Here is a 57,671-nt window from a genome sequence, read left to right on the forward strand (position 1 = left end):
AAGCGTGTGTAGCGCTCCTAGGCGTGTCTGAATACCCTGTTGAAATTGAAACAAGAATGGTGCTTGAAAAAGGGATTACGCTGATCGGCAGCAGCCGCAGCGGACGCGAGGATTTTGCCCGTACTGTAGACTTTTTAGCTCAATACCCTGAAGTCGTTGATTATTTAGAAACATTAGTTGGCGGACGCTTCCCGGTACGCAGTATTGAGGAAATTACAAACGCGTTTGAAGCAGATTTGACTTCATCTTGGGGAAAAACTGTTATTGAATGGGAAATTTAAACAGTGAAAACATTCCTTACACGAATTGTAAAAGGAGTATTCGGCACTGCTTATAAACTATTGAGCGCTTTATTACCAGTACAGCACAACAAAATTGTCATAGCTTCCTATCGTGAGGATCATTTAAGTGATAATTTTAAAGGTGTCTATGAAAAGCTGAAGCAAGATCCGTCTCTTCGCATCACCCTGCTGTTCCGCAAGATGGATAAGGGGCTGATTGGACGAGCTGCATATTTGCTTCACCTTTTCAGCTCGTTATATCACCTTGCAACATGCCGCGTGCTTTTGTTGGATGATTATTATTTTCCTTTGTATGTTGTGCCAAAACGAAAGGAAACTGTTGCCATCCAGCTTTGGCATGCTTGCGGCGCGTTTAAAAAATTTGGCTACAGCATTGTGAACAAGCCGTTCGGCCCTTCTTCTGATTATTTGAAGATTGTTCCCGTGCATTCAAACTATGATTATGCCATTGTCAGTGCACCCGCTGCCGTTCCGCATTTCGCCGAAGCCTTTCAAATGGAGCAAAAGCAGATTTTGCCGCTCGGCATTCCAAGAACGGATTATTTTTATCATAAGGAACATATTCGCACTGTACTGGATGAGTTTCATCGGGTTTATCCTGAACTGAAGCATAAAAAAAAGCTTTTGTATGCTCCTACTTTTCGAGGCAGCGGACATCATCAAGAGGGTGACGCTATACCGCTTGATCTGCTACAATTAAAATCGGCGCTAAACCATAAAGATTATGTCGTGATCCTCCATCTTCATCCGTATATGCGCAAACATGCGCACACGGAAGAGGATGATTTTGTGCTGGATTTAACTGATTCGTACTCTTTGTACGATTTGATGGCAATCTCTGATGGGCTGATAACCGATTATTCTTCAGTTATTTTCGAGTACAGCCTGCTGAAACGTCCGATGTATTTTTACTGTCCGGATTTAGAAGACTACTTGGAAGAACGTGATTTCTACTACCCGTTTGAATCGTTTGTACCCGGGCCGATTTCGAAAGACGTTCCATCGCTTGTACACGATATCGAGAGTGATCACGAGGCTGATACGAAACGTATTGAAGATTTTTCACAGGCATTTATCACCCATCAGGACGGCAAATCTTCAGAGCGGGTGGCCGATTTTATTTCATCATTTTTAACATCTGGTGCCGATTAGGAGAAAGTGAGGTACAAAGTGAAGCTGGCAAGAAAGATTAAGAACAGACTTTTCAGATCAAAAAAGAAAACCCAAAAAGAAAATGCAGCTGTCATTGTCCATCCAGCTGATAACAGGGTTTTTTCTCTATTTGATAAAACGAAGCGAATTGAAGAAAACCAGCAAGTCCCTGTCAGAAAGATTTCTGAGTTTTCTTGGAATGGGTCAATCCTAAAAATTGCGGGTTATATGTATATCAAGGGCCTGCCGCTTCAAAAAGAGGATCAGGTTCGAAAACGTTTATTATTGGTGAACAACGGTGTTTTATTTACAGCTGTTTCACTGCGGGATGTTCCGGTAGATAAGCTGTCAATTGATACTTCAAATGTGCCTGGAGCCTATAAGTGGGCAGGGTTTTCACAGCAGATTAACTTTTCTAAGCTGATGAATGACAAGCCTCTTCCGCAGGGCGAGTATAAACTGTTTCTCGAGATTGAAGCTGTAGATGACCAAAATGTAAAACATCAGGAAGTGCATACAGTCGGAAATGTCAGTAATTTCCTATCTAATGATGTGTATGCCACAAAAATGGAATTTCATTCTGCTAAAAAGCTGATGAAGTTCAATTTGATTGTTAATTATGATGAGGGCGAAAAAACGATTAATTTGTCTTGCAACAAACTGCAGGAAATTGATCCGAGCCTTTTGGAGCTGGATACTGGAAAAGAGGCAAACCGCTTTTTGCGCAAGCTGAATACAAGCTTATTCCATTTTGCTTATGATGTATTCCGCCTGCTTCCAATTAAGTCTAATAAAATTGTCTTTGCTTCTGACAGCCGGCTTGATATGACAGGAAACTTCGAATTTGTTTATGAAGAGCTGCTGAAACGTGAAGAAAATTTTGATTTCAAATTTTTCTTAAAGAGCAGCATTCGAGATAGAAAAAGCCTGTCTGAACTGATGTCGATGGCTTATCATTTTGCGACAAGCAAAATCATTTTTATAGATGATTTTTATCCGATTATTTATCCGTTAAAAATCCGTAAAAATGCGGACCTTGTCCAGCTGTGGCATGCTGTCGGCGCCTTTAAGACATTCGGCTACAGCCGAATCGGTCTGCCAGGAGGACCGTCACCGCATTCGAAAAACCATAGAAACTACACGAAGGTTATTGTCAGCTCTGAAAATATACGGAAGCACTACGCAGAGGGCTTTGGGGTAGACATTGAGAACGTCATTGCTACGGGCGTACCGCGAACAGACTTTTTCTTTGATGAAGCGAAGAAGGCATTTGTAAAAGAACGCCTTTACACGGAATATCCGTTTCTAAAGGACAAAAAGGTCATTCTTTTTGCTCCAACCTTCCGCGGAAACGGTCAGCAATCAGCTCATTATCCTTTTGAAGTGCTTGATTTTGACCGTCTGTATCGAGAGTTAAAGGATGAATATATCTTCTTATTCAAAATTCATCCATTCGTACGAAACGATGCCAATATACCTTATCAGTACAGCGATTTCTTTTATGATTTCTCTTCGTTCAGGGAAATTAACGAGCTATTGCTCGTAACAGATATTCTGATAACGGATTACTCTTCTGTTTGCTTTGAGTATGCTTTATTAAATAAACCAATGATCTTCTTCAGCTATGATGTAGATGATTATATTCGCAAACGTGATTTCTATTACGATTACTTTGACTTTATTCCTGGCCCTCTTGCGAAAACGTCTGAGCAAATGATTTCGATCATTAAAGAAGAGAAGTATAACTTTGAGCAAATTGATTCATTTGTTCATTATTTCTTCGATGATCTTGATGGAAAAGCAAGTGAGCGAGTCGTCGATCAAATTGTTTTCCCTCAGGAAGAAGAGCCATCAGAGGATAAAGTTCTTAAAAGATAAATCAAAAACACCTTTTGCAGCCGCAAAAGGTGTTTTTTTTATTGATATTCCGGAACATCAAAGTAAAGTGTATAGCCGTCCAGCAATGAATACAGGCTGTACATGCGGTTTACTTGTTTGTACGCCCAGCCGATGTCAGTTGCGTATTGATGTGTCGCTGTAGCTGACCATCTCATTTTGTACAGTGTGTCCTGATTGTAAGCTGTGTTGTGGATATACGATGAGCCTATGAATTTAGCTCCGCCGATAATGGCCGCTTCTGGTGTGAACCAGCCCTGTTCGTACGCATATTTGGCTCCGTAGTAATTCGGATTGCTGTCGTATGCTCCAATTCCATACATGTTGTATACGGTTTTTCCGTTATAGGTTAATCCATTGGCTAAGGCGGATGTCCCGTTTCCTGTTTCCAGAAGAGCGTGTGAGATTAAATACAGTTCGTTGATGCTATATTGATTGGCGGCATCGATAAATGCCTTTGCTCTCCCTGTCAGGATGCCTTTACCCGCAAGCACTTTCTGATTGACCTCAGTAACGCTGAGGCCCGCTGTCTGTGACAGCTTGAGAAATTGGAAGTAGTATTTGCTGTCTCTGGAAAAGTTATTCGGATCCACGTATTGAACTACTTCATCACTGCTTGCGTTTCGCCAGCCCAAATTGATCTTAGCCCAGCCGTTTATCTGTCCGATGATTTTCACTTTATCGCCTTTTTTAAATTGGCCGATCACGTTTGTCGGGCTGACTTCCGGCGTTGACCGGATATTTAGTACATCAGCCGTAACGGTTGATGTTGCTGTATTAATGTACGTGAGCGATACGTAAGCCGCTCCGTCTGTTTGCGGACTTACTGTCATTTGTTTTTGGACCATATCACGAAGCGAGAGATTGTAATTTGTTTTCATGATTTGCGGGCCGTTTTTGATCTTCACGATAGATGATGTCCATCCGTATAATTGTTTTAGCTTCGTTGATGCCGCAGCAGCTGTATCATTGCCTGTGAACTGCTCATTTACGCTGATTTTATAAAGCGTATTGCTTTTCGTTGTATAGCTCGGGGTTACACTTTTCGATTTAAGATAGGTTAACCCATTGTTCAATGCTGTTTTGCTGCTGAGCTGTGTTGTCACGATTTTGTATTGTGTATATGCAGTCTGGCCTGTTTTTGATGTTGTGACTGCGATTTTATTTTGTTTGAAAAATGTTAAAACGCGGTCAATCTCTTCTTGGCTGATGATAGCTTCAGTTGTGATTTGGTAGCTGCTCGCAGCTGTCTGACCGGTTTTCTGGCTTGCTGCTGATATATGATTCGATTTGAAAAACGTGAGTGCCTGATTGACTTTCGTTTGATCAAGCAGAGATTCGGTTGTGATTTTAAACGTGTCAGCTATTTGTTTTTTGACGGATTTCGCAGAAGCACTCAGCTGATTTTTCTTTAATATGTTCAAACCCTTTGTGACCTTTGCTTGATCTGATGTTTCTTCTGAGATGAGCTGATATTGATTTTCTGCTGTTGATCCAGCTGCTGTTTTTGCAGCTTTTACTTTTTTCTGAGCAAAGAAGGCTGCTGCTTTGTTTGCTTGCTGCTCGCCTAAAATCTTTGCCGTCGTGATTTGATAAGCTGCAGACGTTGTCGTTTTTTTGACGCTGGATGACGTGTAATGCCATTTTTTCTTTTTAAAGAAAGTGTCTATTTTTTGGAGCTGCTGTTTTGTTATACCCTTCATATTCACGGTATATGATGTGTCTTTTCCAACCTGTTGATAACTGCCGGATACGCCGGTGTTTTTCTTGATTTGGCTGATGGCATCCTTTACTGTATTCAGTCCTTTGAAATAAGCTGATTGGACATTGTATGACTCAACGGTTGTTTTTTGATTGATGGACTTGTAGCTGCCTGTGATGCCAGTGCTCTGTTTCAGCTGCTGCAATAGAGTCTTGGCATTCGCTTCATCTGAAATGGCAGCAGTTGTGAACGTATAATAGGCTTGCCCTTTCACTGTTTCCTTTAATGATGCCTGCAGCCCAGATTCCTTTTGGAAGGCGTTTTTGATCTGCGCTGCTCTGCTGTCTCCCACGATTGTGCCAGACTGAATGGTTGTGACAGACACCGTGTGTGTGATGGGCTGATACGAGCTTTTAATCCCCGTTTGCTTGGCCAGGCTCTGGATAAGCGCCTTGACTTTTGTCTCATCAGCAATGTCTGATGTCATGACGTTCATATAGGGCTGAGCTGCTCCGTAAGCTTTTACAGCGCCAGCCACTCCCGTCTCCTGTTTCAGCTTTGCTAGGATAGTGTTGGCCTGTTTTTCTCCGGAGATGGCACCTGAAGAGATGGTGACATATGGCTGTTTGCTTCCAACAGGACTTGACGTTCCTGTAATCGATGTCTGTTTGGCGAGTCCGCTCAGTATTGCTTTCGCTTCTGATTCGCTATGAATGCCTGAGGCGGAAATTTGGTAGGTCGTTGTTGTGCCTGAAGCCTGATAGGATGCATCCCAGCCAGTATCTTTTTCCAGTTTGGCGACAGCTTGTGAGGCTTGGCTTTCTGTACTGAACGTATTCGACGGCTCTACTTTATATAGTGAGTAGTCGGTATACGCGGCTGCCTGGGCAGAACCAGATATGGCAAAAAAGGCAAGGGACGCGGCGGATAGAAGCATAGGTGCGATTAGTCTCTTTTTCATTCCTTCTCCTCTTTCTTATTCTATGAGTATATAAAACTAGTTTATTTATCGGCACGCGCATGCTTCATTTATAGGTGAATCACTTCCATTTTCTAATAAAAAAAACTTAATCTCGAAGTGAGATTAAGTTTAAATATGAGACACGATAAGGGTACAAGTTCCTTTTATCGTAAAATCGGGCATTTGAGCCGGCAAAATAAAGTGATCGCCTTTTTTGAGCGGACATGTTTTGTCCTCATCCATGAGCAAACCGCTTCCTTCTATCACGCTGCAAATCAGAAAGGATTCATCCTGAGCCATTTCAGCTTCGCCATTGATGTCCCATTTATACACCGAAAAATATTCCCCTTGGACAAATGTTTTAATGGTTATTCCTTTTCTTGATTCTGTCGATTCATCTATATACCCGTCCACATGGGGAACCGTGGCGGCATTGACCGCTTTGGCAAAATGAAGCTCTCTCGGACTTCCGTTGCTATCAACCCGGTCATAATCGTAAACCCGGTATGTGGCATCTGAATTTTGCTGAGTCTCTAAAACAAGGGCCCCCTTGCACAATGCATGCAGCGTTCCGCTCGGCACATAATAAAAATCACCCGGTTTAATTTTGATTCTTCGCAGCAGGCCCTCCCAGTCACCGCTGTTGATCATTGTGACAAGTTCGGTTTTTGAGCGGGCCGTATGCCCGTAAATGATTTCTGCGTTTTCCTTACAGTCGATAATGTACCAGCATTCCGTCTTGCCGAGTTCTCCCTCTTCGTTTTCTCCGGCATAGTAATCATCAGGGTGAACTTTAATTGACGTATCTTCCCTCACATCCAGCAGCTTTGTCAGAAGCGGAAACCGATCCCCCTCTACGCCGCCGAATACTTCACGGTGCTCTTCCCAAAGCTCGATTAATGTCTTTCCTTTATACGGGCCATTTGCAACAGTGCTCGGTCCTTTTGGATGAGCGGAAATGGCCCAGCATTCCCCCGTTGATTCTGAAGGAATACTGTATCCAAATCTATCTCGTAAAGCGGTTCCGCCCCAGATTTTTTCTTTAAACACAGGCGTTAGAAAAATCGGTGATTGCGTCATGATCCGTACCCCTCCCCTGTAAATAACTGATCATCATTTTCCCGGTGCGCCCCTCTTACAAACGCCCGTATAAGCTGTCTTTTTTCCGATGACAACATATGTACAAAGCATCATCTTTTCACTACCCCTTCAAAGAAAACGCTTCCTATCTATTATATCACGTCGAAAAGAAGCTTTGTTTCAGCCTTTTCCTCGATAAGAATAATTCTCCTTTTTTGATACAAATTAATAAAAACCGTCAATCTGTTTACGAAGGAGAGAAACTATGCAAATCGACTCTGATCTCCAGAACAATTTAAACACACTGAAAAAAACATTGGGACAAAACGACGATATGATGTTTTATACATTTGCTTTCGGAGATAGCAGACAAAAGGCGTGTTTACTGTATATTGACGGTCTGACAGAGAATAAAATGCTGGCGCAATACGTCATTTCTCCTTTACAAAAAGAGGCGTTAGCCCATAAGGAAAGCTCGATTGAAGACTTATCCGCCTTTTTTTTCGGCTTTCACCACAGCGTTGTTTCTACAATGAAAGAAATAGAGCAACTCGTTTTTTCAGGTCAAGCCATTTTGCTCGCTGATGGCTATCGCGGAGGATTAGCTTTCGACACAAAGTCAGTCGCAACACGCAGTCTTGATGAACCCTCCTCCGAAGTCGTGGAACGCGGCCCTAAAATAGGATTTATTGAAAAACTGCGGACAAACACGGCGCTTATACGTGAACGGACGAGTGACCCTAATCTTGTCATCAAAGAAATGACACTCGGAAAAAGGACGAAAAAGAAAATCGCTGTCGCTTATATTCAGGATATCGCCCCCGATTATGTCGTCAAAGAAGTGTTTAAAAGGCTGAAATCAGTCAATATAGATAATTTGCCGGAATCGGGGACGCTTGAACAGCTGATTGAAGACGAACCATTTTCAATTTTCCCCACGATTTTAAGTACAGAACGGCCAGATCGTGTAGAGGCTGCTCTATTAGAAGGACGAGTATCCATATTAGTGGATGGTACGCCGTTTGCTTTGATTGTACCGGCTACGGTTGACGAATTTATTCATTCGCCCGATGATTACAGCCAGCGCTGGATCCCAATGTCACTTGTACGCCTTCTTCGTTATTCCAGCATCCTGATCACCATTTATTTGCCCGGTCTGTATATTTCTCTCGTTTCTTTTCACACCGGGCTGTTGCCGACTAGAATGGCCATTTCCATTGCAGGCAGCAGGCTTAACGTACCGTTCCCGCCTTTTATAGAGGCCTTTATCATGATCTTTACGATCGAATTGATTCGAGAAGCCGGATTAAGGCTGCCTAAGCCGATTGGACAGACAATTGGCCTTATCGGCGGGGTCGTCATCGGACAGGCAGCTGTTCAGGCACAAATTGTCAGTGCGCTTATGGTCATTGTCGTTTCTGTCACAGCACTGGCATCCTTTACCGTTCCTTCATACGCCTATAACTTTCCGCTGCGGATCATTCGGATCGGGGTTATGATAAGTGCAACAGCGCTTGGCATGTATGGCGTTATAATGGTTTATCTGTTTGTGATCGGCCATCTCATGCGCCTGAAAAGCTTTGGACAGGATTACATTATCCCGATCATGGCGCAGCCTGGACAGGATTTGAAAGACACAGTCATCCGTATTCCCACGATGTTTTTAAAAAGAAGACCGACACGAAACGATCCCGAAGATAACATCAGACAAAGGTGATGGCTATGAGGAAATCAGAGCATAAACTGACATTTATGCAGACGCTCATTATGATCAGCAGCACACTGATCGGTGCCGGGGTGCTGACCCTTCCCCGCTCAGCTGCCGAAACCGGCAGTCCGAGCGGATGGCTTATGATACTGCTGCAGGGCGTTATTTTTATTATCATTGTTCTGCTTTTTTTGCCTTTCCTTCAAAAAAACAGCGAAAAAACCCTTTTTAAGCTCAACAGCATTGTAGCTGGAACATTCATCGGCTTTCTATTGAATTTATATATCTGTCTATATTTCATTGGGATTGTTTGCTTTCAAGCTCGGATTTTGGGAGAGGTTGTCGGATTCTTTTTGTTGAAAAACACGCCAATGGCAGTTGTTGTGTTTATATTTCTTGCAGTTGCCATCTATCATGTGGGCGGAGGCGTTTATTCAATTGCAAAAGTATACGCATATATTTTTCCTATAACCCTTATTATTTTTATGATGCTTTTGATGTTCAGCTTTCGCTTGTTCCAGTTCGATTTTATCCGGCCTGTTTTTGAAGGAGGCTATCAAAGTTTTTTCTCTTTATTCCCAAAAACACTTTTATATTTCTCAGGATTTGAAATCATCTTTTATCTCGTCCCATTTATGAGAGATCCGAAGCAAGCGAAAAAGGCTGTTGCTTTTGGGATCGGGACTTCTACAGTGTTCTACAGCATTACTTTGTTCATTGTGATTGGCTGTATGACTGTGGCTGAGGCAAAAACGGTGACATGGCCGACCATTTCCCTCATCCACGCATTAGAGGTTCCGGGTATTTTTATTGAACGATTTGATTTGTTCTTACAGCTGACCTGGACAGCTCAGCAATTTACCTGTATGCTCGGATCCTTCAAAGGCGCCCATATCGGGTTAACGGAAATCTTTCATCTAAAAAATAAAAACAATGCTTGGCTGCTGACTGCAATGCTGGTTGCGACGTTTTTCATAACGATGTATCCCAAGGACTTGAATGACGTGTTTTATTACGGGACGCTTCTTGGATATGCTTTCTTAATTGTGATTGCAATTCCATTCTTCGTCTGGCTTTTAAGCTGGGTACAGAAAAAACTTGGGAGGAGTCAGCTGCAATGAAAACAGCAACAAAACTCGCAGTCATGTTTCTAATGCTGCAGGTTCTCTGCGGGTGCTGGGATGTTAAAAATATTGAGAAACTATCCTTTGCCAGAGGGCTGGCGATTGATGAGACAGATGATCACCAGTACAAACTGACGTATCAAAACCTTCTTCCCCAAAGCGAAGACAGCCAATCATCCGGAAAACCCGAATTTGTTAATGTGACGTCCTACGGGAAAACGATCCTGGAAGCAGTCAGTGACGTATCCATCAAGGACCCTCCTGTTTATAGCGATCATTTAAAAGTGATTCTTTTGGGAGAAAAACTGATGAGGAATCAAAATGTAGACCAAGTCTTCAACCACTTTATCCGGGATGATGAGCTGCGGCGAAGCAGCTATTTGATGGCAGCCCGAGGGAATGCAGCTGATGTTTTCACAAAAGGAAACCCCAATCAGCAGCAGCCGATGCCCTCAGAAAAACTGATTGATTTGACAACTCACAGCGGATATAACGGTAAGATTATCATACCGCTGCGCATCGGCAGAGCATCTATATACTCTCAGAACGGGTACAGTTATCTTATTCAAGCCGTGAAAAACCAAAAGGGAAAAGCCAAGTATGACGGTTCAGGCGTTATCAAAAGAGGCAGCAATAAACTCGTTGGGTTTCTTTCAGCTGATGAAACCCAAACACTGACATGGGTCATGGGGACGATCCAAGGCGGTGTCATGCCAACGACAGATAAAGGACATCCGATTACGTTTGAAATTAAAAAGTCGAAAACGAAAATTAAGCCCGTCATTGAAAACGGAAAGCCTGTCTTTCAGATTTCTGTTAAAACAAAGGGCATCCTGACAGAAGACCAAAACCCGAATGAAAACTCCTTTAGCAAAAGATATTTGCACAGGCTGGAGAACATTTTTGAGAAAAAGCTTGAACGAGACGTAAAGCAGGTAATGGATAAACTGCAGCACGAGTATAAAACCGATCCGGTCTTTTTATCAGACCACATAAGGATTCAACACCCTGACTACTGGAATAAAGTAAAAGGGCATTGGGATGAAATATTTTCTGAGGCTGATTTTAAGTACGATATTTCTTTTAAAATCATTAACTTTGGCACGGTGGGAAAGTAAGCAATCAAAAGGGTGCGCATGATCGCGCACCCTTTTTTATGTTCCGACAGTCTGCTGTTTTCCAGCTGATCCTCCCTGCCCGTTTTTGTTTCTTAAGTCCTGCTCAATTTCTTCAAGGCTTTTTCCCTTTGTCTCTGTCACTTTAAAACGGACAAATAAGAACGCCATGATACCGATCGCCGCATAAATCAGGAATAAATAACTGATGCCGATCGCTTCCATTAATATTGGATAGGTTAATGAAACAATCAATGTCCCAACGTGCAGCATCAAGGTAGATACCCCGGTTCCGATCCCTCTGACGTGAAGGGGGAACAATTCAGGAAGCATCACCCACACAACCGGTCCCCAGCTGACTGCAAAGACAACAATAAAGACACCTAAACAAATGACGGTCGTCCATGAGGCAGCAGGAGTGTTATCGAAAAAGAGATTTACTAAAGCGAGAACGATCAAGCTGATCACCATTCCCGCATTCCCGAATAGCAGTAACGGCTTTCTTCCAATCTTGTCGATGATTTTAATCGCTACTAATGTCATGAGAACATTGACTGTGCCGATTCCGACTGTGCCTAAAATCGAAGCGGAATTTCCGAATCCGACGTTTGTAAAGGTCTTTGGCGCATAGTAGATGATCGTATTCGTTCCGATAAATTGCTGCAAAAAAGCGAGTCCCAAACCTGCAATAAGCGCTGGGCGCACCCATGGATCGAACAGCTCCTTCAGGCCGCCTTCATCCTGCTTTTCCGCTTCTTTTATATCATGTATTTCCTGATCAATATCTTTTGTGCCACGCAATTTTTCAAGAATTTTCTTCGCTTTGCTTTCTTCGCCATTCGTGAACAGCCAGCGCGGGCTCTCCGGCATAAACAAAATGCCAATGAGCAAGAGCAATGACGGCACAGCAGCCAATCCAAGCATCCAGCGCCACGCTTCGGCATCGGCAAATATGTAATTGACAATGTAAGAAAGAAGGATGCCGACCGTGATCATCAGCTGATTCAGCGATGACAGCGCCCCGCGTTTATGTTTTGGCGCCAGTTCAGATAAATAAAGGGGCACGATTGTCGTCGATGTTCCGACTGCAAGTCCCAAAATGATGCGAAACAGCACCATGACTCCCTTATTTGGGGCCAGTGCCACACCAAGACCGCCTATACAAAACAGCAGCGCGGCTGCCATAATTGCTTTTTTTCTTCCGAAACGGTCAGTCAGCTTGCCGGCCGCTCCTGAGCCTAATATCGCCCCAACCAGCAAGGAGCTGACAACAAGACCTTCTGTAAACGCGTTTAAGCCTAACTCCTTTTTCATAAATAAAATAGCTCCGGAAATCACTCCGGTATCATAGCCATATAACGCGCCTCCAAGAGCTCCGAAAAAATAAAGCCATATATTTGACTGCTTTTTCATAATAATGACTCCCTTTCTCCATCAGCTGCAATGACATTGTCTGTGGGATTTTTTTAGAAATCTTTTAGCCTCTTTTTCCGGCTATTAAACCTTTTTATTTTGCTGATCATAGGTTTTCCAATCATTTACTTGTATTTTTTTCAATGTCACTGAAACATTTTACCTGCTGCGGCGTCCAATATAAGGTGATTCAGCACATCATCATTATCAATTTTCAAAAACAAGAACTTATAAATATAGGAATATTTATCGAAAAATGTCTTTCGAGGAGTTGCCCCATGGCAAATAGAATGGTACGCTTCAAATATTAAAGAAACGTGAGGTATTGATATATGGAAGAACGATCACAGCGCAGAAAGAAAAAAAGAAAACTAAAAAAATGGGTGAAAGTTGTTGCCGGTTTAATGGCTTTTCTAGTCATTGCGGCAGGCTCTGTCGGCGCCTACGCTTTTGTAAAGCTGAACAATGCTTCTAAGGAAGCTCACGTCAGCCTTGCACGCGGAGAACAATCCGTAAAACGGATCAAAGAATTTGATCCTGGAAAAGATTCATTTTCTGTATTGCTCTTAGGAATTGATGCCAGGGAGAAAAACGGCGAGACCGTCGATCAGGCAAGAAGTGACGCGAATGTGCTGGTTACATTTAATCGGAAAGAAAAAACAGCTAAAATGCTGAGCATTCCGCGTGATGCCTATGTAAATATCCCAGGCCACGGGTATGATAAATTCACACATGCTCACGCCTACGGCGGAGTTGACCTGACTGTGAAAACAGTTGAACAAATGCTGGATATTCCCGTCGATTATGTCGTAGAAAGCAATTTCACGGCTTTTGAAGACGTCGTAAACGAGTTAAATGGCGTCAAAGTAACGGTAAAAAGCGATAAAGTCATTCAGCAAATCAAAAAAGATACAAAAGGTAAAGTCGTTCTTCAAAAAGGAACACATACGCTTGATGGTGAAGAAGCGCTCGCTTACGTAAGAACACGTAAAGCGGACAGTGACCTTTTACGCGGGCAAAGACAAATGGAAGTGCTGAGCGCCATTATAGATAAATCAAAATCATTGAGCTCAATTCCGGCTTATGATGATATTGTGGATACGATGGGGCAAAATTTAAAAATGAACTTATCTCTTAAAGATGCCATCGGCCTGTTCCCGTTCATCACTTCATTGAAATCAGTTGAGTCTATTCAGCTGACGGGTTATGATTATGAACCTGCCGGAGTCTATTATTTCAAATTGAATCAGCAAAAGCTGCAGGAAGTTAAAGAAGAGCTGCAAAACGATTTAGATGTATAATGAACGGGATGGCGATTACGCCATCCCGTTTTACATATTTCCTTATTGAAAATTATCAAAGTAACGATTAGCCTTAATTTATATGGATTATGTTTCACAGGCAAGCTGAACATACTACACGAAGCAGCTTCATTTTTAAGGAGGTTCCCCTACATATGAAATGTATTGCGATTGATCTAGACGGAACATTACTGAATAAAGAAAGCGTCATTTCTGCGGAAAACAGAGAGGCGATCAAGCGGGCCGTTGATGCCGGCATCCTCGTCACCATTTGCACGGGAAGAGCGACATTTGATGTAAAAGCGCTGCTGAATGACTTGGACATCCCTATCATTGCAGCTAATGGCGGTACGATCCATGACACGGGTTACCGTTTGATCAGCCGGACATTAATGGATCAGGAAGCCGGTAAAGCGATTGCTGATTACTTACTTTCAAAAAACATTTATTTTGAGGTATATACAGATGACCATCTGCTTTCTCCTTTTGACGGCGAAGCTAAGCTGCACGCGGAGCTTGACATTCTAAAGAGCGCAAATCCAAACGAGCAGACGGATGAATTGTGGCAAGGAGCCATGACTCAATTCAAACAGTTTGGCATTAAACCAATCCCTCATATCGAATCGGTTTTTGACGGCGGTGAAAACATTTATAAGCTTCTTTGCTTCTCCTTTGATATGGACAAGCTGAAACAAGCGAAGGAAGAACTGAAGCATCATAAAAAACTGGCGCAAACTTCTTCAGGAAAACATATTATCGAAATCCTGCCGGCCTCATCAGGAAAAGGACGCGCGTTAACAAAGCTGGCTGACATATACGGAATTGAAACACAGGATATCTATGCGATCGGCGATAGTCCAAACGATTTGTCCATGTTTGAAGTCGCCGGACACCGAATCGCCATGGAAAATGCGATTGATGAATTAAAAGAAAAAAGCACCTTTGTCACAAAAAGCAATGACGAAAATGGTGTGGCCTACTTTATAGACCAGCTTCTTTCAGGCCAATATGCATAAAGAAAAGACTCCAGAGATTGGAGTCTTTTTCTTTTATTGCACCCGTATACTTCCTGCGTATTTATCCTTCCAATATGTGCTCGTGTTCATATTGGTGATGGTCACGCCGTTTGATAATGTGACATGAACAACTTGTCCGTTTCCGATATAGATGGAGGGATTTAAGCTTGTTGATTGAAAGAACACAATGTCTCCCGGCATCAGGTCCGCCTTCTCAATCTTAGTTCCGGCATTGTACTGGCTTGTTGCGTATCGAGGCAGGGAAATGCCAGCTGCTTTCTGGTAGACATATTGGACAAATCCAGCTGTATCAAATCCTGTCTCAGGTGTTACTCCGCCCTGTTTGTAAGGTACTTCTCCGACATAAAGCGTCGCTTCGGAAACAATCGGATTTTCTTTCGGGATTGTCAGGTTGTCAAATCGGCGAATACCCGTCATCTTCGATTTCCAGTAATCCTCTGACAAATAGGAAATGGTTACTTTTTCTGACCGGCTTGCCTGAATGAACCTGCCTGCGCCCGCATAAATGCCTGCATGTGAAATTCCCGTTTTATACGTATTGCTGAAATAGACGACATCACCAGGCTTTATGTTCTGAGGGGCTACCTTCTCGCCCACTGCCCACTGCTGTTCGGCTGATCGCGGCAGATAAATGCCGAGTGCCTGTTGAAACACATATTGCACAAGCCCCGAGCAATCAAAGCCCTCTGACGGCGTGCTTCCGCCAAACACATATGGGACACCGATATATTTTTCGGCCTCCTGAACGACAGGAACATCAGCCGTTGCCGGATCGGCAGCGATTCGTCTCGCTCCGATATAAGTTCCGCTCCAATAGCTGCTTTTTTTGTAATTGGTGATGATAACCCCTTTTGACTGTGTACTGTGAACCATTTGGCCGTCTCCGATATAAAGGGCGTCATGTGTCGGAACAGTGCCGGTGCTTCCCTCTTTCTTGAAAAACAAAATATCACCCGGCTTCAGGTTTTCCGGCTTTACAGCTGTTCCGATTTTATACTGGTCGTTTACAGATCTCGGCAGATGAATATCAGCCTTACTGAACACATATTGTATCAATCCTGATGGATCGAAACCCTCTTTCGGCGTTTCCCCGCCATATTTATACTGATATCCAAGCAGTTTTTTTGCTTCGCTGACAATCAATTCTGATGATGTATCAGCTTCCGCAATCTCCGCTTTTGTCATAATTGGAACCAAAAAACAAATGATAACCGCCACAAGCAAAAACTTCTTCCAGTTTGCCAGTGTGTTCACTTTTATTATCTCCTCCTCTTTTTGCAGTTTTAACATCGGTATTTTTTTGAATATGTTAAGAGACTTTTTGATATTTTTACAGAATGAATATGCTGGGCAAATAAAAAGAGAGTGTCTCATCAGACACTCTCTTTTTTGAATTATTTATTGGCGTTTACCGGTTCTTCCTGCTGTTGGATTTTATTCATTTCCATATCAATCTTCTGTTTTTCCTGATCTGTCAGCTGATCATTGAATTTAAAAGCTGACATAAACATGAACACGATGGCTACGGCAACAAATGGCCAGATGGCTTTGACAAATTTCATCTTTATCACTCCGTTTATTTAGATTTTAGTTTGTCACTATGATCAATATCAAACGTCAGTTTTCCGTCTTCTACTTTCCAAGCGAAATTAGAGTCTTTCGTCAGTTCGCGAATAATGGTTTTCTGTTTAAGGCTGTCTTTTTTCACAGGTGCAGGTGTCGCTTCATGGATATCGATCGGTGTCACTTCAAAGCGGCCTGTTCCATTTTTCTTCAGGTGATACTGAACCAGTGCACTGTCTCTTGTTCTCGTCCAGCCTTGATCAAAGACAAAGTTGCCGAGGCTGTAGAAAATGACGGTTCCGTTATATACTTCAATCGGTTCTAAAACGTGCGGGTGATGGCCGACGATGATGTCAGCTCCCGCATCAGACATGGCTCTTGCAAGCTGGCGCTGGCGGTCATTTGGATCATTGTCATACTCTTGTCCCCAGTGTGACTGCACAACAACAATGTCCGCATGTTTTTTCGCTTCTGAAATCATAGGGATGAAGATTTCAGGATCTGCGGGCAGCACGCCCGGCGTATTCTTTTTAGCCGCAAAACCTTTCCCGGACACATCGGTAAAGCCAAGCGTCGCAATCGTTACCCCGTTGACTTTCTGGTACGAAATTTTCTTTTTCGCATCACTTAAGCTGTATCCCGCTCCAACGATATCAAGGTTTTGCTTCGCAAATTCTCCAAGTGTATCTTTCATGCCCTGAACGCCGTAATCCATTGCGTGGTTGTTGGCGCTGTTGAGAACTGTGAAATTCATGTCCTTCAAGACTTTTACTGATTCCTTATTCGTCTGCAGATGAATCTTTTTATCTGCTTGTTTATAATTCTTTTGATAGGTTACCGGGTTTTCAAAGTTTCCTGCTACATAATCCGAAGCTCTAAAGATCGGTTCAACATATTGAAAAATACTGTCTGCCCCTTTTTGCTCCGTTACTTTTTCAACATAGCGTCCCATCATAATATCGCCTACAAATGAGGCTGAGAGTACGTCGTCAGAATACGTTTTGACCTTCGGCGTTTCCGCTTTTCCCGCCCACATGAAAGCGAACATAAGGACAAAAACGATCGGAATGGCAATAAATACGTGCTTATTGGTTTTCTTTTTTTGCTGTTTTGTCAGCTTTAGCAGCTTTTCATGAAAGCTCAGTTCTTTTTTCATCGTTTGACACACCTTACATTAAATTAAGTAGTAAACAAACATGATTGCAAAGGTCGCTCCGCTCAATAGCAGCGTGCTTCCGAACGTAATGGTTAAACCTTGTTTCTGAATGGTATTGGCAATTAAACCTGGCACGATGATGCCGATTCCTCTAAATTCTGCGATTTCAAATGGTACAATCGGGTATAGAAAATCAAACGCGATTTTCAGAACGATCCCTGTTATCAGCATGGCAGCGAATTTTCGGCGTCCGTACAAAATCATAAATTTGGATAAACCGTATTTCACAATGACATAAGTGAGCAAGCTCACTAGCAAAACAAGTAAAATAAAGACCGGCTGATTAAACACAAGTCCTAAATATCCCGGTACAACCAGTCCTGCCGGCACGATCCCTGTTTTTTCCGCAAAAATTAAACTGAGTAGTACACCTAAAATTAGTGCGATGTATAAATCTGATCCGAACATGTCTGCATTTCCCCCTAGCTTACGAGCTGCTTTACCTTGTATTCGTGGATTTTTTCAATTAAAGGCTCTGCGGCACCATGAATATTGCCGACGCCATATATGACACGGTTGTGCATTCTTTTCTTTAACAATTCCATAATTTCATCTGTTGACTTATACTCTAGATCATGCAGTTTGTCTGCAGGAATTTTGCCTTCTTCGTAGGCTTTTACGATCGGTTCTGTTGTTTCACCGATTAAGATCAGTTCACTTGCTTCAATATAAGGCAATACGTCATTTGCGAATTGCTGTGTCCGATCGACACGGTCTGCGCGGCAGTTCATGATGATGATCGGATCATCGGTCGGGTAACCGATTTCTTTTACACGTTTCCATATATTCAAAGTAGAAGAAGCGTCGTTTGCGGCAAACCCATTAACAAAGTGCCCAGGCTCGCTCGGACTGATCAGCGGAAGAATTCTCATTGCTCCCGGATCTGGCGGCGCATTCAGCATTCCCTTAAATGCTGTTTCTTCGTCAATGCCGAGTGCTTGAGCCACACCCAGCGCCAGAGAAGCGTTATCAGGGAATACCATGTATTCAAATTTACGTAAATATTCATCTGTAATTTTTGAGTTATCAGCAATGATGACTTTTGTGTTTCGTTCTTTTGCTTTTTGTTTAAAGAACTCGGTATATTCACTATCTGTAATGACAAGATGGCCATTATAAGGAATTGTAGCGGTAAACGCTTCTGCAATTTCATCAAGCGTCGGCCCCATGACATCCATATGGTCTTCTAAAACATTCACAATGACGCCGATATTGGCCTGCAGAAGTTCTTCCTGAAAGATGATTTGATAATCTGGGTTAACAGCCATGCATTCACTGACAATCGCGTTAGCCCCTCTTTCTACTGTTTCTCTCATGACTTCTTTTTGCTCTCCGATATTCGGCCCCTGAGGTTTCCGTTTAATCGGCTTTTCCTCCGGTGTGTCCCAGTAAATCATTCTTGCATCTGTTCCTGTTGTTTTTCCAACAGTCTTGTAACCGGCTTCTATTAATATTCCGGTTGTCAGCCTTGTCACAGTCGATTTTCCGCGGATGCCGTTAATATTCACCCGAACAGGGAGGGCATCAATGTTTTTCTGATGTCGTCGTTTTTCTAATATTCCGATGACCAGTATGACAGCACAGGCTATAATGAGTAACCACATTGCTTTTCGACATCTCCTTCTATATTGTTGTAAATTCATTCATCAGTATATAGAATCACTATGAATTCTCAATCGGCATTATGTAACATAATCTTCCCTAATCGACTAAGCCAAACTTCTCTTTTGAAAGAGATTTTATACCTACAAACTGTTTTCTATTTTTGGAAAACAGCAGGACTTACACCTTATCACTTTTTTTAAAAATCGAAGAGAATGCGCTTTCATTTTTCTCCTGATATCCTTCTGGACGTATAGTCACACCCCGCTGTTTGTATTTAATATGCATTTCAAATCAATCTTTTTTTCAGCCTGTGTTATCAAGCATCTCCTGCTATCATGCGTGTTTCCGGTTCTTATGAACACAAAATAGTTTTATCCTGTTTCTTAAGGACAAGGTCATAATGTCATCCTTTCTGCATGGAAGCGGCAATATTAGGCCCATTCCAAAATGACTAATGGGACCAGCCATGAAAACGCTAAACATACGAGTCCGAATTCTCTAACATAATTAAACATTTTCTGGGATGATAGTCTTTTCTGTTTCTCACCATTTACAGGTCTAAACGCATGACTTTGAAACAATTTTAATAAAACTTAATATTTGTTCAAGAAATCTTCATCCATATTTGTGAAGACTTTGTCAAAAAAAGAGTGAAAACCTTAAATTTTTCAATTATATATACAATTTACAAGTAGATTTCTTTTGATATTTTTATTGCTAACTTCGGATTGTTCATGATAATCTATCTATGTAAACGGTTACATAAACAAGGAGGAGCTGTTTTGGCTACAATTAAAGATGTCGCCGGAGCGGCGGGCGTTTCAGTTGCGACGGTTTCCCGCGTCCTGAATGATAACGGCTATGTACACGAAGAAACGCGAACGCGTGTCATAGCGGCGATGGCGAAGCTGAACTATTACCCGAACGAAGTCGCCAGATCTCTATATAAAAGAGAATCCCGACTGATCGGACTTTTGCTCCCGGATATCACAAACCCTTTCTTCCCCCAGCTTGCCCGCGGTGCGGAGGATGAATTGAACCGGGAAGGCTATCGCCTTATTTTCGGCAACAGTGACGAGGAATTGAAAAAAGAACTTGAATACCTTCAAACCTTTAAGCAAAATCATGTCGCAGGCATTATTGCCGCAACAAATTACCCGGATCTCGAGGAATACAGCGGCATGAATTATCCAGTTGTTTTTCTGGACAGAACACTTGAAGGGGCTCCTTCTGTGTCCAGTGACGGCTATACAGGAGGAAAGTTAGCCGCTCAGGCTATCATTCACGGGAAAAGCCAGCGCATTACGCTCTTGAGAGGACCCGCTCACCTGCCGACCGCTCAAGATCGCTTTAACGGTGCTTTGGAAATCTTAAAGCAGGCTGAAGTTGATTTTCAGGTCATTGAGACGGCTTCATTTTCAATTAAAGATGCACAATCGATGGCGAAGGAGCTGTTTGCCGCTTATCCAGCGACAGATGGTGTGATCGCGAGTAATGATATTCAAGCCGCTGCCGTTTTACATGAAGCATTGCGGCGCGGAAAAAACGTGCCGGAGGACATTCAAATTATCGGCTATGATGACATTCCGCAAAGCGGACTTCTGTTCCCGCCACTTTCTACAATTAAACAGCCCGCATATGATATGGGGAGAGAAGCTGCCAAACTGCTTTTGGGTATCATCAAAAAACAGCCGCTGGCAGAAACGGCAATTCAAATGCCTGTCACCTATATAGGAAGAAAGACGACAAGAAAGGAAGATTAAGATGCGTAATATTTGTGTGATTGGTAGCTGTTCTATGGATTTAGTGGTCACCTCGGACAGACGCCCAAAAGCCGGTGAAACGGTTCTTGGCACGTCATTTCAGACTGTGCCGGGCGGCAAAGGAGCAAATCAGGCCGTTGCCGCAGCTAGACTTGGGGCGCAAGTGTTTATGGTCGGCAAGGTCGGAGACGATCATTATGGAACAGCTATTTTGAATAATCTCAAAGCTAACGGCGTTTGCACTGACTATATGGAACCGGTTACACATACAGAAAGCGGAACCGCTCATATTGTGCTTGCTGAAGGCGACAACAGCATTGTCGTTGTCAAAGGCGCGAACGATGACATCACCCCAGCGTATGCGTTAAACGCGCTCGAACAGATTGAAAAGGTCGATATGGTGCTGATTCAGCAGGAAATCCCAGAAGAAACGGTTGATGAGGTGTGCAAATACTGCCATTCTCACGATATCCCGATCATGCTAAACCCAGCACCGGCCCGCCCGATCAAGCAGGAAACAATTGATCACGCCACCTATCTGACGCCGAATGAACACGAGGCTTCGATTTTATTCCCTGAGCTTACCATTTCTGAAGCTCTGGCGCTTTATCCGGCAAAGCTCTTTATTACAGAAGGAAAACAAGGCGTCCGCTATTCGGCTGGCAGCAAAGAGGTGCTCATCCCGTCCTTCCCTGTTGAGCCCGTTGATACAACCGGAGCCGGTGATACGTTTAACGCAGCCTTTGCCGTGGCCCTGGCTGAGGGAAAAGATATTGAAGCCGCATTGCGGTTTGCCAATCGTGCCGCTTCCCTTTCTGTCTGTTCCTTCGGTGCCCAAGGCGGAATGCCGACAAGAAATGAAGTAGAGGAGCTGCTTTCATGAAAAAACACGGTATACTGAACAGCCATCTTGCCAAGATTTTAGCAGACCTTGGCCACACTGATAAAATTGTCATCGCGGATGCCGGACTGCCGGTTCCTGACGGCGTTTTGAAAATTGATCTTTCACTGAAGCCGGGCCTTCCGGCTTTCCAAGATACAGCGGCAGTGCTCGCTGACGAGATGGTCATCGAAAAAGTCATTGCTGCATCTGACATAAAAGCATCCAATCAGGAGAATGCGAAATTTCTAGAAAATCTTTTCTCTGAACAAGAGATTGAATACCTTTCTCACGAGGAGTTTAAGCTGCTGACAAAAGAAGCAAAGGCAGTCATAAGAACAGGAGAATTCACACCATATGCCAACTGCATCCTGCAGGCGGGTGTGCTTTTCTAGAAAGGAGGATGAAACATGCAGATTGAAATGAAAGACATTCATAAAGCATTCGGAAAAAACCAGGTGCTGTCAGGTGTTTCCTTTCAGCTCATGCCTGGCGAGGTTCACGCATTAATGGGAGAAAACGGCGCCGGCAAGTCCACGCTTATGAACATTTTGACAGGCCTGCACAAATCGGATCATGGTCAAATCAGCATAAACGGAAACGAAACGTATTTTTCCAATCCAAAAGAAGCGGAACAGCATGGAATAGCCTTTATCCATCAGGAATTGAATATCTGGCCGGAAATGACCGTTCTTGAGAATCTATTTATCGGTAAAGAGATATCCTCCAAGCTGGGCGTCTTACAAACAAGAAAAATGAAAGCGCTAGCAAAGGAGCAGTTTGACAAACTCTCCGTCTCTCTTTCTCTTGATCAAGAAGCCGGCGAATGTTCCGTCGGACAGCAGCAAATGATCGAAATCGCAAAAGCGCTTATGACAAATGCCGAGGTCATCATTATGGATGAACCGACCGCAGCGTTGACTGAACGTGAAATCAGCAAGCTCTTTGAGGTCATTACAGCGTTAAAAAAGAACGGCGTCTCCATTGTCTATATTTCGCATCGCATGGAAGAAATTTTTGCGATTTGCGACAGAATTACCATCATGCGTGACGGAAAAACGGTAGATACAACAAACATCTCAGAAACTGATTTTGATGAAGTCGTCAAAAAAATGGTCGGACGGGAGCTGACTGAACGATATCCAAAACGCACTCCTTCTCTCGGTGACAAAGTATTCGAGGTGAAAAATGCTTCCGTAAAAGGGAGTTTTGAGGACGTCAGCTTTTATGTTCGTTCCGGTGAAATCGTCGGTGTTTCGGGATTGATGGGAGCCGGCCGGACAGAAATGATGAGAGCGCTGTTCGGCGTTGACAGGCTGGACACGGGTGAGATATGGATCGCTGGGAAAAAAACGGCTATTAAGAACCCGCAGGAAGCCGTGAAAAAAGGTCTCGGCTTTATTACAGAGAATCGCAAGGATGAAGGGCTCCTGCTCGACACCTCGATCCGCGAAAATATTGCCCTGCCCAATCTGTCCAGCTTCTCACCAAAGGGTCTCATTGATCATAAGCGGGAGGCTGAATTTGTCGATCTGTTAATCAAACGCCTCACTATCAAAACAGCATCACCGGAAACGCACGCACGCCATTTATCAGGAGGAAACCAGCAAAAAGTGGTGATAGCCAAGTGGATCGGCATCGGACCGAAAGTGCTTATCTTGGATGAGCCAACCAGAGGTGTGGATGTTGGCGCCAAACGAGAGATTTATACGCTGATGAATGAGCTGACCGAACGCGGCGTCGCTATCATCATGGTGTCATCAGAGCTGCCTGAAATTCTGGGAATGAGCGATCGGATTATCGTTGTCCATGAAGGCAGAATAAGCGGAGAAATCCATGCGCGAGAAGCAACACAAGAACGAATTATGACACTTGCCACGGGAGGGCGGTAATATGAAAACGGAACAACTGCAAACAGAACAAAAACGGATTCACTTCGACGGAGTCATGCAAAAACTCGGCCCGTTTCTTGGTTTATTTATTCTCGTTATCATTGTATCTATTTTAAATCCCAGCTTTCTTGAACCGCTGAATATTTTAAACCTGCTTCGCCAGGTCGCCATTAACGGATTAATCGCGTTCGGGATGACCTTTGTCATTTTGACAGGCGGCATTGATCTTTCTGTCGGCGCTATTCTTGCCCTGTCCAGTGCTTTAGTTGCGGGGATGATTGTGTCCGGTGTCGATCCGGTTCTCGCGATCATCCTTGGCTGTATCATTGGTGCCGTACTAGGCATGATCAACGGATTATTGATTACTAAAGGAAAAATGGCGCCCTTTATCGCCACGCTTGCGACCATGACTGTGTTTCGCGGACTGACGCTAGTGTATACAGATGGAAATCCGATTACCGGACTTGGCACAAACTACGCTTTTCAGATGTTCGGACGCGGTTACTTTTTAGGCATTCCTGTACCGGCAATTACGATGGTTCTTGCCTTTGTCATCCTTTGGGTGCTTCTTCATAAAACACCATTCGGACGCCGAACGTACGCTATCGGCGGCAACGAAAAAGCCGCGCTCATTTCAGGCATCAAAGTGACGCGCGTGAAAGTGATGATCTATTCTTTAGCCGGGCTTTTATCCGCTCTTGCAGGTGCCATATTGACTTCCCGCCTGCATTCGGCCCAGCCGACTGCGGGAGAATCGTACGAACTTGATGCTATCGCGGCAGTCGTCTTAGGAGGGACAAGTCTTTCCGGCGGCCGCGGACGCATTGTCGGCACTTTGATCGGGGTCCTGATCATCGGCACACTTAATAACGGGCTTAATCTGCTTGGCGTTTCATCATTTTATCAGCTGGTTGTCAAAGGGATTGTTATCTTGATTGCGGTATTATTAGACCGCAAGAAGTCAGCTTAGGAGGGTTTTCACATGAAAAAGGCTGTATCCGTCATTTTAACGTTATCATTATTTTTGTTAACCGCCTGTTCGCTTGAGCCTCCCCAATGGGCAAAGCCGTCAAACTCGGGGAACAAAAAGGAATTCACCATTGGCTTGTCCGTATCAACACTTAATAATCCTTTTTTTGTCTCATTAAAAAAGGGTATCGAAAAAGAAGCTAAAAAACGGGGAATGAAAGTCATCATTGTTGATGCACAAAATGATTCATCGAAACAGACGAGTGACGTGGAAGATTTAATTCAGCAAGGTGTTGATGCATTATTAATCAACCCGACTGATTCTTCGGCGATCTCAACAGCAGTAGAATCTGCAAACGCAGTCGGTGTGCCCGTCGTAACAATCGATCGATCTGCCGAACAAGGAAAAGTTGAAACCCTCGTTGCTTCCGATAATGTAAAAGGCGGTGAAATGGCCGCGGTGTTTATTGCCGACAAACTTGGAAAAGGAGCAAAGGTGGCAGAGCTTGAAGGCGTCCCCGGCGCATCTGCCACACGGGAACGCGGCTCAGGATTCCATAACATCGCAGACCAAAAACTCCAAGTTGTCACAAAACAATCAGCTGACTTTGACCGCACGAAAGGCCTGACTGTCATGGAAAACCTGCTGCAGGGACATCCTGATATCCAAGCTGTTTTTGCTCACAACGATGAAATGGCGCTCGGTGCTCTCGAGGCAATTAACAGCTCGGGGAAAGACATATTGGTGATCGGTTTTGACGGCAATAAAGATGCGCTCGCTTCCATTAAAAACGGAAAGCTGTCAGCCACCGTCGCTCAGCAGCCTGAATTAATCGGTAAATTGGCTACAGAAGCAGCAGATGATATTTTGCACGGGAAAAAAGTGCAAAAAACAATATCCGCGCCTCTCAAACTAGAAACACAAAAATAATTGTCTGATGTTTAGGAACCTGCGATAACGTGAATAGAGATATAGAATGAATTATTTCTCTTACGTGAGGAGAGGAACGGCATGAACAAACCAACAAAACTATTTTCAACATTAGCACTTGCGGCTGGAATGACTGCGGCGGCTGCTGGCGGCGCTGGAACGATCCATGCTCAACAGCCAGAAACAACGGTAAGCATTGATGATTTATACAGTTATCCGATTGATTCTTATTTGGTATCAGCAGAGGCTCTAAATGTCAGAACGAAGCCTTCCGCATCAAGCCAGAAAGCCGATACGCTGCACCTAGGAGATAGCTTAAAGCTGATTTCCTTCTCAAATGCTGACTGGGCAAAGGTTCAGTATAAAAACGGAAAAATAGGATTTGTCTCCACTCATTACATTGTAAAAGCAGCGACAACGGTAAAAACCAAAACAAAAACAAAAGTATATACTTCCGCTGACGGAAAGAGCATTAAGACTCTTCCAGCAGACACAAGCGTTTCTTTTTTAGGCTGGAGTAAAACGAATAAAGGCGGTTTTGATTTTGATTGGGTATTCGTTGATTACGGCGGTGCGACAGGTTATATGAGAACAAAGGATTTACACATGACAAAATAACTGAGAGGGATTCCGCATTTATGCGGAATCCCTTTTATTATGAATTGATTTGTCACATTCCCAAGATATTTCTCAGGAAATATTGTCGTATGCTGTGTCGAAACCTTACATGATCATCGACATTTTTGTTCACGCTAAAAAGCGGAGGTGTAAATATGGATCAATTTGAAGCAGCATATGAATCGTATAAAGCCCGGCAAACAACTGTCGATCAAGAAAATGTTCCATCTGGAAAAGAAGAAATTATTGCGGTTAGAAGAAATGAGGAAGACAATATTATCGCAGTGAAAACCAATACAGGAAGAGAGCTCGACTACCCTACTGCGCTGTCAGAAGCAAAATCAGGAAAACTCGCTCATGTTGATGTCTTCCATAAATACGGGCGTGACATTTTGCGAAGTGAACCGGACGGCATCAAGGAAAATAACCTGTCTGAGCTGCCGGATTTTTAAACAAATACAGCCCTGCCGTATGTTGGACAGGGCTGTATTTTAAACAAAAGGCTGCTGGATGTATTCGGCTAACCGTTTTGCACTGTGAGAAATATCCTCTGCAGCTGCATAATTCACGCCATAGAACACATATGGAGGCAGATACTTCATGCCGATCAGATTACTCGTGGCCTGAAATGGTTTCAATAGCTCACTGATCGAGTAATGATTTGCTCCGCCCGCTTGATATTTTTCCGCTTCGCTCCCTGTTGATACAGCCAGCATCAGCTCCTTGCCATGCAAGGCATTTCCTTCTGAACCAAAAGCCCAGCCGTAAGTCAGCACAAGATCCTGCCATTTTTTCAAGAGCGGCGGAGAGCTGTACCAATATAGCGGGAATTGAAAGACAATCCGATCGTATTCCTCGCACAGCTGCTGTTCCTTCGCAACATCTATTTCTTCATCCGGGTATTCCTTATAAAGATCCCGTACTGTGATATTGTCATGTTTACTCAATTCCTCAGCCCACGCCTTATTAACAACTGAGGTCTCCATATGAGGATGCACTGCCAAAACCAATATTTTCATCAGACCACACCTTTACTGTTTTGATGTTATTTTAACTAAAATCAGGAAAAGAGCCAAATAAAAAGAAAGCCCTGCTAAAAGGGGCTTTCTTTTTTTCTTTTATTCAGGACTTCCTTCAGTTGTTTCGATATCTTTCGCAAAATCAGGATTATCCAGATTCGCATTAAAGAAATCCGCTGTGTTCGGAAGTCTGAGATTCATGTTCATTTTTTGAGAAATCGTAACCGTGCAATCCTCAAGCACATAGTCAAAAACGTGTCCGCCTGAATTGCGTCCTTCGTCAATGAAGTGCAGGTGATAGCCAGAAACGGCGATTCCGTTTGCATAAGCTGGTGTCAAGAAACCTACGATCGTTCCTCTCACATTGTCGAAGTTGAAAATCGGCTGTGTTTTGACCGCTTCAACCATTGGCACGTAAGGTTTTTCTTGAAGTTCTACCGTTCTTGTCTGCACCTTTTTAAACAATCCGTCAATACGAATTGCATAAAATAAGTTTCTGCTTGGCAGCATGCTGTTGATCTCTTTTTCAAAGTCTTCGCGTGTCATTTTCGCATCAATTTTGTGCGTCATGTCCGGTGTAAAGAACGTAAATGAACAGAACGGAGAACGATCCCCGTTTTGGACCGGTGTCGCGGTTCCGTCTGAACGGAGACGGTAAAATTCGCCGTCAAACCCAATCAGCTCTCCGTCAAGCTTGTTAAAGGTTCCGATACCGAAGTCTCCATATTTCGGAATCTCTGACAGTTCAAAATCTCCGTCATATACTCCGTCTAATAGAGAAGTCATTGTTGATACTTGATAAATCTGGCTCACAGGCTGGTCTTTTTGGCCGCGGCTGAGCACTTGAATGTTGCTTTCTCGTTTCATATTTCCCTTCACTCCTTTTATTTAGTGCTGTTCATAAAACAGTGTCGTGATGCGCAGAGTGCTAGAGAGCTTTCGTTTTCATGAGTTCCCCGAATTCTTTCGGAAGCTTGTCACTTGCTAAATTAATGTTATCACTGTAGTCAACCGGGACATCGATGATGACAGGACCTTCAGCGTTCATGCCTTGACGCAGAACATCTGCCAGCTGGTCTGGTGATTCCACGCGCAAGCCAGTTGCTCCGAAGCTTTCCGCATATTTTACGATATCGATATTTCCGAAATCGACCGCAGATGTACGGTTATATTTTTTCAATTGCTGGAATGCAACCATGTCATATGTGCTGTCGTTCCATACAATGTGTACAATTGGTGCTTTTAGTCGAACTGCTGTCTCTAATTCCATTGCTGAGAATAAGAAACCGCCGTCACCAGAGACAGAAACCACTTTTTCTCCCGGTTTCACCAATGAAGCGCCGATTGCCCAAGGAAGCGCAACGCCGAGTGTTTGCATACCGTTACTGATCATTAATGTTAACGGCTCGTAGCTGCGGAAATAACGTGACATCCAAATGGCGTGCGAACCGATATCGCAAGTTACTGTAACATGATCATCGACTGCATTACGCAACTCTTTAACGATTTCAAGAGGGTGCGCTCTGTCTGATTTCCAATCTGCAGGCACCTGCTCACCTTCATGCATATATTGTTTTAAATCAGAAAGGATTTTCTGCTCACGCTCTGCAAATTCCACTTTCACAGCATCGTGTTCGATATGATTGATCGTGGACGGAATGTCACCGATCAATTCAAGATCAGGCTGGTAAGCATGATCAATGTCAGCGATAATCTCGTCTAAATGGATAATTGTCCGGTCTCCATTGACATTCCAGAATTTCGGATCATATTCAATCGGGTCATAGCCGATCGTCAGAACAACATCTGCCTGCTCTAGCAGTAAATCGCCAGGCTGGTTGCGGAACAAACCGATACGGCCAAAATACTGATCCTCTAAATCTCTAGAAAGGGTACCGGCAGCTTGATATGTTTCAACAAATGGAAGCTGAAACTTTTTCAAAAGCTTGCGAACCGCTTTAATTGCTTCCGGTCTTCCGCCTTTCATGCCGACCAAAACGACAGGAAGTTTTGCTGTTTGGATTTTTGCTATGGCCGCACTGATTGCATCATCTGCTGCAGGACCGAGTTTTGGTGCTGCAACAGCACGCACGTTTTTCGTATTTGTGACTTCATTCACAACATCTTGCGGAAAGCTCACAAAAGCGGCCCCAGCCTGCCCTGCTGACGCTATCCTAAACGCATTTGTAACAGCTTCCGGTATATTTTTTACATCTTGAACTTCTACACTGTATTTTGTAATCGGCTGGAATAGCGCCGCATTATCCAAAGATTGATGTGTCCGTTTTAAACGATCTGCACGGATCACGTTTCCAGCAAGCGCAACGACAGGGTCTCCTTCAGTGTTCGCTGTCAACAGGCCTGTTGCCAAGTTAGAGGCACCCGGTCCTGATGTGACTAACACGACTCCCGGTTTTCCAGTTAAACGGCCGACTGCTTGGGCCATGAATGCTGCGTTTTGTTCGTGCCGAGCAACGATAATTTCAGGTCCTTTATCTTGTAAAGCGTCAAATACCGCATCAATTTTTGCACCTGGAATGCCAAATACATGTGTGACACCTTGCTCCACCAAGCAATCAACAACAAGCTCCGCCCCTCTGTTTTTCACAAGGGATTTTTGTTCTTTTGTTGCTTTTGTCAACACCCTCACTCCTTATTATGCATTTTAAACGTAAAATTTTAAATATCTTGTGATAAGTTTCACTATACACTCTTTGGAAATTGACCTCCAATATCGATTCGCCTTATGATTAATATGTAATACGAATTATTAACCTATGGAAAGGAATGCATATTGAATGGAGCTTCGCCATCTTCAATACTTTATCGCAGTAGCCGAAGAGCTTCATTTCGGAAAGGCTGCCCGGCGGCTGAACATGACGCAGCCTCCTCTCAGCCAGCAGATCAAACAGCTGGAGGAAGAAGTCGGAGTTACGCTTCTGAAAAGGACAAAACGATTTGTCGAGCTTACCGCAGCAGGAGAAATCTTTTTAAATCATTGCCGCATGGCCTTGATGCAAATCGGACAAGGAATTGAACTGGCACAGCGGACGGCCCGCGGCGAGCAAGGCCTTCTCGTAATCGGTTTTGTCGGATCAGCTACATATGAATTTCTGCCGCCGATTGTCCGGGAATATCGTAAAAAATTCCCATCTGTGAAAATAGAACTGCGTGAAATATCCTCGTCTAGGCAGCAGGAGGAGCTACTAAAGGGCAACATTGATATTGGTATACTTCATCCTCCCTTACAGCATACAGCTTTACATATCGAAACCGCCCAAAGCAGCCCTTGTGTTTTAGCTTTGCCTAAGCAACACCCATTGACTTCTAAGGAATCAATTACGATTGAGGATTTAAGAGATGAACCAATTATTACTGTTGCTAAAGAAGCATGGCCTACTCTATACATGGATTTTATTCAGTTCTGTGAACAAGCGGGCTTCAGACCCAACATTGTCCAGGAGGCCACAGAATATCAAATGGTGATTGGTTTAGTCAGTGCCGGAATTGGTATGACATTTGTTCCTTCCTCAGCCAAAAAATTATTTAATTTGGATGTTACTTATCGAAAAATGGACCAAATACAGCTTAATGCCGAATGGGTTATCGCTTACCGTAAAGACAATCATAATCCGCTTATAAAGCATTTTATTCATATTTCAAATTGTCAGCAGACAAGAACTAAAGAGAGTGATGCAGGTACATGAAAGATACTTGCAATCTCTTTTTTCTTTTGGGATTCTTATGGAAATTTTATTAATTTAATATAATCGCTTAGTACAACTTCATATCAGTATACGTATACATACAGTACAAATAGTTGGCAAGGACATTAGTAAGCGCAGGACATTAGTTTGATTTTAAAAATGAAAGATAGAGAGGTGAAGTAAATTATTGAGTTCACCGGCATATTCACATTGCTCGCTTTTTTCGTAACAATGATTTTTATTTTCTGGAGACCAAAAGGACTAAATGAAGCTATCCCCGCCACATTTGGCGCTTTAATGGTTTTATTGTGCGGAAGTGTGTCATTGGCAGACTTAGGGGAAATCGGAACAAAAGTCACGGGTGCATCGGTTACAATCCTTGCCACTATGATTATGGCCATTGCACTAGAAAGCTTTGGTTTCTTTTATTGGGTGGCTGCAAAACTGCTCCAACAATCCAAGGGTTCAGGCATCAAGCTTTTTTGGCTAACCAATTTGCTCTGCTTTCTCATGACCATTTTCCTGAATAATGATGGGAGCATTTTGATCACAACTCCAATCCTTTTGCTTGTACTAAAATATTTAGGTTTAAAAAAACATCAAAAAGCCCCATATTTATTAAGCGGTGTTTTAATAGCCACAGCCTCTAGCGCACCGATTGGCGTAAGTAATATTGTTAATTTAATTTCTCTCAAAATCATTGGAATGGATCTGTATCTTCACACTGCCATGATGTTTGTCCCTAGTATGATGGGACTCATTTTTATGACTTGTCTACTGTTTATGTTCTTTTATAAACGTCTTCCCAAGAACCTGCCAGATATACCGAGCCATTTTCAGTCTCTGCGGCATAGAAGGTACCATCCTCTTCATTCGCCATCAGCTCCTTTACCAGAACGAAATCAAACAAAAATCATGTTGTTTGTGCTTGCATTTGTTTTTCTCGTCAGAATGAGTCTATTTGCAGCATCATATACCGGTATTTCTGTTCCTCTAGTCGCTGTCATCGGATCTTTTATCCTGTTGAGCTGGAGATGGATTTATTTCAAAACCTCCCCAAGAGACTTGTTATATAAATCGCCTTGGCACATTTTTATATTCGCTTTTACTATGTATGTCTTAATTTATGGTCTGCATAATATTGGATTCACTGAGTTACTTGTGAATTATTTTGAACCTGTCGTTTCTGGAAGCCTCGCCCACGCAACTTTCGCATCAGGTATCTCTACTTCAGTTTTTTCTAATCTCTTTAACAACCATCCAGCTTTAATGATCAGTACTTTTACCTTAACTGAAATGACCCTGAATCCTTCAACAACAAAAATCATCTACTTGGCAAATATTATCGGCAGTGATATCGGTTCATTATTATTACCTATGGGAACCTTAGCAACGCTTATTTGGATGCATATATTAAAACAGCATGATGAAAGTATTTCATGGGGCGAATATATAAAAACGACCATTATCATCATTCCGCTGACTGTACTTTTTACGTTAACATGTTTATATTTTTGGATCAGTTGGTTATTTCTTTAGTACAGTATGAAACGAAAAACTGCCTTCTGCTATTCAAGAGGGCAGTTTTGCATACACTAGGGAAGATGCATTGTCTTTAGATGATTTAACTTCCAAATGATTGGCTCTCCATTTGCGTTAATAAGCTCAATGATATTATTAGAGACATCCTTTAATAGACCAACTTTTTCTGGCACCTCTCCCATATCAAATATGACCAATTCACCAATATTTTTTTTGATCTGCTCCTCAAAATTACGCACAAGAGGAACTTTGGAAGGCACGACAGGCAATTGTGAGTTGTCAAGAGTGTACGGTGTTTGTTCAGTTGAATAAGGGGTAAACCATTTTAAATGATGCATAGATATAAAAAGTATTTTAAATACAGGTGAGAAAAATACAATATAATCGTTTAAAACATTTGTAACATACCCATGGATCGATCGACCCCCAGTTACATAAACTTCAATAAACTGGCCTTTGACCTTGTTTAATGTATTTCTATATGAAAAAGCTTGAGTTTCTGCCTCTATCATTGGATCTTCCGGATTGATCAAAAATGGCTTCTCAGTACTGGTCATTATTTTCGCCTTTTTCATTTGATGAAGATGCAACAAGGGAATATAAAGATAATTGCAGCCATCAAAAATAACAAAAATATCCTGTCCGATATCTATGAGGGTGCCGACAAACCTTGTATCTCCTGAAATGACAACCTCAACATCTGTGTTAAGGAATTGATTCAAACCTTTCACGATTCTCCTCCTTTAACTGAAAAAGGGCATCACTTAATCTGATGCTCCTCCATTATCTATTAAAATTTACGTTTCCAGTGATAGTCTATCGTTCTGACAATCGTTTCATAGCTATAATCTTCCTTTTGTTTTCCTGAACTTTTTATTGAACTTGAATAACCTGGTGATCTTGATGATTGATAATCTGAAGATCTTGGTGATCGTTTAGATGATTTTGATGAACTCTTTGAACCTGATGAGCTGTATGATTTTGATGATTGATAATCTGATGATCTTGGAGATCGTTTAGATGATTTTGATGAACTTTTTGAACGTGACGAACGGCCAGATTTGGATGATTGATAATCCGAAGATTTTAGTGATCGTTTAGATGATTTTGATGAACTTTTTGAACGTGACGAACGGCCAGATTTGGATGATTGATAATCTGAAGATTTTAGTGATCGTTTAGATGATTTTGATGAGCTATATGATTTTGAAGAAATGAACGAATTGCTGTCCTTATCATTATTGTCTTCCTGGCTTTGTTCATTCTTTTGATCCTCTTTTTTGTACGACCCTTTTGGGCCTAAGCTGATGCTTTTTATGTGATAAGAATAGATGCGAAGCACCTCTTGATTTTTCACTATAGTATAATGGCCGTCGGCATTATCTACAAGGATACCCTCAATGGCTTCCGGACCTCCACGATTAATTGAAACCCATTTATGAGTCAGACTCTTAAAAACCTCGCTTAAATCATCAGCTTCCAAGACACCTGATGGCGTCTGTCCTTCTATTTTCAAATCGGGCTCATGTTTACTTATACTCTTTATGTGATGGATATTAAAATACACTACCCCATCCTCATTTGTGTTTAACGCAGCGTAATCATCTCCCAGCCAGACCAATCTTCCTTTTTTAGATTCCGGACCCCCTTGATTAAATTGAACTGATTGGTTCATGAATTGTCCGATTAAGCTATGAAAATCGTCAGCGTCGGGCATTTCCTCAGTCTCAATTGCTGTGGTGCTATTATTGGTATCCTCAGTAATACTTTTCACATGATCCAACTGATAATAAATTATTTTTTTTTCAGCTTGTAAAGCAATATAATCTGATTTTACAGCAGTTAATTTCCCTTTTTTAGATTCCGGACCTCCACGATATACAGTAACAATTTTATCTTTCATTGAATGCAAAAAGTTATAATAAGATATTTCATCATTTGAATGATACTTCATTCTCCTCTTGCTCATTCAAGTTCCTCCTAGTCACTTATACATAGATGATAAACATATTGCATATATACGTGTCACGTTTATTTGTTGAACTAATTCAATAGCCTAATTGTCGCTTTTTCAGCAAAATACCTATTTTCACACATTCATAAAATACTTAAATTATTTTTGAGGTATTGTGAACGGTTTTTAATATATTCACAAATCACATCCGGCTCACGGTCAAAACGCTCAACATCATTCTTTTTGTATGGGTCCATCAAGATAAAAGGCCTAATCCGCTCATACATCGCCATGATTTTCGGTTCCATATATTCTATCGTAAAAAGAGATTGGAGCGTTTTTTCTAACAGGCGCTTGTAGGACTTGCGAAACTCGGATTCATCCAATATCCGGGCGGTTAGTGTATTAAATCCTTGAATTCTTACATAATCGGCAGCCATCCGCTCTCCATGGATATCCCTGCCCCAGGTCGCATCATAATCCCAAGGAATCACCTCAAATAATCCGGTTTCCCCGCTTCTGTATAATGCGTAGTTGTGGACAAACCCGTCATAGTTCGAGGTGAATACAATACCGGCAAGCCAGCGCAAATACTTATCGACATCCACGTGTTTTGTCACTTCTGACTTAAACTGAGCTTTAGGGACAGTATTAATTTTAAAAATCATATCCTGTAAATAAAAATCATCTTCCACAGTCCCTGTCTTCTTTTCATATCCAAGCTCCAGCGACGTCTTCGTTTCCTTTTCCAAATCGCTCATCAGAGAAAAGTTAGCATCATCATCCACCGCGTAAAAAATCGCGCCATCAGCCAGCTTCCTTTTCGCCAAATAATATTCATCTACGGATTCAAGTTCAAGATAAACCCCTTCATTCTTCCCATTCACTTTTACAAACACAAACTCTGCCTTTGGAGACAGTGTCCCTAGCTCCGAGAAAAAATCCAGAGACAATTTGTTTCTCATCAAGGAAGGGTCTTTATACTCCGCATTTAAGTGAATCTCTCGCGCGCCGCGGAATGTTTTCGGCTGATAAAAGGAAATATGGTATGACTTCTTTTTGAAGTCTCTGATATGTGATCCCCGATAAGCGATATCAATATCCAGCCTTTTTTGATTTACCTTCATCACAGCTGGCACCGGATCATCGTCCCATATATCCTTCTTTAATTCACGCAAATCTTTTGGATGAACAAACAGCTGATAAAGCGGTAAATTGGATTGATTCTTCATCCATAATCCTCCTTACAAATATTAGGCTTTTATTTTTATAAGATCTCAGCGGAACACTTATACACTTTTTAAAACCGCGCGTACTATGAGGGTAGTAAGGATCTTCATCCTTAACATCATTTTTAAAAGGAGGATTTCAAATTGGGCCACTATTCCCATTCTGACATCAAAGAAGCGGTGAAATCCGCAAAAAAAGAAGGTTTAAAGGATTATTTATACCAAGAGCCTCATGGAAAAAAACGCAGTCATAAAAAGTCGCACCGCACTCACAAAAAATCTCGCAGCCATAAAAAATCATACTGCTCTCACAAAAAATCTCGCAGTCACAAAAAATCATTCTGTTCTCACAAAAAATCTCGCAGCCATAAAAAATCATACTGCTCTCACAAGAAATCACGCAGCCACAAAAAATCGTACCGTTCTCACAAAAAATCTCGCAGCTATAAAAAATCTTGCCGTTCTTACAAAAAATCTCGCAGCTACAAAAAATCTTGCCGTTCTTACAAAAAATCTCGCAGCTACAAAAAGTCATACTGTTCTCACAAGAAAAAATCTCGCAGCTATAAGAAATCATGCCGTACACACAAAAAATCTTATCGTTCCCATAAGAAATACTACAAAAAACCGCACCACCACTGCGACGACTACAAAAGACACGATGATTATGACAGCAAAAAAGAATACTGGAAAGACGGCAATTGCTGGGTAGTCAAAAAGAAATACAAATAATCTAAGTTTTCATTGTTTCAATAGGCTGCCGGCGGAGGTACGGAAGCCTATTTTTTTATTTGCCCTGTATTAGATATATGTCATGACATAACATATGCAACCCGCATCATTTGGTTTCCTTTAAACCATTTCGTTATAATCAAGGTATCCTAACGATAAAGGCGGTTTGTTGCTATGTACATATTTCAAGCTGATCAGCTTAGTGCCAAAGACACATACAAGCTATTGTCAGGTACCGTTATTCCCCGCCCCATTGCATTTGTGACAACACTTTCTTCAGGAGGAGCGGTCAATGCCGCGCCTTTCAGTTTTTATAACGTCGTCAGCTCAGATCCTCCGCTTCTCAGTATTTCTGTTAACAGGACGGAAGGACGCCAAAAAGATACAGCACGAAACGCAGTGGAGAACGGAGAATTTGTCGTTCATGTCAGTGATGAAGCCATCATTGAAGATATCAATGAAACAGCTGCAAGCTTAAGGCCGGATGAAAGCGAGCTTACACGCACCTCGCTTCATCCTGTTGAAAGCAAAGCTGTTTCAGTTCCCGGCATTAAGGAAGCCCGCGTTCGCTTTGAGTGCAAATTAGAGCGGCATATTACCTTTGACAATGATCAAGGCGTCACTACAGCAGATCTGCTCATCGGAAGAGTTGTCTGCTTCCACCTAGATGAAAAGGTGTATGATGCAGAAAAGGGATATATTTTAACGGATGAATTAAAGCCTGCCTCACGATTGGCGGGAAATCACTATGCCAAGCTGGGGGAAGAATTCACACTGATTCGTCCCAGCTGAAGAGAAGGACTATTTAAATAGAAGAAACTAGTCAAAAAGACCTTATGATTACAAAATATCGCCTGTAAATAACTGAAAAAATATCAAAAAAAAGAACACCCAGAGTAAGCTCGGGGTGTTCTTTTATGAAACGTTTTTCCTTTTTCTTCGTATAAAGGTAGATTAGGAGGAATTGGAATGACAAACTTTTGGATTTTAATGCTGATCGCTATTACCATCAGTCTCGCCTCTCAATTTTTTATAAAGAAAAAATACGGTATTGATAAATCCGGCTGGCGATATAAGCATGTCAGCAATACACACAAATGGATCGAAATCACTTTACTTATTTTGTTTGTGGTTTCACTCTCCTTTTTTCCAGTTGAATATTTGCTTCTTTTATTTTTTATTGTGATTGACTCAATACGAATTTTTATGGAGGGGCATTATAGACCTGAAGATAAACAGTATATGTACCACATTGTAGAGGTCTCCCTTATGTTTATGCTTTTGATTTATATTTGTACCCTATAGTTATTTAAATCCCCACAGCCGCTCCGTCTCCCCGAGGATCGGCTCCGCCTTGGAGAAAGCCTTCTTCATCAACTTTGATTGCAGCCGCGTGTCCCATCAGCGGATCATAGTCACCGACAACCTCCACGAGATGCCCGCTGTCTTTCAGTTTTTGGATTGTTTTGTCTGTAAATCTGCCCTCGACTCTGAGACCTTCGTATTCCTCTCCCCACGTTCTGCCCCATACCCAGCGCGGTTCGCTGATTGCCTGTTGTGGATGCATTCCGTAGTCCAGCATTCGGGTAATGATGGCCGTCTGGGTCTGCGGCTGGCCTTCGCCGCCTTGTGTGCCGTACAGAATTTTTGGCTTTCCGCCTTTACAGACCATAGCCGGCATCAACGTATGGAAGGTGCGCTTTCTCGGTTCAAGCTTGTTGACATGATTTTCATCCAGTGAGAAAAATGATCCGCGGTTTTGCAGTAATATGCCTGTATCACCGGCAGTGACTGCCGAGCCAAATTCAAAGTACAGGCTTTGAATGAATGACACTGCGTTGCCATCCACATCGATTACGGCCGCATATGCCGTATCACTTCCCACCGGCCTGCTTTCTGCCGGTTCTGCCAGATAGCCGATTTCTCCCGCCAATCGTTTCGCATAATTTTTATCTAAAAGCCTTTCAAGCGGAATGTCAGCAAACGCAGGGTCAGTCAAAAAGGCATTCCGATCTACAAAACTCTTTTTCAACGCCTCCACAAGCACATGATAATACTCAAATGAACCGTGCTCGATTTGGGTGAAATCATAGTTTTCCAAAATGTTTAGTGTTAATAAACCGGTAAATCCCTGAGAATTCGGCGGCGCCTGATACACACTGTATCCTCGATAATCACTTGATACAGGCGCTGCCCACTCACCCCGATGCGCTTTAAAATCATCGATTGTCATGTAACTGCCGTTATTCTGTAAATGTGAGACAATCCGCTGAGCGAGATCTCCTTCATAAAATGCGCTTCTTCCTTTTTCAGCAATCAAGTTCAGACTGTCTGCAAGCTCTTTTTGCACAAACCGCTCTCCCGGGACAGGTGCATTGCCCCTTCTCGTGAAGATGTCAGCCGTGTAAGGCGTGGAAGCCAGCAATTCAATATTCTTTTCTGTGTGACGACACTGATCAGCTGATACAGGAAACCCATTTTGGGCATAATCGCGTGCGGGCTCCAATACATCTGCAAGAGACAGACGCCCGTACTCCTTCAGGACCGCATCCCAGCTATCAACCATTCCCGGCACGGTAATGGCACTGTCAATCCCCCGCAGCGGAATCGCGCTTTTTCCCTTATATACATTTCTCGTTACGTTTTTTCCTGAACGGCCGCTGCCATTGTAGACTTTTACTGCCTTTGTTTCCTGGTGAAAGATCAGCCAAAAGGAATCCCCGCCAAGTCCGGTCATATGCGGGTACACAACCGCAAGACAAGCACTCACCGCAACAGCGGCGTCAAACGCGTTGCCTCCCTTATCCAGTATGCGGTTTCCGGCTTGAGAAGCGAGGTAATGCGGACTGACGACCATTTGCTTTGTACCGATGACAGATTTGTTCATCACAAGTCCCCTTTTTTAAGAAATTTTCTTCAGTATAGGGAGCCTGATTTTTCACATCTACTGATCCGGCAGAAAAACTGACGAACTTTCTTCTTTTCGCAAATAATAAGATATTTTCGCATTCATTTCGAAAACAAATAAAAAATTATTATTTCGATACGTAACTTTTATGATAAAATGATTGCTAAAAGGCTACGAAAGCAGGTGGAGCAATTGAGTCATGAATATCAAATCCCCAACCTTGTACTTGATGAGACTGATAAACAAATTCTCACGATTTTGCATGAAGAAGGCAGAATTTCTTATACGGATCTTGGCAAAAGAGTCGATTTATCACGGGTCGCCGTCCAGGCCCGTATCAACCAATTAATTGAAGCCGGTGTTATTGAAAAATTCACCGCTGTTATCAATCCCGCTAAAATCGGCATTCATGTTTCCGTGTTTTTCAATGTCGAGGTAGAACCGCAATTTTTAGAAGAGGTCGCTCTTAAGCTTGAGGAAGAGCCTGCGGTCACCAGCCTTTATCACATGACAGGCCCGAGCAAGCTGCATATGCATGGGATCTTTGCCAACGATCAAGAAATGGAAGAATTTTTAACAAAACGGCTGTATCCATTGCGAGGCGTCGTCAGTGTTGATTGCCAGATGCTGATCAAACGATACAAAAGCCGTATGGGAATGAAGCTGTAAAGGAGAGAAACGAATGAAAAACCATCCTTATCGGGATATGACGGCCGCAATGGTTCGCACCGGCATATTAGGGTTCGGCGGCGGACCTTCCGTGATTCCGCTGATCCGCCATGAAGCGGTCAATAAATATAAATGGATTGACGATGATGAATTCGGAGAAATATTAGCAATCGCTAATGCGCTTCCCGGACCGATTGCCACCAAAATGGCTGCTTATCTGGGCTTTAAGCTAAAAGGCACATTAGGTGCAGTTGTGGCGACCCTCGCCCACATTCTGCCTACATGTCTTGCGATGGTGGGCTTGTTTGCGGCTGTAAATGTGTTAAGCCATTCAGCAATTGTTGCAGGTATGATCGGTGCCGTCACGCCGGTAATTGCGGTAATGCTCGGAATCATGGCGTACGAGTTTGGCCAAAAAGCGCTTAAAGGTTTCGGCTGGGTTACCGGCATCCTGTTTTTTATCATCGCTTTTATCGGCCTGCAAACTTTACAGATTAATCCCGGCCTGGTCATTATCATTTTCTTAGCGTACGGGGCGTTTCATTTTAAACTGAAAGACAAAATCACAAATAAACATTCAAAAGATAAAGGAATGTCAGCCTCATGATATCGATCTATTTATTTATGGCGTTTTTTATCGCAAACCTACTGGGATATGGCGGCGGACCAGCGTCTATCCCGCTAATGTTTGAAGAAGTCGTAAACAGATACAGCTGGCTCTCAAACGATCAATTCTCAAATATGCTCGCACTTGCGAACGCATTGCCGGGCCCGATCGCCACGAAAATCGCTGCGTATGTCGGCTACAGCGCAGGCGGGTGGCCCGGCTTCCTAATTGCCCTGATCGCAACCGTCGTACCGTCGGCGCTCGCATTGATCGTCCTGCTGCGCATCATCCAGCGCTTCCGCCAATCACCTGTCATCAAAGGCATGACGCTGTCCGTCCAGCCTGTCATCGCGGTCATGATGCTCATTCTTACCTGGCAAATCGGCGCAGACGGCATCAAAGCGATCGGCTGGATCCAATCTATTGTGATTGCGGGGATCTCCCTCCTTGCCATGACAAAATTCAAAATGCATCCGGCATTTTTGATTATTGCGGCGTTTTTATATGGGGGCCTGGTGATTCCTCATTTATAGAAAAAAGCACCTGGACAGGTGCTTTTTTATTTTGGCCCAGAAATGCCGTTTGATATATGGTTCCTCGCATTCTCACAGAATGCCCTTATATAGGAGTCAATGAAAAAACTTGCAGCTCCCGGCCTGCAAGTTTTACATGTGATTTTTCTGATAAAACGTTCGCAAAACATGCGTCTCAAGGTCAGCCAGGCGGACAGGGATCGGCAATCTGCTTTCTTGATTGATCAAGCTCATCGTGATCTGATAGCTGCTATCTAAATCAATATAATTACCGCAAGACAAGAAAATAGGCTTCACGTCCCCCCGCGTTCGCAGCGCCCGGCCATATACCTCGCCGTCAATGAGAATATCGGTGTATGCACCGACTTCATTTTCAGGCATCACGAAATCATAGCCTTTGATTTTGAGATAGGTTTTCGCAATCCCAATCGTCGGCTTGCCCAGAAAAAAAGCCGCATGGGTGGCAACGCCCATATGATTGTAATGCAGATATCCGTTGCCATCAAACAAGAAGACATCCGGCTCCGTCTCCAGCTTTTTCGCCGCCTCGATGATCAAGGGCAGCTCGCGAAACGCAAGAAAACCGGAAACATACGGCACGCTGATTCTCCCCATGCTGTGCACTTTTTCAATGACTTCTTTTGTATCAGCGTCAATTACGATAATACAGCACACCCCATACGGTTCTCCGTTCTGCTCCCAATAGGCGAGATCGACGCCTGCGCAGGTGTTGATGGAGTCTAGGTTGATGGAGGTGGATAGGTTGATTTTATGGATAAGGGATTGTTGTGTTTTTACAAATTCTTCTCTGTTTAGGTTGAAAGAATGTATTTGTTTAACATGCATCTAAAATCAATCCTACCTCCTGTTAACTAGTGTCTGTTTTTCTTTGTATTCATTTTTACTTTGAAAATTGTTTGAAAACTCACAACTCCAGGTTCTGCAAACTTTATTAATAGTTTTAATTAAATGTTTAACTACATTTCATTATTCGTAACTTTGTTTAATATAAATTCTATATTTTTAACTATTTCTATATGGCTATTTGTCTGAAATTCATATATGGGTTGATCCCAATCCTCATTTTGCATCATAACTAGTTGATAAAACCCATTAGCATCCGCATCTGGATACCAACCTAAATCAAGTAAGTAATTTTTACGAGAGTATGTTAATTGCATTAAATCTTGTGAAAAAAACAACCATTTTTCATCTTCTGGTGCTAGGTTTTTCGGATCAATTTCTCTAAAACTGTTTTGATTTATGGTCCATCCTTTTGGAATCCTTAAGGGTTGTAAACTTATTTCTGGCATTTTTTTTATCTTTCTCATAAAAGCCTCCTATTACTTATCAATACCAAGTTGTTTTAAATACTTATCTAATCGACTTCCAGCAATCGGATGACCATGATATTCACCACCAGAAAACTCCGCTCTAATCCAGCTTGTTGGTGTACCTAGATCATAACCGACTGTTTTTCCTGCATCATAAATGAAATAATAGTTGTTATTTCCATTATCAATAATATGACCTTTTAGAAGTGCCTCTTTTTCTAAAGCTTTGTTATTCACATCTGGTAAGTACTGAGCAGCTTTTTTACCTGTCATACTAAAACGTTTTGCTTCTTCAGGTGTTTTAGCCTTAACATGTTTATGGCCATGCGGAGTAAACGAAGCATTATTAAGCATCGTTCTAAATTCTTTACGACCATAATATCCATCGTGCGCTACTTTATCGTGATTTTTAGAAATGTTAGGACTATGAGAGCTTCCCTTACGACCGCCATCACTAACCATCTTCACAATCCCAAAGTCCTTAACAGCCGTCTTTTCCACATCGACACGTACTGTCGGGATTCCGAATGTAAAGCCATCCGGAGTTACAGGGCGTTCTGCGTACACGCGGACGTTTGTTGGGACTTTGAATTGTTTTACTTTCTCTAGTGTTTTGTTTGCTTTTTGGACTTTTGAATGGGTTGCAAGCGGGATGCCTTTATCAATGTGTTTCGCCAATGCACCGGCTCCAACCAAGCTCAATGCCGCTTCGAGCGCCCCTTGCTTCCGCTTCTCCTCAGACACTTTGTTTCCGAACATATCCCGGCCTGTGACGGCTTCTGAGAATCCGTTTGACGCAACAAGGCCGTATGCGCCCATTTCTGTCATTTTGAGAATGTCTAAGGATTTGCCTGTTTTGTAGGCGTCTAATGCGTGTTCAGCAGCGATAGCTGCTTTTCCGGTTTTGTAGATGGCTTTTCCGCCTTTGAAGGCCCGGCCTGCCCAGCCGACGACTGGTATGAATCCGGCAGCGGCCATAGCTCCTGCTGTCACACGCTCTGCGGTGGAGAGTTTTTCTCCGGTAACCGGATCAACGCCTTCGGTTGCTCTTTTATAATCATAATAGCCAGTGACTTCTCCAGTAAAGTTGCAAACTCCATCCCATGTTTTTTCGTACCACGGTTTGTTTGCTTCTTCCTCGGCTTTTTCCTGGAGCCGTCTTGCTTCTGCTTGCTGGGTTTTTGCATCGATATAGGTTGTTCCTTGATTTTCTACTTCAATGACGCTTTTGTAGACTTCATTGCTGTGGAAGGCTTTTTTGTCATAGTACATAGGAGAAGCGCTCTTCCCATTGCTGGTGGCCTGCATGAGAACGGAATATTTGGTGAGCACTGCGTTGTCCAGAGATTCTAAATTTTGATATTCAGTTGTCAGGGATTCATCAAGCTTATCGACAGCTGTGATCGTGTCACGTCTGATTTTTTGGGCATCGCCCATCTTATCTGCATAGTCGTCAAGCGTATACATGTCGAGGTCAATAATATCGCTGATGCCTGACAAAATAGAATCGATTTCTTCTTTATGGGCGGAGACTATCTCTGAGGCTTTCAGGTCTCCATTGGGCAGCTCATGATCCAAAAAAGAAGTTTCCACATATGAATCATTCAGTTCTTGATCTTTAATATCTCCTGAAATGCCATTTAAAAACGCAATTTGAGCAGAGACAAGCGTCAGCCAGCTGTCTACGATTTCCGCCTGTCCCTGAAAAAAATCTTTAATATTGTCCGCGCCTTTTCCTTTAAAATTATCGCCTAAATCTGCAACTCCCTGAAACGCTTTTTTCAGCGTATTCAGCTGCTCCTCAAGCGTCTCATATTGCTTTTTTCTGCTCTTCGCTTCTTCGATTAAAGATTTAGATTCAAATACTTTGCTCATCGCACTGCCCTTTCTTTTCTATTTTACCGCTATCGCCTCGTCCTGCTCTTTGAGTGAATCTACATTATCCTTTGTATCCTCGATATTTTTCTGTACCGCTTTTTTGTAATCTCCGAGCATGGTTTTGATGTTCTCCTCACGCTCATGGTATTTTTTCGTATAATCGAGGCTGTTTTTTCCGTTGGATCCTGCGGCGCCGATTGATACGTCAGCAAGCGCATCTTTGACAGAATCTAATGTTTTGATGACTGTGTCGTACTTCAGCTTAATTTCTGACATAAAAAAAGATCACCACCATTTTAGTTTACTAATTTGTCTTCCTGCTTCTTCTACGAAATCTTCTCCTTTAGCAAGAAGGTCGCCTGCGGCATTCGCTGCACTTTTTGTCAAATTCAGCTCAAATTTCTCTGTCTCAAGCCAGAATATTTTGCTTTGAATCGAAGCCATATACTCGTTATATTTATCATTCACAATCTTAGATGCTTCCGATTTCGCCTCTTCTCTTCCCTTGTCGAAATCATCGGCTTTTGTTCCCGTCCAGTGCTTGCCCAATTCAGGTTTCACAATTTCTTTGATTTCAGTGATTGCCTCTTCTTGCAGTGTGTCTATGTCCTTTTTTGCTTTTTTCAGTTTTTCGATCTTGTCTTCCACGTCGGAAATTTTTCCGTTGAGCGAACTTTTGATATCCGCCAGCATACTTTCATAACCCATCTGAATCACCTCTTAATACTCAAAAAGTCGTATGGAGGGGCTGATGAAGATAGACTTTTCCATACTTTATTTCCATATATTATATTTTAAAATAGCCAGAAGGCGGCTTAAATAGGGTAAATGGCTTAATTTAGGCATATAACGCTCTTGAAATGTAGGTATTTGATCTTGTTTTTGTTCGTTATACAGTTAAAGAAAACGTTTTATAAAATAAAATCACCTAAAGTCATAGTTAAAAAGACACTTGAAAGAGACAGATTTTGTTGGCCTGTCTCTTACCGTGCTGAGCTTATTGTTCATCAGGTCGATCACGTCTGATTTTGTCTTTGGCTTCTATTATTCCCCGCTTCTGACCCTTTGGATCAAAAGCTTGTATTAGCTGCAGTCCCAGTTGTACAGAACGTTTGAAAAGTCTTTTTTCCTTAGATCGTCAGGTGTGATGAAAAAATTGGCGATGCCGACGTCTCCCCACATTGAATCGATATCATCGTCTGAATCAATTTGTAAAAGCATGATGGTGTGTTCTTTATATGCGTATTCCCGTGGATCATGCTGGGTAAAAGAAGCGTATCCGCCGATTTTATGGCCAAATCCGTTTTCAGCCAGTTCATTATAAATGTCTTCTTCATCCTCGCCGAACTGACCAAAGAACTCCATTGTTTCCATGCCCGTATACTGCTCAAATTGAAAATCTGTAGGCAGCACCCATTCCGAAGATTTCACAGGCTCGACTGCCGCTTCTGATAAAATCGGAAAATCACATTCGCCTGTGCCAATAAATGAAAAATCAGAAACAAGCTCGTCATCGTTTTCTACGATATTTTCAAAATAGATCACTCTGAAATTCTTTTGTTCACATCGATCGTCAAAATTCAATCCATAGACGTCATCATGAACAGAAATGTAGAACTGCAGGATACCTGAAGAAGGGTAGCCGTCAAGCTGGGGAATGTGCGAGAAATTAATCTGCGCCAGAAGCTTCATCGGCTGTCCATTTTCGTCAGTCGGATATGTTTCATGCTTGGGGAAATAGGGATCACCGGCAATTTTGCTGTCATATCGTCCTGTTTTCCCTTTTCTCACATTCAGTTTCACGTATTCTTTCGCTGATTTCTCCAGCAAGTCGCGGTACGGTCTCATTTTTTCGGGCAGATGATTCATCAGATTCTCTCCTTTTCCGGCATCTCCAAGGTTTTATTTTCTGGTTTTCTTCGTTTCTTCTAATGTTTTTCAAACGATTGTTTAAAGAAGCCCTACTTCTGTATAATTTTCCAAACAATAGTTAAATAGTAGCAAATGTATTCAGCACCCCGCAATAGATGAAAAAAAGACTGGTGCGCAACCAGCCTTTCTTTTACAACTATTGAATTGCACCTGACGGAACAACCGCCTTCCGACCGACAGAATAATACTCCACTTCTGAAGCCGCAGCTTCATCCAATGTGTAGCAGTTTCTGCCGTCAAATATGAGCGGCGTTTCCATCAAATCCTGATAAGCCGCTAACGGGAATTGTTTAATGTCAGCCCAGTCGGTTAAAATCATGACGGCGTCAGACCCTTTGACAGCTTCCTCGATCGTCTCTTTATATTCAACAGCTTGCGGGAGAACATGCTTTGCATGGCTAACTGCAATGGGATCGTAGGCTCTAATACGGGCGTCGAGCGCAGCGAGACGGTCTGCAATAACAATTGACGGCGCTTCTCTCATATCGTCGGTATTCGGTTTAAATGACAGGCCTAAAAGGGCAATCGTTTTTCCCGTCACCCCGCCGAGCCTGTTCAGCGCTTTATCAACCAGCATCGCCTGCTGATTGTTGTTGACTTTGATAACCGATTTCAGCAGTTCAAAATCATGCTCGACATTGCCGGCAATTTGCACGAGGGCGTTTGTGTCCTTTGGAAAACAAGAGCCGCCGTAGCCTATGCCCGCTTTCAAAAACTGGCTCCCGATCCGCTTATCCTGTCCCATCCCGTACGCGACTGCTTCAATATCGGCGCCGACCTTTTCACATATATTCGAAATTTCGTTTATAAAACTGATCTTAGTGGCCAGAAAAGCATTTGAGGCATATTTGATCATCTCGGCGCTTCTGATATCCGTTTGGTATATCGGGATTTGAAACGGACGGAAAAGCTCCTCCAGCGTATTTGCTGTTTTCTCATCGGCCGTCCCGATCACGATCCTGTCACCATGAAAGGTATCATAGATCGCCGACCCCTCACGCAAAAATTCCGGATTGGATGCGACCGAAATACTGACAGGCTCCGCTAGATGTTCAGTGATCAGTCCATTAATCAAATCGTTTGTCCCAACGGGCACTGTGCTTTTCGTTACCACGACTGTATCTCGTTTGACATGCTTTGCGATGCGTTTGGCCGCATCTGTAATTTGCTCCAGATTGGCGTGCCCGTCGCTTTTCTGCGGTGTGCCGACCGCTATAAAAATGATGTCTGCCTGTGCCAAGCCTTTCTCATAGCTCGTTTCAAAGTTCAGCCGTCCATCAGCTGTATTTTTTCTCATCAGCTCTTCAAGACCTGGTTCAAATATGGGGGAAATGCCCTTTCTCATTTCATCAATCTTGTGAGCGTCAATATCAATGCAGGTTACATGATGTCCAATCTCAGAAAGAGAAACACCTGTCACAAGACCGACATAGCCTGTTCCGATGACTGTTATATTCATTGTTTCCCTCCAACAGTTAAATTGCTGCTTTGCAGCTTCCGTAATATCGTATGAGAACATCCTATCATGAATGCGAATGATCTCCCGCATAGCCTGTCGGGTACAGCCTGTACAGATTTCTGAAATGTGATTCAACCATACAATACACTATTATATCGCTCTCAAAAAGAAAGTGGTGAAATGAGAATCGGCTGTTAAAAAAGACCAAACAATTTTCTTCTTTTGACCGGTTGCGGAGGCTGTCTGAAGATGGTCTGATTCCGCAGGAGAAGCTCTGCATTTTCCGTCAGCATATAAGGAAGTTCCGAGCCGAATTCTTTCTCTAGAACATAAAGAGCCTCTTGGGTGTGAAAATTTCTCGTTTTCACATTATGGGCATCTGAGGCTACGAAATGGATCAAATTGGCTTCAACCAGCCGGAGAGAAAATGCTTTCAGCTGCTTGCCGAAGGTCCCCGCAAGACTTCCTGAAGTAATCTGAGATGCTGCTCCTTTTTCCACAAGATGATACAGCAAAGACGGGTTTTCGCGAATTTCCCTGTTGCGTTCAGGATGGGCGATAACCGGAATATATCCTTTCAGCTGCAAATCATAAAAAAGCTGCTCCGCATATCGGGGAACGTGATCAAACGGAAACTCAATCAAGATGTGTTTTGTATCATTCAGCGAAAGCAGCTGCTGTTTGGCAAGGTCTTGTTCCACCTCGCCGTAGATTCTGATTTCCTGTCCCGGAAGCACATGTAAAGGAATGTCTTCTTTGATTAAACGTTTGTTTAACTGATTTGCTGCTTCTCTGACTGCGGCTGGCTCGTTTTTATACACACCGTTGTTATGATGAGGTGTCGCAATGATCGTCCGGATTCCCTGACGAACAGCGGCTCTTGCCATTTCTATGCTGTCGGCCGAATCACCTGCCCCGTCATCCAATGCGGGAAGAATGTGACAGTGAATATCGATCATGTCCTAGCCCCCTTTTTTCGCAAAAATAAATAACGGGCACGATGCACGTTATTTATTTTGCATGAAATTGTCCTTGTTTCCGTAATATCCGTATTCAGAGTGCTTCGAAAGCTTTTTGCCGTTCATAATCGCCCCAAGGAGCTTGCTTTTGCACGTTTCAAGCGCCTCTTTCGCTTTTGCGGCTTGTTCTTTTTCTGTTTTCCCACTTGAAATAACCAGAACAGAACCGTCTGCCACGTTGCCTAAAATCTGTGCATCTGCTACGGCAAGAATAGGCGGCGTATCAAAAATGACCATATCATATGCCGCACACGCTTCGTATGCAAGCTCCTTCATCCACTTCGAGGAGAGAAGCTCGGCCGGGTTTGGCGGGATCGGGCCGCTCGTCAGCACGTCAAGATGTTTTTCATTCGATGCTTGTACAGCCTGCTCCATAGAGCTTTTCTTTAATAAAACAGATGTTAAGCCAACCGTATTTTCAAGAAAAAAGGCCGTATGTACTGTTGGTTTTCGCAAATCAGCATCAATCAGGAGCACTTTTTTTCCCTGTTGGGCGAATACGACAGCCAGATTGGCGGCCGTTGTTGATTTTCCTTCCCCCGGACAAGCCGATGTAATCATGACTGATTTCATTTGCCGGTCCACTGAAGCAAATTCTATATTCGTGCGAATCGTCCGATATTGTTCAGAGTTCAAGGATTTCGGCTCTGTCATTGCAATGACATTTCTCCGCATCCGCGAGTCTCTGCTTTTTTTAAGCGCCAAAATGTCCACTCCCCGTTTTTTCAGATTGGAAACCCTGTAAGGTCTTTGCTGTTTTCTGCTCATTCGCAATGGTGGAAACTGTCCCTAAAACAGGTATGTCCAGCAAGGATTCGAGCTGCTCTTCCGATTTGATCGTATTATCCAAATGCTCAAGCAGGAAGGCCAGTCCGATGCTTCCCGCCAATCCGGCCGCAAACGCGATGGCAATGTTTAGAAGCGGCTTTGGCGATACAGGGGACGGATGTTCTGAAACCTCGGCTTTTGACAGAATGCTGACATTGTCAACATTCATAATAGATGTGATTTTGTCTTGAAAAACAGATGCTATAGTATTGGCAATATGAGCCGCTGTTTCCGCGTTTTCATCCCTGACTGATATGTTGACCACTTGGGAGTCCTGTTCGCTGGATACAGTAATTTTGTCATTCAGTTCTTGGGATGTCATCGACAGGCCCATTTCTTTAATGACTTCATCTAAGATGGCAGGGCTCTTAATGATGACATTGTACGTATTGATTAACTGAAGATTGGTTTGGACATCGTTAAATTGGACTTCTTTTCGTTCATTTTTCGATTGGTTGACCAGAATCTGAGTTGAATTTTCATAGATGGGTGTAAGTGCGAAGAAACTAATGAGTCCGCCGGCAGCAGTGGCAGCCGCGGTTACAATCATAATCAAAAGTATGCGTTTTGTTAACGTTGATAATATCTCTTTTAAGCTTGTAGATTCTCCCATGATACCTCCAAATCTCTTATAACATCCTTTTCCATCTACGATTATACAACGTTGAAACCGCATTTCTCCAGCTTTTCACGTGACATAATTCGACATTTTTTTACAATGCGTTATGTTAGCACTTTTTATGTAAGCGCTATATTTACTGTGTTGACAGCGCTGTCTCATTTTCTCTTATTCGGGCAGTCACGTCCTCTCGCATAAAAAAATCCCGCTAAAGGCGTGCGGGATTTTTATGTTGCATATCCATTTTTAATATGAGAAATCAAATTTTCAAGCATTTCCTTCGTCGTCATCTCAGATGACTGCTCACCAATTTCATGTGCATGCATCAAAATTTTCAGAAATTCTTCTTGATTCAATTTCTTTTCACTCATCTTTTTATTCCTTTCAGCTTCCATTAAGTTGAAAACACGATTATTATATGATGCTGGTTATCAATTTGCAATCTCTAATACATCATTCGACACATCCCATTTTTTATGTCCTTTTTTAGGAAAAACTTTTTAAGGCCGATGTGTTGCGATATAATAGAGAAATTGGATCTTTTTATTACGTGACTCGGTTAGGAGCGATAATCATGCTTCAGAATATGATTTCCAAAGACGATGTGCTGGCATCTGCTGAACAGTTAAAAGAACTTCTTCCTTACAATGAAGAAAATGTTCAGCTGATTAAAAAAGCCCTTATTTTATATCGGCAGGATTCAGTCTATCGTTTACAAGCAGTGAGTCCGACGGAAGTTACGGCTTACGTGCAGGATGTTGTGCCTGTGCGGGTCACATTGAACTTGTTTGTCATAGTCAAAAGCGGCTGTTCATGTCCGTCCGGAAGAATCTGCCGCCATATGCTGGCTGTGTTTTTATATGTATATGCAATGTTCGAGCGAGTGGGTACTTTTACAGAGTATTGGCTCGAGAGGGAAAAGCTTGAGGAAAGCAAAGAGCTCGTCCGCCGCCAGTTTCAGGAAAAGGTGCTGCCTAATGAAGAATCGCTTTCAAGCTGGCTTGCTTTTTTTGATTCAGAGTTTTCTCTCTGGCAGGCACGTACGCCAGAAGGCAGCCAAAACATGCAGGGCCTCTATTACGGCTACCTGTCCGCATTAAAAAAACATGCGCCGAACAAGCCGGAGCTGAAAAGCCTGTACCAGATTCATACCGCGATTGCGGTTTGGCTTCGCATGTTCACATTGATTGAAGCGGGCAAGCTGAACCCCGAACAAGATTTTTATTCCCTCAATCCGTACGTTGAACAGCTGATGGATACAATCTACAGCTCTATTGATAAATTAAAAACGTACGCGCTGTCTTTTGCGCTTGATCCGTTTTTGGATAAAACACCGGATGTTATCCGACCTTTGCTGTTGAAAGAAGAAATTTTCCAATATGAACGCATCCGCGTCTTCGGTGAAATTTGGAGTGCGCTGCTGTCGCGGCCAAAATGGGTGGCACGCGAACAGGAGATATTGAAAAAAGAAGCTGGACGGCGTTTTTCTCCCGAATTGCAATTCGGGCGCCTGCATTTGGAATTCCTGCAAAAGAATGATGACGTTATTTTTGCGGAAGCGGATCAATTCCCGCCGGAAGCGCTCCCTTATACGTTCCAATGGCTGAGTGAAATGACTGCCAAGAAGGACTGGAAACGGCTTAAAACATGGTACCAGCAAATTGAACCAATTGCGATGGGTTATACGAAGCTGGATAAGCCGTTTAAAGAGATTCGCGATGTGATCGGCGAGCTGTTCCTTCTGTTGAATGCCTATGTGAAGCAAACCAATGATCAAGCGCTGTTTGAACGCTTTGCCGCGGGCTGTCTGCCGTATACGTTCACAGAATACAGCCATCATTTATATGAAAAAAAACGCTATGCCGAGTGGATTGAAATTCATAGCCTTGTCGGCTTTTCCATCAATGAAATGGATAAAATGATGCTCAAGGAAATTGCAGCGAGCGACCCTGAGGCGCTTATACCGGCTTACCATAGAGAAGTGGCTTTTTTCATTGATCAGAAGAACCGCAGCTCGTACAAGGAAGCCGCCCGGTATTTGAAAAAATTGCGCACCCTGTACAAAAAAGCGAAAAAGCAGAAGGTGTGGGAGCGGTATATTCAGCTGCTGAGCTCGCATTACAAGCGCCTGCGTGCGCTTCAAGAAGAACTGCAGAAAGGAAAGTTGATTGATGGCGAGTCTTAAAGAAATTCTCATCCACGTCGAACAAATGGAAGATGGGTCATTTACGCTCTCAGCCTTTGATGAGAATGAGCAGCCTCTTCCCTACAGCCATATGAAAAAGCATTTGTTCCAATGGCATGAATCCTCATTTTACGGAACCTTTCTAGAGGATGTCAGCTTCATCGGGACGACTGCTGTCCTGCTATCTCCATGGATGACTGTAGAGCTTCTCGGCAAAAACTCGTTCAACTCATTCAGCTCCGTGCAGCTTACAGAAGAAACGGAGCCGCTGATCGAGGCGGCATCGACCATCTATGAATTTATCGCGGACGGCGATTTTATGCCTGACTATGACGCATGGACAAACGGTGTTTTTCGCTGGAAAGACCGCGATAATATACTGGAAGGCTTTACTGCGGAATGGTTTTCCGCTGCCGTACAGGATTACATCCAGTACGACGATGACCTGCGGGAGAAATGGGAACATATCAAGGAGAAATCGCCTGCGGTTACGACATTCCGCGGCCATTTTCTTGATGAAGAGGATTTTCTGGAAGGCATTGGCTGGATTGACGATCAATCTCCATTTACTGTCGGCTTACGCTTAAATGAACCGGACTTTGACGAAGACGAATGGAAGATCGAGATGTTTTTACGCGATAAAAAGAGCGGTGCTGTAGAATTCTTTGACGGACTGAAGAGCCTCAAAAAATCGTGGCAGGCGTACAGCGATAAAATCGCGCGTGAGCAGGACCGCTTTCACAGAACGGTTCCGTGGCTGTCGTTTGATTCCGGGACAACGCTGATCTCGGAGGAAGAAGCCTGGATCTTCCTGTCAGAAGCAAGTGAGACGCTTGTCGATATGGGGGTAGAAATCCTCCTGCCGTCCTGGTGGCAGATTGTCAGAGACAGCAACATGATGCTGAAAGCAAAGGTGTCGTCCTCCCCGCGCGGCGAGTCATTTGTCGGCATGAATGCACTGCTTGATTTCAACTGGCGGTTTGCGACAAATGGAATTGAACTGACTGAGGCTGAATTTAATGAGCTTGTCGCCAGCAACAGGCGCCTTGTTAATATCCGCGGGCAATGGGTTAAAATCGATCCGCAGTTTATCAAACAGATGAAACGCCTGATGGAAAAAGCAGAATCAGAGGGACTCCACATGTCTGATATTCTGGCGCGTGAGCTAATGGATCAGCAGGATGGCGGACTTGAGGATTCGGATCTGATTGATACATCCGCTTTCGCCGGCATTCAGTTTGATCTGTCTAAACAGCTCAGGTCACTGATTCGAAAGCTCACTGCCGCGGAAAACCTGCCGGAGCACGAAGTCAGTCCTTCTTTCAAAGGAACGCTCCGCCCTTATCAGAAATACGGCATGAACTGGCTGCTGTTTCTGCGGGAAAGCGGTTTTGGCGCCTGTCTGGCTGACGATATGGGGCTTGGGAAAACGATTCAAATGATCGCCTATTTCCTTCACGTGAAGGAAATAGGCCGGCAAAAAAAGCCTCATTTGATTATTGCGCCGACATCCGTACTTGGCAACTGGCAGCGGGAGCTTCAAACCTTTGCCCCTGATCTGTCTGTCGCGCTCCATTATGGGCCGCGCCGGCCAAAGGGTGATGATTTCGCCGCGCATTATGAAAACGCAGACGTGGTGCTCACTTCATACGGTCTGTCACATGCCGATACTGAAGAGCTTTCTTCTGTGACATGGAACACGATCTGCCTTGATGAAGCGCAAAATATTAAAAACGCGCATACGAAGCAATCACGCGCAATCAGGAAGCTGAAGGGGCTTCACCATATCGCGCTGAGCGGCACGCCGATGGAAAACCGACTGACGGAGCTGTGGTCTATTTTTGACTTCATGAATAAAGGCTACCTCGGCAGTTTGACCGGCTTCCATAAACGCTATGTGCTGCCGATCGAAAAAGACCGGGACGAAAAGAGAATCGGACAGCTTCAGCAATTAATCCGGCCATTCCTTCTCCGCCGGACGAAACGGGATGAAGAGGTCGCGCTTAATCTTCCTGAGAAGCTGGAAGAAAAAGAATTTATCCCGCTGTCAGCCGAGCAGGCATCCCTTTATGAGCAGCTCGTCAAAGACACTTTTGACCATATGACATCCCTGACCGGCATGCAGCGAAAAGCGCTGATCCTCAGCATGCTTGGACGGCTCAAGCAAATATGCGATCATCCCGCGCTTTATTTAAAGGAAGAGCAAACCGAGCTGCTGGCCGGCAGATCAGTCAAGCTCGAAAAATTGCTGGAACTGATGACAGCGATCCGCGCCCAAAACGAAAGCTGCCTGATTTTCACGCAATACATTCAGATGGGGAACATGATGAAGCGGCTGCTTGAAAAAACGTTCGGGGAACCTGTGCAATTTTTAAATGGGAGTCTCTCCAAGCAAGAGCGGGATACACTCGTTGAGAAATTTCAAAGGAAAGAATATCCGACACTGATTCTTTCACTCAAAGCTGGAGGCACCGGACTTAATTTGACCGCCGCCAATCACGTCATCCATTATGACAGATGGTGGAACCCGGCGGTTGAAAATCAAGCGACTGACCGTGCATACCGCATAGGCCAGGAGCGCTTTGTCCACGTTCATAAAATGATTACGACAGGAACAATCGAAGAAAAAATTGATGTCATGCTTGAATCCAAGCAAACCCTGAACGATCAAATTATCCAAAGTGAAAACTGGATTACCGAGCTTTCCACACAGGAGCTCGAAGAACTGTTTACATTAAGCGCAACAGTGCAATAATCATGACTAAAAAAGCTGGCTCTGAAAGAGCCAGCTTTTTTCCGTTCATAGCCGTCACGCCGAATTTCCAAAAAATCCGTTACGCCGGTTATCAACAGGATGCGCTTTTGTGGCAGCACATATACCTACAGCAAATGTTTCATCATATGTGCGACACCATGTTCGTCATTGGTTAAGGTGACAGCATCGGCTATCGATTTGATGTCTTCCCGGGCATTGCCCATCGCTACACCTTTTCCCGCAGCCTCCAGCATCGATTTGTCATTTAAACTGTCACCTACAGCCGCGGTTTCCTCGAGCGGAATATTCAGCTGTTCCGCAAGCCTCTTCAGCGCCTGCCCCTTGGAAGCTTTGCGGGAAGAAAGCTCAAAGTTGTGCTCAGCCGAACTGACAAGCGTCAAATCTTCGGCATGCTCATATCTTTTCCAGCCTGCCTCAAGCTTTTCTTTGAAGAAAGAAAAGCCGAGAATATTATAAAAATCGATTGGCTGATCGGCTTCAAACAGCTCTTGAAAGGAGTTAATGTAAGCAAAGCCCGATTGGCTGTATTGCACCTCGGCCGCCTGCTTAAGGACAGAAAGATCCGCTTCCGGATTTGCGCTTCTGAATCTGTCCAGCTCAACATCAAGAAGTTCTCTGCCGTTTTGCGGCGTATAAATCGCTGAACCTGTGAATACCTCATAATAATAGTTTTCCGACTCAAGCCATGAGAGAATGTCATACGCCCGTTTCGTATCAATCGTTTCGTGATGATAAAGCCTGCCCTCGGGATTGTGAATGACGGCGCCGTTCGCACTGATGACCCATGTTTTGATCCCCAGCGGTTCAAAGATTGACATGACATCAAAATGAGCGCGCCCAGTTGACACCACCACCTCAATACCGTTCCGCTGCGCCTGCCGCAGTGCGTTTTCATTTTCCAAGCTTACCTGATGCTTGCTGTTGAGTAAGGTTCCATCTAAGTCAATCGCAATTAATTTCACGTTTGTCAGTCCTTTCCTTCATCCTGCTCTGTCACGAGAAGCTCAACGCCGTTTCGGTCAAGCAAGTCACAAAATGCCTGATTCGGCAGCCTGTCTGTAATCAAAAGGTCGATTTCATTCAGCTCCGCATACTGATAAAAACTAGTGCTGCCCAGCTTCGAATGATCTGCAAGCGCGATGACCTGCTTTGCCTGCTGTATCATTTTCCGCTTCACCATGCCATCCTCTTCATGCGCAATTGTAATGCCATGTTCGGAAATACCTACCACACCAATCAGCGCTTTATCAACATGGTAGCTTGAGAGCTTTTCAATCACAGAGGACCCGTACAGAAAGCGGTGCTCCTTTTCCAGCTTGCCTCCCAGCAGATAAATTTCAATTCCCTCTTTATCGGACAGCACATCCGCAAGATTAATCGAATTGGTGATTACCGTACAATCAACCGCATTCAAATGCTTTGCACATGCCTGAACAGTTGTAGAGGCGTCTAAAATCACCCGGTCACCATCATGAATAAGCGATGCTGCAAGCCTGCCGATCTTATTTTTTTCCTCAGACACTGTTTTCAGGCGGCCGGAATAGCTTTGAATTTTCTGATGCACAGTCGGCAAAATGGCGCCGCCTCTTGTGCGGATGATGGCATTCTGTTCCTCAAGTTTCACAAGATCTCGTCGCGCTGTATCCCTTGACACTTGCAGGAGCGTACAGATCTGCTCCGTTGTAATTCGGTTATGCTGTTTTAAAAAATCCAAAATCGCTACTAATCTTTCTTCTTGGTACACGCCCTCATTCCTTTTCTCAGCAATCATTTATAAGTAATTATAAGTTTTTATTTAATCTTATTCAATATTAATAAGTGATTTTAAGTAAAAATGCGTCTAGAGAACCAATTTTTCCTAAGTGGACAAAAAGAAAGAACCAGTCTGGTCGACTGGTCAATTTTGAGGGGATGATGCGAAGATCTGGATAATAGTGAATGGATAGATAACGGGAGGAGCAGGGGGTGTCAATCAGCAGCTTTTTCCCGGGGTTTAGGGTCCATAAAACGAACAGTGTCAGCCAACACTTCTGTTACATACACGTTAACGCCTTCCGCGTTTTCATAGCTTCTTGTCTGAATCCGTCCGCTTACGCCGACGAGAGAACCTTTTTGGCAATACAACGCCGTGTTTTCAGCTGTTTTTCTCCAAAGTGTGCAATTGACGTAATCAGCTTCGATTTCACCTGAAGCATTCTTGAAGCTGCGGTTCACCGCGAGCGTAACATGTGCAACTGCCGCACCGGCGGAAGTGTAGCGAAGATCAGGATCTTTTGTAAGACGTCCGACAAGCATGACCTGATTGAACATGCGATTCCTCCTCTCCTTGCGGTTGTATGTATTGTAAATGATGCAACAAGAAAAGAAAAACGCTTAAAAATGGCTTTCAGCCTCTGTTTTTATCTTTCGTTTTCATTTTTCCTTCAGCTAAAAACATCTTTTGCTTTTTTCCTTTGAAGAAATATGTACTTTTTAAAAAACGGAAAAAGATTTGCTTTGTCAGCCAGTTTTGC

56 protein-coding genes (2 of these 56 only partly in view) are annotated in these 57,671 nt (G+C 43.3%); 26 read left to right on the forward strand and 30 right to left on the reverse strand.

What is annotated here, in order from left to right:
• The 3 genes in view from FB592_RS02570 to FB592_RS02580 are tightly spaced (at most 18 nt apart) and all read left to right on the forward strand, a layout consistent with a single transcriptional unit that may run on beyond the window.
• Window positions 1-281 carry the end of a ribitol-5-phosphate dehydrogenase gene (locus tag FB592_RS02570; protein WP_003235523.1) on the forward strand. 745 nt of this gene lie to the left of the window's left edge, so the window shows 281 of its 1,026 coding nt (coding positions 746-1,026); its start codon lies off the left edge, out of view; the stop codon is at window positions 279-281.
• Window positions 282-284: 3 nt separating this feature from the next.
• Complete coding sequence (locus tag FB592_RS02575) at window positions 285-1,454, forward strand: CDP-glycerol glycerophosphotransferase family protein (protein ID WP_024571914.1); 1,170 nt, start codon at window positions 285-287, stop codon at window positions 1,452-1,454.
• A gap of 18 nt (window positions 1,455-1,472) precedes the next feature.
• Window positions 1,473-3,332 carry a CDP-glycerol glycerophosphotransferase family protein gene (locus tag FB592_RS02580; protein ID WP_015384814.1) on the forward strand — a complete coding sequence of 620 codons (1,860 nt, stop codon included), beginning with the start codon at window positions 1,473-1,475 and terminating at the stop codon, window positions 3,330-3,332.
• Window positions 3,333-3,370: 38 nt separating this feature from the next.
• On the opposite strand, the gene lytD is transcribed toward FB592_RS02580, so the two are convergent.
• Entirely contained in the window at window positions 3,371-6,013 is a 2,643-nt protein-coding gene (gene lytD / locus FB592_RS02585; protein ID WP_141949244.1) for a beta-N-acetylglucosaminidase LytD, read from the reverse strand.
• A 129-nt stretch (window positions 6,014-6,142) separates the two neighbouring features.
• Complete coding sequence (manA, locus tag FB592_RS02590; protein ID WP_041850456.1) at window positions 6,143-7,093, reverse strand: mannose-6-phosphate isomerase, class I; 951 nt, start codon at window positions 7,091-7,093, stop codon at window positions 6,143-6,145.
• Between the two features lie 265 nt (window positions 7,094-7,358).
• On the opposite strand from manA, the gene gerBA reads away from it, so the two are divergent.
• The 3 genes from gerBA to gerBC are packed head-to-tail and all read left to right on the forward strand — an operon-like array spanning window position 7,359 to window position 11,043.
• A complete protein-coding gene (gerBA, locus tag FB592_RS02595) occupies window positions 7,359-8,810 on the forward strand; it encodes a spore germination protein GerBA (protein WP_038829878.1) in 1,452 nt (483 codons plus the stop codon).
• A gap of 5 nt (window positions 8,811-8,815) precedes the next feature.
• Entirely contained in the window at window positions 8,816-9,922 is a 1,107-nt protein-coding gene (gerBB, locus tag FB592_RS02600; protein WP_038829877.1) for a spore germination protein GerBB, read from the forward strand.
• The gene (gene gerBC, locus FB592_RS02605; protein ID WP_141949245.1) at window positions 9,919-11,043 is read left to right on the forward strand and encodes a spore germination protein GerBC; all 1,125 of its coding nucleotides are present in this window, start codon (window positions 9,919-9,921) and stop codon (window positions 11,041-11,043) included. The genes gerBB and gerBC overlap by 4 nt, the downstream gene beginning before the upstream one ends.
• A 36-nt stretch (window positions 11,044-11,079) precedes the next feature.
• On the opposite strand, the gene FB592_RS02610 is transcribed toward gerBC, so the two are convergent.
• Entirely contained in the window at window positions 11,080-12,453 is a 1,374-nt protein-coding gene (locus tag FB592_RS02610; protein ID WP_070547904.1) for a sugar porter family MFS transporter, read from the reverse strand.
• Window positions 12,454-12,785: 332 nt separating this feature from the next.
• Between FB592_RS02610 and tagT the strand changes: the two genes are divergently transcribed.
• On the forward strand, window positions 12,786-13,754 hold the full coding sequence (gene tagT / locus FB592_RS02615; RefSeq protein ID WP_141949246.1) for a polyisoprenyl-teichoic acid--peptidoglycan teichoic acid transferase TagT: 969 nt from the start codon (window positions 12,786-12,788) through the stop codon (window positions 13,752-13,754).
• A gap of 155 nt (window positions 13,755-13,909) precedes the next feature.
• Window positions 13,910-14,770, forward strand: coding sequence for a 5-amino-6-(5-phospho-D-ribitylamino)uracil phosphatase YwtE (ywtE, locus tag FB592_RS02620; RefSeq protein ID WP_021480751.1), 861 nt, complete (start codon window positions 13,910-13,912; stop codon window positions 14,768-14,770).
• 33 nt (window positions 14,771-14,803) lie between these two features.
• Here the strand turns inward: ywtE and pgdS are convergent, their stop codons facing one another.
• The 5 genes from pgdS to pgsB form a co-directional block, all read right to left on the reverse strand.
• Entirely contained in the window at window positions 14,804-16,045 is a 1,242-nt protein-coding gene (pgdS, locus tag FB592_RS02625) for a gamma-DL-glutamyl hydrolase (RefSeq protein ID WP_141949247.1), read from the reverse strand.
• 140 nt (window positions 16,046-16,185) lie between these two features.
• Window positions 16,186-16,353 (reverse strand): extrachromosomal elements maintenance protein EdmS, encoded by a 168-nt coding sequence (gene edmS, locus FB592_RS02630; RefSeq protein ID WP_003227896.1) that lies wholly within the window; start codon window positions 16,351-16,353, stop codon window positions 16,186-16,188.
• A 14-nt stretch (window positions 16,354-16,367) separates the two neighbouring features.
• Window positions 16,368-17,510: a capsular polyglutamate synthetase PgsA gene (gene pgsA, locus FB592_RS02635; protein WP_003227891.1), complete on the reverse strand. Its 1,143-nt coding sequence runs from the start codon at window positions 17,508-17,510 to the stop codon at window positions 16,368-16,370.
• A gap of 18 nt (window positions 17,511-17,528) precedes the next feature.
• Window positions 17,529-17,978 carry a poly-gamma-glutamate biosynthesis protein PgsC gene (gene pgsC, locus FB592_RS02640; RefSeq protein WP_003227889.1) on the reverse strand — a complete coding sequence of 150 codons (450 nt, stop codon included), beginning with the start codon at window positions 17,976-17,978 and terminating at the stop codon, window positions 17,529-17,531.
• Between the two features lie 14 nt (window positions 17,979-17,992).
• The gene (pgsB, locus tag FB592_RS02645) at window positions 17,993-19,174 is read right to left on the reverse strand and encodes a poly-gamma-glutamate synthase PgsB (RefSeq protein ID WP_003227883.1); all 1,182 of its coding nucleotides are present in this window, start codon (window positions 19,172-19,174) and stop codon (window positions 17,993-17,995) included.
• A 783-nt stretch (window positions 19,175-19,957) separates the two neighbouring features.
• Here pgsB and FB592_RS02650 point away from each other — a divergent pair.
• The 8 genes from FB592_RS02650 to FB592_RS02685 all read left to right on the forward strand — a co-directional run bounded on the left by FB592_RS02650 (window position 19,958) and on the right by FB592_RS02685 (window position 26,680).
• Window positions 19,958-20,938 (forward strand): LacI family DNA-binding transcriptional regulator, encoded by a 981-nt coding sequence (locus tag FB592_RS02650; RefSeq protein ID WP_015714821.1) that lies wholly within the window; start codon window positions 19,958-19,960, stop codon window positions 20,936-20,938.
• A 1-nt stretch (window position 20,939) separates the two neighbouring features.
• Window positions 20,940-21,821 carry a ribokinase gene (rbsK, locus tag FB592_RS02655; protein ID WP_120027557.1) on the forward strand — a complete coding sequence of 294 codons (882 nt, stop codon included), beginning with the start codon at window positions 20,940-20,942 and terminating at the stop codon, window positions 21,819-21,821.
• A complete protein-coding gene (gene rbsD / locus FB592_RS02660; protein ID WP_141949248.1) occupies window positions 21,818-22,213 on the forward strand; it encodes a D-ribose pyranase in 396 nt (131 codons plus the stop codon). The genes rbsK and rbsD overlap by 4 nt, the downstream gene beginning before the upstream one ends.
• A gap of 15 nt (window positions 22,214-22,228) precedes the next feature.
• Window positions 22,229-23,710 carry a ribose ABC transporter ATP-binding protein RbsA gene (gene rbsA / locus FB592_RS02665; protein WP_032726997.1) on the forward strand — a complete coding sequence of 494 codons (1,482 nt, stop codon included), beginning with the start codon at window positions 22,229-22,231 and terminating at the stop codon, window positions 23,708-23,710.
• Between the two features lies 1 nt (window position 23,711).
• A complete protein-coding gene (gene rbsC, locus FB592_RS02670) occupies window positions 23,712-24,680 on the forward strand; it encodes a ribose ABC transporter permease RbsC (protein WP_003227873.1) in 969 nt (322 codons plus the stop codon).
• Between the two features lie 12 nt (window positions 24,681-24,692).
• Window positions 24,693-25,610, forward strand: a complete 918-nt coding sequence (gene rbsB, locus FB592_RS02675) for a ribose ABC transporter substrate-binding protein RbsB (RefSeq protein WP_085185579.1) — start codon at window positions 24,693-24,695, stop codon at window positions 25,608-25,610.
• A gap of 81 nt (window positions 25,611-25,691) precedes the next feature.
• Window positions 25,692-26,228, forward strand: coding sequence for an SH3 domain-containing protein (locus tag FB592_RS02680; protein WP_141949249.1), 537 nt, complete (start codon window positions 25,692-25,694; stop codon window positions 26,226-26,228).
• Between the two features lie 155 nt (window positions 26,229-26,383).
• Entirely contained in the window at window positions 26,384-26,680 is a 297-nt protein-coding gene (locus FB592_RS02685) for a DUF3892 domain-containing protein (protein WP_003227867.1), read from the forward strand.
• Between the two features lie 39 nt (window positions 26,681-26,719).
• Here the strand turns inward: FB592_RS02685 and FB592_RS02690 are convergent, their stop codons facing one another.
• The 3 genes from FB592_RS02690 to alsS form a co-directional block, all read right to left on the reverse strand.
• A complete protein-coding gene (locus FB592_RS02690; RefSeq protein WP_015714827.1) occupies window positions 26,720-27,247 on the reverse strand; it encodes an NAD(P)H-dependent oxidoreductase in 528 nt (175 codons plus the stop codon).
• Window positions 27,248-27,346: 99 nt separating this feature from the next.
• Entirely contained in the window at window positions 27,347-28,114 is a 768-nt protein-coding gene (budA, locus tag FB592_RS02695; protein ID WP_003244457.1) for an acetolactate decarboxylase, read from the reverse strand.
• Window positions 28,115-28,175: 61 nt separating this feature from the next.
• On the reverse strand, window positions 28,176-29,888 hold the full coding sequence (gene alsS / locus FB592_RS02700; protein ID WP_141949250.1) for an acetolactate synthase AlsS: 1,713 nt from the start codon (window positions 29,886-29,888) through the stop codon (window positions 28,176-28,178).
• A gap of 157 nt (window positions 29,889-30,045) precedes the next feature.
• Between alsS and alsR the strand changes: the two genes are divergently transcribed.
• Window positions 30,046-30,954, forward strand: a complete 909-nt coding sequence (gene alsR / locus FB592_RS02705; RefSeq protein WP_003227859.1) for an acetoin biosynthesis transcriptional regulator AlsR — start codon at window positions 30,046-30,048, stop codon at window positions 30,952-30,954.
• A gap of 210 nt (window positions 30,955-31,164) precedes the next feature.
• Window positions 31,165-32,493 (forward strand): arsenic transporter, encoded by a 1,329-nt coding sequence (locus FB592_RS02710; RefSeq protein ID WP_015251069.1) that lies wholly within the window; start codon window positions 31,165-31,167, stop codon window positions 32,491-32,493.
• A 56-nt stretch (window positions 32,494-32,549) separates the two neighbouring features.
• Here the strand turns inward: FB592_RS02710 and FB592_RS02715 are convergent, their stop codons facing one another.
• From FB592_RS02715 to cotH, 3 genes are all read right to left on the reverse strand, one after another.
• A complete protein-coding gene (locus FB592_RS02715; RefSeq protein ID WP_064671505.1) occupies window positions 32,550-33,227 on the reverse strand; it encodes a DUF2642 domain-containing protein in 678 nt (225 codons plus the stop codon).
• Window positions 33,228-33,286: 59 nt separating this feature from the next.
• Window positions 33,287-34,465, reverse strand: coding sequence for a spore coat protein CotH (locus tag FB592_RS02720; RefSeq protein WP_077670996.1), 1,179 nt, complete (start codon window positions 34,463-34,465; stop codon window positions 33,287-33,289).
• Between the two features lie 128 nt (window positions 34,466-34,593).
• Window positions 34,594-35,682 (reverse strand): spore coat protein CotH, encoded by a 1,089-nt coding sequence (cotH, locus tag FB592_RS02725; RefSeq protein ID WP_014478176.1) that lies wholly within the window; start codon window positions 35,680-35,682, stop codon window positions 34,594-34,596.
• Window positions 35,683-35,823: 141 nt separating this feature from the next.
• Here cotH and FB592_RS02730 point away from each other — a divergent pair, with 141 nt between their 5' ends.
• The 3 genes from FB592_RS02730 (at window position 35,824) to FB592_RS02740 (ending at window position 37,716) form a co-directional block, all read left to right on the forward strand.
• Window positions 35,824-36,411, forward strand: a complete 588-nt coding sequence (locus tag FB592_RS02730; RefSeq protein ID WP_080009846.1) for a CotG/ExsB N-terminal domain-containing protein — start codon at window positions 35,824-35,826, stop codon at window positions 36,409-36,411.
• A 174-nt stretch (window positions 36,412-36,585) separates the two neighbouring features.
• The gene (locus tag FB592_RS02735) at window positions 36,586-37,203 is read left to right on the forward strand and encodes a flavin reductase family protein (RefSeq protein ID WP_015714833.1); all 618 of its coding nucleotides are present in this window, start codon (window positions 36,586-36,588) and stop codon (window positions 37,201-37,203) included.
• A 177-nt stretch (window positions 37,204-37,380) separates the two neighbouring features.
• A complete protein-coding gene (locus FB592_RS02740) occupies window positions 37,381-37,716 on the forward strand; it encodes a DUF4181 domain-containing protein (protein WP_125121108.1) in 336 nt (111 codons plus the stop codon).
• A 4-nt stretch (window positions 37,717-37,720) separates the two neighbouring features.
• On the opposite strand, the gene ggt is transcribed toward FB592_RS02740, so the two are convergent.
• Window positions 37,721-39,298, reverse strand: coding sequence for a gamma-glutamyltransferase (gene ggt / locus FB592_RS02745; RefSeq protein WP_125121107.1), 1,578 nt, complete (start codon window positions 39,296-39,298; stop codon window positions 37,721-37,723).
• A 213-nt stretch (window positions 39,299-39,511) separates the two neighbouring features.
• Between ggt and chrS the strand changes: the two genes are divergently transcribed.
• Genes chrS through chrA form a run of 3 tightly spaced genes read left to right on the forward strand, consistent with a single transcriptional unit; the run spans window position 39,512 to window position 41,128 of the window.
• Entirely contained in the window at window positions 39,512-39,988 is a 477-nt protein-coding gene (gene chrS / locus FB592_RS02750) for a chromate efflux transcriptional regulator ChrS (protein WP_014478181.1), read from the forward strand.
• Between the two features lie 13 nt (window positions 39,989-40,001).
• The gene (gene chrB, locus FB592_RS02755) at window positions 40,002-40,595 is read left to right on the forward strand and encodes a chromate efflux transporter subunit ChrB (RefSeq protein ID WP_015251064.1); all 594 of its coding nucleotides are present in this window, start codon (window positions 40,002-40,004) and stop codon (window positions 40,593-40,595) included.
• Window positions 40,592-41,128 carry a chromate resistance efflux protein ChrA gene (gene chrA / locus FB592_RS02760; RefSeq protein ID WP_014665634.1) on the forward strand — a complete coding sequence of 179 codons (537 nt, stop codon included), beginning with the start codon at window positions 40,592-40,594 and terminating at the stop codon, window positions 41,126-41,128. The genes chrB and chrA overlap by 4 nt, the downstream gene beginning before the upstream one ends.
• Window positions 41,129-41,260: 132 nt before the next feature.
• Here the strand turns inward: chrA and FB592_RS02765 are convergent, their stop codons facing one another.
• The 11 genes from FB592_RS02765 to FB592_RS02815 form a co-directional block, all read right to left on the reverse strand.
• Window positions 41,261-41,974: an endonuclease V gene (locus tag FB592_RS02765; RefSeq protein ID WP_141949251.1), complete on the reverse strand. Its 714-nt coding sequence runs from the start codon at window positions 41,972-41,974 to the stop codon at window positions 41,261-41,263.
• 131 nt (window positions 41,975-42,105) lie between these two features.
• A complete protein-coding gene (locus tag FB592_RS02770) occupies window positions 42,106-42,459 on the reverse strand; it encodes a hypothetical protein (RefSeq protein WP_041850443.1) in 354 nt (117 codons plus the stop codon).
• A 12-nt stretch (window positions 42,460-42,471) separates the two neighbouring features.
• The gene (locus FB592_RS02775; RefSeq protein WP_141949252.1) at window positions 42,472-44,337 is read right to left on the reverse strand and encodes a ribonuclease YeeF family protein; all 1,866 of its coding nucleotides are present in this window, start codon (window positions 44,335-44,337) and stop codon (window positions 42,472-42,474) included.
• A gap of 18 nt (window positions 44,338-44,355) precedes the next feature.
• Window positions 44,356-44,616 carry a YwqI/YxiC family protein gene (locus FB592_RS02780; RefSeq protein WP_003221757.1) on the reverse strand — a complete coding sequence of 87 codons (261 nt, stop codon included), beginning with the start codon at window positions 44,614-44,616 and terminating at the stop codon, window positions 44,356-44,358.
• Between the two features lie 9 nt (window positions 44,617-44,625).
• Window positions 44,626-45,048, reverse strand: coding sequence for a YwqH-like family protein (locus FB592_RS02785; protein ID WP_010332155.1), 423 nt, complete (start codon window positions 45,046-45,048; stop codon window positions 44,626-44,628).
• 375 nt (window positions 45,049-45,423) lie between these two features.
• Complete coding sequence (locus FB592_RS02790) at window positions 45,424-46,209, reverse strand: YwqG family protein (RefSeq protein ID WP_003227819.1); 786 nt, start codon at window positions 46,207-46,209, stop codon at window positions 45,424-45,426.
• A 199-nt stretch (window positions 46,210-46,408) separates the two neighbouring features.
• Complete coding sequence (uglF, locus tag FB592_RS02795) at window positions 46,409-47,731, reverse strand: UDP-glucose 6-dehydrogenase UglF (RefSeq protein ID WP_021480776.1); 1,323 nt, start codon at window positions 47,729-47,731, stop codon at window positions 46,409-46,411.
• Window positions 47,732-47,925: 194 nt separating this feature from the next.
• Entirely contained in the window at window positions 47,926-48,690 is a 765-nt protein-coding gene (locus FB592_RS02800) for a tyrosine-protein phosphatase (RefSeq protein ID WP_021480777.1), read from the reverse strand.
• 48 nt (window positions 48,691-48,738) lie between these two features.
• A complete protein-coding gene (gene ptkA / locus FB592_RS02805) occupies window positions 48,739-49,455 on the reverse strand; it encodes a tyrosine-protein kinase PtkA (RefSeq protein WP_038829857.1) in 717 nt (238 codons plus the stop codon).
• Window positions 49,445-50,191 (reverse strand): protein-tyrosine kinase activator TkmA, encoded by a 747-nt coding sequence (gene tkmA, locus FB592_RS02810; RefSeq protein ID WP_003227811.1) that lies wholly within the window; start codon window positions 50,189-50,191, stop codon window positions 49,445-49,447. Before tkmA ends, ptkA begins: the two co-directional genes overlap by 11 nt.
• A gap of 233 nt (window positions 50,192-50,424) precedes the next feature.
• Window positions 50,425-50,568, reverse strand: a complete 144-nt coding sequence (locus FB592_RS02815) for a YwzD family small protein (RefSeq protein ID WP_003242876.1) — start codon at window positions 50,566-50,568, stop codon at window positions 50,425-50,427.
• 203 nt (window positions 50,569-50,771) lie between these two features.
• On the opposite strand from FB592_RS02815, the gene FB592_RS02820 reads away from it, so the two are divergent.
• Together FB592_RS02820 and FB592_RS02825 are read left to right on the forward strand one after the other, a co-directional pair.
• Window positions 50,772-52,382, forward strand: coding sequence for an SWIM zinc finger family protein (locus FB592_RS02820; protein WP_141949253.1), 1,611 nt, complete (start codon window positions 50,772-50,774; stop codon window positions 52,380-52,382).
• Window positions 52,369-55,137, forward strand: coding sequence for a DEAD/DEAH box helicase (locus tag FB592_RS02825; RefSeq protein ID WP_141949254.1), 2,769 nt, complete (start codon window positions 52,369-52,371; stop codon window positions 55,135-55,137). Before FB592_RS02820 ends, FB592_RS02825 begins: the two co-directional genes overlap by 14 nt.
• A gap of 125 nt (window positions 55,138-55,262) precedes the next feature.
• On the opposite strand, the gene ywpJ is transcribed toward FB592_RS02825, so the two are convergent.
• The 4 genes from ywpJ to ywpG form a co-directional block, all read right to left on the reverse strand.
• Window positions 55,263-56,120 carry a phosphatase YwpJ gene (ywpJ, locus tag FB592_RS02835; protein ID WP_141949256.1) on the reverse strand — a complete coding sequence of 286 codons (858 nt, stop codon included), beginning with the start codon at window positions 56,118-56,120 and terminating at the stop codon, window positions 55,263-55,265.
• Window positions 56,121-56,125: 5 nt separating this feature from the next.
• Window positions 56,126-56,902: a transcriptional regulator GlcR gene (gene glcR / locus FB592_RS02840; RefSeq protein ID WP_003244075.1), complete on the reverse strand. Its 777-nt coding sequence runs from the start codon at window positions 56,900-56,902 to the stop codon at window positions 56,126-56,128.
• A 224-nt stretch (window positions 56,903-57,126) separates the two neighbouring features.
• Window positions 57,127-57,468: a single-stranded DNA-binding protein SsbB gene (gene ssbB, locus FB592_RS02845; protein ID WP_014478203.1), complete on the reverse strand. Its 342-nt coding sequence runs from the start codon at window positions 57,466-57,468 to the stop codon at window positions 57,127-57,129.
• Window positions 57,469-57,544: 76 nt separating this feature from the next.
• A protein-coding gene (ywpG, locus tag FB592_RS02850) for a DynA interaction protein YwpG (protein WP_003227796.1) crosses the window boundary here: on the reverse strand, window positions 57,545-57,671 show its 3' portion. The gene runs 257 nt beyond the window's last position; 127 of the gene's 384 nt are visible here — the last part of the coding sequence; the start codon falls outside the window, past its right edge; it ends in the stop codon at window positions 57,545-57,547.

It is taken from the genome of Bacillus sp. SJZ110 (genome assembly GCF_006715455.1).
Classification (GTDB): Bacteria; Bacillota; Bacilli; order Bacillales; family Bacillaceae; genus Bacillus; species Bacillus subtilis.

Excerpts from the sequence above, each read along its gene's own strand:
- manA (WP_041850456.1), bottom strand. The coding sequence starts at position 7,093 with ATGACGCAATCACCGATTTTTCTAACGCCTGTGTTTAAAGAAAAAATC.
- edmS (WP_003227896.1), bottom strand. The coding sequence starts at position 16,353 with ATGAAATTTGTCAAAGCCATCTGGCCATTTGTTGCCGTAGCCATCGTG.
- FB592_RS02800 (WP_021480777.1), bottom strand. The coding sequence starts at position 48,690 with ATGATCGATATTCACTGTCACATTCTTCCCGCATTGGATGACGGGGCA.
- FB592_RS02775 (WP_141949252.1), bottom strand. The coding sequence starts at position 44,337 with ATGAGCAAAGTATTTGAATCTAAATCTTTAATCGAAGAAGCGAAGAGC.
- FB592_RS02820 (WP_141949253.1), top strand. The coding sequence starts at position 50,772 with ATGCTTCAGAATATGATTTCCAAAGACGATGTGCTGGCATCTGCTGAA.
- alsR (WP_003227859.1), top strand. The coding sequence starts at position 30,046 with ATGGAGCTTCGCCATCTTCAATACTTTATCGCAGTAGCCGAAGAGCTT.
- ywtE (WP_021480751.1), top strand. The coding sequence starts at position 13,910 with ATGAAATGTATTGCGATTGATCTAGACGGAACATTACTGAATAAAGAA.
- cotH (WP_014478176.1), bottom strand. The coding sequence starts at position 35,682 with ATGAAGAATCAATCCAATTTACCGCTTTATCAGCTGTTTGTTCATCCA.
- FB592_RS02825 (WP_141949254.1), top strand. The coding sequence starts at position 52,369 with ATGGCGAGTCTTAAAGAAATTCTCATCCACGTCGAACAAATGGAAGAT.
- FB592_RS02610 (WP_070547904.1), bottom strand. The coding sequence starts at position 12,453 with ATGAAAAAGCAGTCAAATATATGGCTTTATTTTTTCGGAGCTCTTGGA.
- FB592_RS02690 (WP_015714827.1), bottom strand. The coding sequence starts at position 27,247 with ATGAAAATATTGGTTTTGGCAGTGCATCCTCATATGGAGACCTCAGTT.
- FB592_RS02780 (WP_003221757.1), bottom strand. The coding sequence starts at position 44,616 with ATGTCAGAAATTAAGCTGAAGTACGACACAGTCATCAAAACATTAGAT.
- budA (WP_003244457.1), bottom strand. The coding sequence starts at position 28,114 with ATGAAACGAGAAAGCAACATTCAAGTGCTCAGCCGCGGCCAAAAAGAC.
- chrB (WP_015251064.1), top strand. The coding sequence starts at position 40,002 with ATGAAAAACCATCCTTATCGGGATATGACGGCCGCAATGGTTCGCACC.
- gerBC (WP_141949245.1), top strand. The coding sequence starts at position 9,919 with ATGAAAACAGCAACAAAACTCGCAGTCATGTTTCTAATGCTGCAGGTT.
- FB592_RS02790 (WP_003227819.1), bottom strand. The coding sequence starts at position 46,209 with ATGAATCATCTGCCCGAAAAAATGAGACCGTACCGCGACTTGCTGGAG.
- tkmA (WP_003227811.1), bottom strand. The coding sequence starts at position 50,191 with ATGGGAGAATCTACAAGCTTAAAAGAGATATTATCAACGTTAACAAAA.
- rbsA (WP_032726997.1), top strand. The coding sequence starts at position 22,229 with ATGCAGATTGAAATGAAAGACATTCATAAAGCATTCGGAAAAAACCAG.
- FB592_RS02765 (WP_141949251.1), bottom strand. The coding sequence starts at position 41,974 with ATGCATGTTAAACAAATACATTCTTTCAACCTAAACAGAGAAGAATTT.
- FB592_RS02740 (WP_125121108.1), top strand. The coding sequence starts at position 37,381 with ATGACAAACTTTTGGATTTTAATGCTGATCGCTATTACCATCAGTCTC.
- FB592_RS02735 (WP_015714833.1), top strand. The coding sequence starts at position 36,586 with ATGTACATATTTCAAGCTGATCAGCTTAGTGCCAAAGACACATACAAG.
- FB592_RS02770 (WP_041850443.1), bottom strand. The coding sequence starts at position 42,459 with ATGAGAAAGATAAAAAAAATGCCAGAAATAAGTTTACAACCCTTAAGG.
- ssbB (WP_014478203.1), bottom strand. The coding sequence starts at position 57,468 with ATGTTCAATCAGGTCATGCTTGTCGGACGTCTTACAAAAGATCCTGAT.
- rbsC (WP_003227873.1), top strand. The coding sequence starts at position 23,712 with ATGAAAACGGAACAACTGCAAACAGAACAAAAACGGATTCACTTCGAC.
- uglF (WP_021480776.1), bottom strand. The coding sequence starts at position 47,731 with ATGAATATAACAGTCATCGGAACAGGCTATGTCGGTCTTGTGACAGGT.
- FB592_RS02720 (WP_077670996.1), bottom strand. The coding sequence starts at position 34,465 with ATGAGCAAGAGGAGAATGAAGTATCATTCAAATGATGAAATATCTTAT.
- pgsB (WP_003227883.1), bottom strand. The coding sequence starts at position 19,174 with ATGTGGTTACTCATTATAGCCTGTGCTGTCATACTGGTCATCGGAATA.
- gerBA (WP_038829878.1), top strand. The coding sequence starts at position 7,359 with ATGCAAATCGACTCTGATCTCCAGAACAATTTAAACACACTGAAAAAA.
- gerBB (WP_038829877.1), top strand. The coding sequence starts at position 8,816 with ATGAGGAAATCAGAGCATAAACTGACATTTATGCAGACGCTCATTATG.
- FB592_RS02785 (WP_010332155.1), bottom strand. The coding sequence starts at position 45,048 with ATGGGTTATGAAAGTATGCTGGCGGATATCAAAAGTTCGCTCAACGGA.
- tagT (WP_141949246.1), top strand. The coding sequence starts at position 12,786 with ATGGAAGAACGATCACAGCGCAGAAAGAAAAAAAGAAAACTAAAAAAA.
- lytD (WP_141949244.1), bottom strand. The coding sequence starts at position 6,013 with ATGAAAAAGAGACTAATCGCACCTATGCTTCTATCCGCCGCGTCCCTT.
- FB592_RS02680 (WP_141949249.1), top strand. The coding sequence starts at position 25,692 with ATGAACAAACCAACAAAACTATTTTCAACATTAGCACTTGCGGCTGGA.
- chrA (WP_014665634.1), top strand. The coding sequence starts at position 40,592 with ATGATATCGATCTATTTATTTATGGCGTTTTTTATCGCAAACCTACTG.
- rbsB (WP_085185579.1), top strand. The coding sequence starts at position 24,693 with ATGAAAAAGGCTGTATCCGTCATTTTAACGTTATCATTATTTTTGTTA.
- FB592_RS02815 (WP_003242876.1), bottom strand. The coding sequence starts at position 50,568 with ATGAGTGAAAAGAAATTGAATCAAGAAGAATTTCTGAAAATTTTGATG.
- ggt (WP_125121107.1), bottom strand. The coding sequence starts at position 39,298 with ATGAACAAATCTGTCATCGGTACAAAGCAAATGGTCGTCAGTCCGCAT.
- pgsC (WP_003227889.1), bottom strand. The coding sequence starts at position 17,978 with ATGTTCGGATCAGATTTATACATCGCACTAATTTTAGGTGTACTACTC.
- rbsK (WP_120027557.1), top strand. The coding sequence starts at position 20,940 with ATGCGTAATATTTGTGTGATTGGTAGCTGTTCTATGGATTTAGTGGTC.
- pgsA (WP_003227891.1), bottom strand. The coding sequence starts at position 17,510 with ATGAAAAAAGAACTGAGCTTTCATGAAAAGCTGCTAAAGCTGACAAAA.
- FB592_RS02685 (WP_003227867.1), top strand. The coding sequence starts at position 26,384 with ATGGATCAATTTGAAGCAGCATATGAATCGTATAAAGCCCGGCAAACA.
- rbsD (WP_141949248.1), top strand. The coding sequence starts at position 21,818 with ATGAAAAAACACGGTATACTGAACAGCCATCTTGCCAAGATTTTAGCA.